The organism is Pseudomonas sp. R11-23-07 (assembly GCF_003852295.1).
In the GTDB taxonomy this organism is placed as follows: Bacteria; Pseudomonadota; Gammaproteobacteria; order Pseudomonadales; family Pseudomonadaceae; genus Aquipseudomonas.
Map to the genome: position 1 here is coordinate 2,965,376 of NZ_CP027761.1, position 57,671 is coordinate 3,023,046.

A 57,671-nucleotide genomic window follows, 5' to 3' on the forward strand; every position below is an offset into this window, starting at 1 on the left:
GTGACGATCAGGACCCACGCGATGCGTTCGGTCATGTCCTCTACGACAACGACGTGAAGCTGATCGACACCTGGCGGGCGCTCGAGCAACTGGTGGATGAAGGCCGTTGCGGATCTATCGGCCTGTCCGATATCACGCTCCAAGCGCTGAAGGAGCTTGTCGCCCAGGCGCGGATCAAGCCTGCCGTGGTGCAGGTCGAATCCCACCCTTACCTGCCGGAATGGGAACTGCTGGAATTCTGCAAACAGCATGGAATCGTCGTCCTCGCCTTTGCCCCACTCGGGCATGGCATGGAGCCGAACGTGTTGGAAGACGAGGTGATTACCAGTATCGCCCGGCATTTGCATCGCACGCCGGCCCAAGTATTGCTGGCTTGGGCGGTACAGCGCGGCGCCGCGTTCCTGACCACCTCGGCGACACCGAGCCATATCCGCGAAAACTTCAACATCACCACCCTGCCCCATAGGGCCATGCAGGAAATTCGCGAAGAGATCACCACGCGCATACGCTTCAACTCGGTGGTCGAGACGGGGGTTCCGGGTTTCATCCCGCGCAAACACTAGTACGCGACAGGGACGGCGCTGGCCGTTCCTTTTTCCCTTGAGGTGATAATGATGGATGTTTTCCAGACCATGCGCTGTTTCCTGGCGGTCGCCCAAAGCGGCAGTTTTACTGCGGCGGCCCAGTTGCTGGACACCACCACGAACCACGTTTCCAAAGCGGTCACCCACCTCGAGGCCCGCCTGCAAACCCGCCTGATCAACCGCACGACCCGGCGCCTGGCGCTGACCGAGGCCGGCACACGTTACCTGCAACGCTGCGAGAAGATTCTGGACGAGCTGCGGGAGGCCGACGAGGAAGCCGGCACCGCACAGGTCACGCCCGTGGGCCGCTTGAAAATCCACGCCATGGCGGCCGTCGGCAATCACTACGTGATCGACGCCATCGCAAAATACCGAGAGACCTATCCCTCGGTACTGTTTGATTTGACGCTGAACAATCGGCTGCCGGATCTGCTGGAGGAAGGCTACGACATGTCGATCGTGCTGGCGCGGGACCTGCCGGATTCGGGCTTCGTTGCGCAGCGGCTGGGCACCACCTACAGCATCCTGTGCGCTTCGCCTGACTACCTGAACAAACGCGGAATGCCCGACACCCCGGGTTCGCTGGGTGAGCGTGATTGCTTGAGAATCGTCAACACGGTCATGCCGGCTGAACACTGGATTTTCGAAGGGCCTGAAGGCGAGGAAACCGTGACCACGCCGCTGTCGCCGTTCCACGTCAACACCGCCGATGCCATGACCGTCGCCATCACGCTTGGCATGGGCATTGGCATCCAGCCGATCGCGTCCGCCGTGGCCGGCCTCAAGGCAGGCACCCTGGTGCGGGTGCTGCCGAAATATCGTTTCGAAGAGTTGAACCTGTTTGCGATCTACCCTTCACGAAAATTCGTCGATGCCAAAATCAAAACCTGGGTGGCGTTCCTTCAAGACTACATGCCGGGATTGCTGGCGAACGATGACAAAATTGCGCGCTCGTCAGAACGGGCCTGAAGGCCGCGCATCCTCGGATGCGCGGCGGGATGTCGTCTTCACAACACAAACGTAGCCCCAAGCGTATTCACAAACAGCGCGTAGATCGAATGACTACTGGCCATGAACAGCCGATTCCCTTCACGCCCCCCAAAGCACACATTCGGGCAGCGCTCTGGCAGCGAAATGTGCCCGATGGGCTTGCCCTGCGGATTGAACACGCGCACGCCATCGAGTTTTTCCAGGTCAGCCTTGGGATCCCCATTGCCGCCCCAGCCGCACCACAGGTTGCCGGCTTCGTCGCATTTGATGCCGTCGATTGCGGCATAGTCCAGCCCCTCGATGTGCTTGCGGCGTTCGCCCAGCGTGCCGTCGTCCTTCACGGCAATCGCCCAGATCAGGCGATTGGGCTTGGCGCGACCTTCGACGACGTACAGGGTCTTTTCATCGGGAGAAAAGCACAGGCCGTTGGGACCATTGAGGTCGTCGATCACCCGCGTGACTGCTTGGCTCTCGCCATCAATGCGGTACACGGCGTGGGGCTGGGTCGGGGTGATTTTGTGCCCTTCGTAGTTGTTGCCGGTCTGGAATGGCGGGTCGGTGAACCAGATCGATCCGTCACTTTTGCAGACAATGTCGTTGGGCGAATTGAAGCGCTTGCCGTCGAAGCTGTCGGCCAGCACCGTGATCGCGCCATTGTATTCGGTGCGCGTAATGCGGCGGCCTTCGCTGGTGGTGGTCGAGCCTTCGCAGACGATCAGACGCCCCTGGCGATCCCGGCACATGCCGTTGGAGAAGTTCGAATGTTCGCGGTACACGGTGAACGTGTCGCTGATTTCGTCCCAGCGCATGATGCGATTATTCGGGATGTCGCTGACCAACAAATAGCGGCCATCACCGACCCACACCGGCCCTTCGGCCCAGCGCATACCGGTGGCGAGTTTTTCAACGCTGGCGTTGAATACGCGTAGCTCGAGAAAACTGTCGTCGAGGATGTGAACCAATGGATCAGGGTAACGCTGACTCAAGGGTTCCGCGGCTTCGGAGAATCGGCTCAGCGCAGTGCCGCCGACGGTGGCGAGCGTAGCGGAAACAGCGAGGGATTTTTTCAGGAAGCTGCGGCGGGTATTGCCCTTTGCTTGGGTAAGGGTTTCAGGCGTGGCGGACAGGGATGAGTCCATGAGTGGTCTCCGTCGTTTTATTTTTGTTGGAGACTTAGTAATACCTTGTGGTAGGACATCGTACAAGTGGTTGTTGCTTGAGCGCTGCCGTAGGCGGGTTTACCTTGAGCTTAACGCGCAAGCGTTATATATCCCGCCCTCGCTGCGGATGGAGGGACACGCCTGACGCAGTCACCGACCGCTGGCCTACCCGACTGGCCTCTTCTCACTCTCACACATTGGAAAGTGTATTAGGCACGTCAGTTGGTGGGAGACCGAAGACATAGAAATCATTGGCTGAATCGTGCCAGTAACCTCTGCGCGTCGATAGGTGGTCATCTTTCTACCGAAACGAGCCGAGCATAGTGTGCCGACGGGCAATGGCGAAAATTAGTAACTCAACCTTTGTACTATGACTATAGTGATAGCGGGTAGCAGCAACCAGAACCACTGCGCAAGCTATTGAAATTGAAGGGTTGCAGGCTGAATATGTGTTAGTTCCTGTAGGTTGTGAAATCTTTATTCATCCGGTGTGTTAAAAACAGCAACCCTTGGCTTAAAGAATTCTGGTTACCTGCCGCTATAGAGGCTGGTTCCGATAACGCTACTTGCAACGCCAATATCACAGCAATTCAATCGGCGCCTCCCTATAACGACACTGTCGAATTTGAAATCAAATAATCCGACATTTGTATAGGCACCCTAGCTAAAGATAGCTCTCGAGCTCTCTTCAGCGCATGGAGTATCACCATGGATATTTCGATCAAATCGTATCAAGCAAGTACACAGGCAAAAGCTTCTACACAAGAGAAGCTTTCTCCGTCCAACCCTGTAAATTTACCTTCAGGGGATGCCGCCCTCAAGACGACCGAGACCGTCACAATCTCCGATTCTGCACGGGCACTGTACGCATTAAGTAACGCTGATGACAAACAAGCCTTTATGTCCAATAGGGATTTAAAAGGACAATATGCAAAAGGTCAGAGCGATATGTACAATTTCGGGCAGCGGATTGCTGGTGGGAATCTTAATAATGAGGATCTACTTCCCAAAACAGACGACCCTGCCCGTTTGGCGTTAGGTCAGCAGTCACTGGATTACGCAGTTGGGCTGTCTAAGTTCCCCCCAGAAAAACTTCCAAACCCATTTGAAGGTATGGCCCGAAACGGGCTAAGCAATATTGTTTATGATGATTCAGGAACCTATACGGATGCAGAACGATATGCCGCTTATGGGGAGCTTAGTAAGCAGGATGAAACATATTTTTCCAAGTTGTACGCCAATATAACGAACGGCGGTGACAACAGTGAAATCTTCAAAGGCATCATGGACTATTTCGATGATCTTCCAGGGGTCGAGAAAGCGGCATACCCTGATGGCTTTAGGGACAGTATAAAAAGTCTTTACCAAGAGCAGTTAGGACAATCGGGGCCGCTCGCCCTGCTCAGGCAATCGACTGAAAACGACTCTGATAAATTGTCCCCGAGCTTCTTCAACAAGGAACAATCACCGGAGCAGATGTTACAAGCCGTCTTAGAAAAAGCGATTGCTCTTTCGACGGTCTGACCAGTCCAAAGCAACCAATGTGTCGCTGCACGGATCAATGACGGAGCGTTTTTACACACTCTGGGTCGAAAGCCGTCTTTCGTGAATGTTGGCTAATGGCCGCTTTTGGCCGAAAGCTATCCTTCGCCACACACCTCTCGATCACCGCCCCCTCAGTTCGTGACGGTGACCGTCGCAATCGTTAGCCCTTCTCCTGCCCAGCACTACCTTTCAGCGGATAGATAACCAAATTCCACCCAATAAAAAACCCCGTAGACGTTAATCTACGGGGTTTCCAAGAGTGGAGGCCGAGGTCGGAATCGAACCGGCGTAGGCGGATTTGCAATCCGCTGCATAACCATTTTGCTACTCGGCCTCAAACGATCAATGCCTGTGTTGCCGGCACTCATCGCATACAAACTTGAGTGGGCTCTGTGAAGCGCGCCTCTACTCTAACTCATTGAATACATTGAAGTTTTTAATGCTTCATTGCGTTCGATGGGCGCCATTATGTACTCATTTGCTTTTGCCTGCAACCCCTTGATTTCAAAAATATTTCGCATTGGCATCAAGGGGTTGCGTGCCTGCCCTACTCCTGGATGCGTTGCTCCTGGTAGTGCGGGTCGGCTTTGATTTGGGCGTCGGTGAATGGCAGTGGGCGCAGGGTTTTCTCGGAGAATGCCTGGGTCTGGTCCTTGGAATAGTTTGATTCGGGATTGCTGGACTCGGAGAACGCCAGTACGCCTACCGCCTGGGGGCCTTTGTCATCGAAGGTGACGATTTGCAAATAGCTGGTGCCGCTGACGACTTCGCGTTTACCGTCGGCGCGGGGCACGGTTTGCATGGCGTTGTAGATGCCCAGTTCTTGCGGGCCACCGTGGATCGGGGTTTCGCCGGAGACTTGGATGTCACCCCAACGGCTCAGGCCGAGTTTGCCGACTGCGGTGCTTGAGGCCAGCATGGCTTCGCGCAGGGCTTTGGCCACGGGTGCGCGGTCAATGGCCAGGCCGCTCGGGGTGGTCAGCGGGTGCGCCGGGTCAAAGGCCACGCGCCAGGCATCGGGTATTTGCTGCAGGTGTTCCACCAGGTTGATGAAGTGCACCAGGCCCAGGCCGCTGTCGAGGTTGGCGCGTTGGTCCCAGGTTTTCAGGCTGGTGCACAGCGGCTGGAGCGCGGCAGCATCGTTGCCCAGGTGTTTGGCGCAGAACTGCAGCAGGTCGGGCATGACTTGCCCGGCGAGGTACACCTCGTTGTCCATGACCATGTTTTGCAGGGCGCTGACGGTGATGGGTTGTTTCTCCAGGGATTGCAGGCGTTGCAGGGCGAATCGGGCGCGGGGGCCGAGGCCGATGTTGTCCTGGCTGATCACCGGGGAGAAGCCGGTAAGCGGCGCCTTGGGGTTGGCCATCCACGCGGAATCGTTGGAATGCTGCACATAGTCCGTGCGTTGCAGTTGCGGCAATTGGCCGGCGGCGAAGATCCCGGCCTGAGCGGCCCGTGGGTCAATGTCCCAGGCGCAGGCGCTGCGGCTGCCGTCGAGCATGATCATTTGCAGGCCGGCGCGCGGGTCGCTGCATTGCGCCAGTTTGGCCGCGCTGACGTTGGGCACCACCGACAGGTTCATGTACAGGCTCTGGCCCTGATCATCGGCGGCCAGGGTGTTGACCCAGGGGATGCCTTGCAGGGTGTGCACCGAAGTTTGCAGTTCCGCGAGGCTACCGGCGCGGTTCATGGCGTACCACTGTTGCAGCACGCGGTCGTTGCCGAGGTTGGCGTCGCGCAGGCTGAAGGCGTAATGGTTGTCCCAATCCAGCTTGCCGGGCCACTGCACCACCGGGCCGAACTGCGAGCTGTAGACCGTATGGGTGACGTCCTTGACGCTGCCATCGGCCTGCTTGACCTGTAGCGTCAGCGTGGTTTTATCCAGGGGCACGGACTTGCCATCGAGCAGGTAGCGGGTGGAGTCCTTGGGGTCGAGCGTCAGGCGATACAGGGTGAAATGCTTGGAGGTGTCCACCGTATGGGTCCACGCCACATGCTGGTTGAAGCCGATGTTCACCACCGGCAACCCAGGCAGCGCTGCGCCCATCACATCCAGTTGGCCGGGGATCGTCAGGTGCATCTCGTAAAAACGCATGCCGCCCACCCAGGGGAAATGCGGGTTGGCCAGTAACATGCCACGCCCATTGAAGGAGCGATCGCGGCCCACCGCCACGGCGTTACTGCCCCGGTCGAGGGTGAAGCGCTGTTGATTGGCAGCGGCCACTTCGAATGCCTTGGCCTCGGGCTGCACGGCGGCGGTGGCCTGGGGTGGCGTCGCGCCCACCAAGGCTTCGGCGAATTGGCCGACACCGCCTTCTACCAGCAGCCTACGGGTCAACTTGATCAGGTCTTCCTTGACCAGCGGACGCACCCACGCCGCCTGACACTGCGCCGGCGCGCCCTGCTCTTTCAGATAACGGTTGTAGCCGGCCACATAGCCTTCGATACGCTGGCGGATCTGCGGCGTTTGCGCCTTCCAGAACGCCTCCACCGCATCGGGTGTGTTGAGCCAGGTAAAGAACACATCGCTGGCCAGGTTGTTGCGTTCCTCCAGGGTTGCCTGCTCGGGGCCGAAGAACCGCGCGCGCTGGCCATTCACCGTGACCACTTCATTGGCCAGCAGGCACAGGTTGTCCTGGGCATACGCGTAGCCGATGCCGAACCCCAGGCCGCGCTCATCATCGGCGCGGATATGCGGCACGCCATAGGTGGTACGCCGAATCTCTGTGGACGCCTGCGCCACCGGCTCCCGCGCCGATGCTGCCAGGCTCATTCCCAGCAACAGCCCTGCCACGCATACCCTGGACAACCCGTTGAAAATAATCACGCCGACTCCACAGTCAAATTGAACACCCTCGGTAGGGACAACTCCCCCACCGTAAGGACGCAGCCAACCGAAAATAATTTACTGGCGTGGGCGGTTTATTCCAGGCGGTCGCACTGTGACAAACCCGATACCGACAAAATTTCTACATCCTGCACTTCATGATTTTGCGCGTTCGTTCGTCTTATTCAATAAGAGCACCATCATTTTCCTGATCAGGCTCTGATAAGGAGTTTTGCATGTACAACCCGCAAGTGCCCACGGATGGACATTCATCGACCGCCGAGGCCAATGTCGGCAACACCCCCCTAGGGTTCGGCAAAACGCCCGAACAGCAGGGCAACCAGCGTATTCGCCATTTGCTCAAATGCTTCGGTCTGCGCACCAGCCTGATCCGGCTGAAGGTCATCGACGCCCTGCTCACCGCTGCCGGCAACCAGCGCACCCTCGGCGTGCGCGGTGTGCACAGCCATTTGCTGGAGCTGGGCATCCCGTTGTCATTTCTCAGTGTGCGCGAGGTGCTCAAGCGCCTGTGCAGCGAGGGCGTGATCACCCTCAATGCCGACAAGAGCTACAGCCTCCACGAAGAGGCCGCCAAAGTGCTCGAGGGACGCGCCTGAACCACGCGCGCATCAGAAGTGTGGCTTGACCTTGCGACGCATGATGCCGTTGATCACGACCACCACCACGGCAATCGCAATGGCCAGGTACTGGAAGGTTTTCTCGCTGATAGCGCCAATGTTCTGCAGGTAGGACAGGCCGAACATCGAGGCCAGCACGGCCAGGGCAATCAGAATCGAGTATTTCAAGCGTTGTTTCTGGGTCATGACGAGTTCCTGAACCTTAAAGAATGTATCCAGTGTGTATCGCCGCAGATGCCAAGCACATACCCGAAAACGGGGATGGACGCTGGGCGGCAAGGTCTCATGTTACAGGCGATGAAAAGCTTTGGCTCGTTCCGCGCCCGATTGACCTTGTGAGCCCCTGGAGGATTGCCCCAATGCTGCGTCGAATCACCCTGCTGATTCCCTTGCTGATCATGTTGACCCTGAGCGGCTGCTTCTTTTTCCCACGAGGTGGCGGCGGCTGGCATGACCATCGCTACGGCGGTGGCCCAGGCTACGAGCACCGCTGAATGAACGAGCGTCTCGCTGCCGGCGAGACGCTCACCCTGGAAAAACCGCTACCCGCCATGCACCCAGCGCTGATGCAGCCACCGCGCCAACGCGTCCAGCGCAAACCCCAGCAGCCCGATCAGCAACACCATCGCCATCAGTTCCGAATACGCCAGCCGGTCACGGGTATCGAGGATGTAATACCCAAGCCCCGCACTGACCCCAAGCATCTCGCACGGCACCAGCACAATCCACAGAATGCCGATGGCCAGGCGCACGCCCGTCAACACGTGCCCCACCACGCCCGGAATGACCACTCGTCGCAACGTTTCCCAGCGCGTCGCGCTCAAGCTCTTGCTCAATTGCAGCCAGCGCGGGTCGAGCTGGCGCACGCCCGCCGCCGTGTTGAGCATGATCGGCCACACGGCGGCGAACGCCAGCAGGAAATAGATCGGTTGGTCCCCCACCCCCATCAGCATCACCACGATCGGCATCCACGACAAAGGCGAGATCATCCGCAAAAACTGGAAGGCCGGCGTGGTCGCCGCCTCCAGCTTGCGCGAACTGCCTACCAATAAGCCCAGCGGCACCCCCACCAGCAAGGCCAGGAACAGCCCGACGAAGATGCGCTTGAGGCTCACCGCGATGTGCACATACAGCTCACCGCGCCCGAGCAATTCCCACAGGCTGCTGAACGTCGCCGCCAGGGAAAAGCGCGCCGACAGGCCGTCCGCCACGCCAAACAGTTTTACCCCCAGCCACCACAACACCAACAATCCGGCCAGGCCGCCGAACCCGAGCAACCAGCCCGGCCACGCGCCGGTTTTTCCGTTGTTCAAACGCCAATCTCCTCATGCCGCGCGTAACCGTCGGGCAAGCCGAAGGTCTGCATGCCGCCGACGGCCTCGATGGCGTTGCGCACAAATCGGTCGTCCACCAGGTCCTTGGCAACGAACACCGGGTCGAGGTCGGCGAGAAATCGCTTGTCGCCTTCGATCAAGGTGTCTTTAAGGCGGCGCACCAGTTCTTCTGTGTAGCTGGGGAATGGGTAAGGTTGGAAGTCGATGCGGTGCTCGTCCCAGTTGGCGTGCTGGATCGCGCCATCGGCCAGGTACCCGGCGCGATCGGCGGCGGCAGGCGCGAGCACCTTGCTCAACACCGGTTCGGCATGCGGCGTGTAGCGGTTCGGGCCGTCCTTGGACAGCAGCTTCACCGCTTCTTCGCGATGGTCACGGGTCCAGACCTGGGCCTTGACGATGGCGTTCACCACTTTCTGCGACCATTCAGGACGGTTGGTCAGGTCATGTTCGTGCATGAACACCACGCAGCAGGCATGGTTGCGCCATATGTCGCCGGTAAAGCGCTGCACCCGGCCGACCTTGAGGTTCTCGGCCAGGGCGTTGAACGGCTCGGCGACGATGTAACCGTCGATGCGCTTGCTGGCCAATGCCGGCGGCATGTCCGAGGGCGGCAGCACGATCAGGTTGACTTCATTGGCGCCAATCGCACCGCCCGCCGCGCGTGCCACCGGCGTCAGCCCGTTATCGCGGAACAACTGCTGCACCACCACGTTATGAATCGAATACCAGAACGGAATCGCCACCGACTTGCCGCCCAGCTGCTTCACGTCAGTGATCCCCGGCGCCACGGTCAGGCCCGAACCGCCGACGTGGTTCCACGCAACCACTTTGGCCGGCACCTTGCTGGCATAGCGCGCCCACACGGTCATGGGCGACAACAGGTGAATTACGTTGACCTGGCCCGAGATGAACGCTTCGATCACCTGGGCCCAGCTGCGCAGCAACACCGGGCGTTCAGCCTTGATGCCCTCGGCTTCGAACAGCCCATTATTGTGCGCGACCAACAGCGGCGTGGCGTCGGTGATCGGCAGGTAGCCGATGCGCACCGGCGCGTCGGGCTCACTGGCGGCGCGCGCCTGCAGGCTGCTGAGCAACGGCAAGGCACCAGCGGCGCTGAGCACCGCCGAGAGTTTGAGAAAATCGCGACGCGAGTGGGTCAGGTCATCCAGACACATGGCTAAACTCCAGCAGATCAAGGGGGTTGGGTTGAGGGCGGCTCGCCTGCCGTAGGGTTTTAAGAATGTCGATGCGCAGCGCGCCAATGGCTTCGACCTGGTCCTCACGCGGTTGCGGCAAGTCGATTTGCCACTCGCCCAACGTGCGCGCAGGGCGGTTGCCCAGCAGCAGGATGCGGTCAGACAGCAGCAAGGCTTCGTCGATGTCGTGGGTGATCAGCACGGCCGCCGAGCCCTGTTCGCGATTGACCTTGAGCAACAGGTGCTGCATGTCCGCGCGGGTCACTTCATCGAGGGCGCCGAAGGGCTCGTCCAGCAGCAACACCTGTGGCTGGCGGGCCAGGCAGCGGGCCAATGCGGTGCGCTGGGCCATGCCGCCGGACAGCTGCGCGGGAAATTGGTGGCGGGCGTGTTCCAGGCCGACAGCGGCGATCGCATGCTCCACACGCTGGCGGCGCTGTTCATTGTCCAAGTGCGGTTGCCGGGCGAAATCCAGGCCGAAGGCGACGTTCTTTTCCAGGTTCAGCCACGGCAGCAGGCTCGGGTCCTGAAACGCCACCGCCACCCGAGGATGCGGGCCATTCAAAGGCTCCCCCAGCACGCGTACGCTGCCGCCCTGGGGCGCCTGCAAACCGGCCAGCACACGTAACAGACTGGACTTGCCCACGCCGCTGGGGCCGAGGATCGACACCACTTCGCCGGGCTGCAACTGCAGGTCGAAGCCTTCCAACACCGGGCCACTGGCATACCCCAGGCAAACGCCCTGCGCCGTCAATACCGCCGGGTTCATAGGTTGGCCTGGCGGTGCAATTCGGTGCGCAGTTGCACCAGGCTGGGCGTGACGATGGGCACAAACGCCGATTCACGCCAGCGCCGGGCAAAGCCGCTGCCGTGGGCGGTGAGGTAGGCCTTGCCGCCGCTGGCCTGCAATTCCAGCTGCACAGCGCTGGCGGCGGTTTCAGCCAGGGCAATGCGCAGCTTGAACAACGGCACCGGTTCAGCGGCGAATCGTCCGGCCAGCAGACCGTTCTTGAGTTCGTTGACCAGGTGATCGAGGGTCACGCGCAGCGCTTCGAGTTCTTCGCGCAATACGGTGCGCGAAGCGCCCAAATGATGAGCCACCTCCGCCAGGGAGCGGCGCGCCAGCCCGATCGACAGGCCGCATTGCAAACCCAGGAACGCCGGGCGCACGGCGGGCAGGAACTGGCGCGCGTCCTCATGCAATAACCAGTCGCGGCTCAGCTCCACGCCTTCCAGGCCGAGGGCAGCGGTATTGCTCGACTGCAGCCCGAGCAACTCCAGGTCGCGGGAGCGCTGCAAGCCGGCCACTGAATCCGGAATCGCCAGGATAAACGGCGCGCCGCCAGCCGCGTGTTCAACGGCCGCAGCGGCGACGAAGCCGCTCTTGCGCAGGTTGGTCACCCAATGCAGGCGACCGTTGAGGGTCCAGCCGTGGTCGTTGGGTTCGGCGCTGATCTGCAGCGTCTCGATGCCGGACAGGAACTTCATCGCATTCGACAGCCCGGTGGCACCGGCCAGCTTGCCGCTGAGCAAGTCCGGCAGCAGTTGCTCGCGCAGCGGCGCGTTGGGGCTCTGCAGCAGGTATTCGATAAACGAGCGTTGGCCCCAGCAGACGAACGCCGCCGCCAGGGAATGGCTGGCGATATTGGCGATGGCCTCCACGGCCCCGGCCACGTCGCCGCCCAGGCCACCCAGGGCTTTGGGCACGCCAACGCGCAACACATTGGCCTCTGCCAGCCGTGGCAGCACTTCCTGTGGATCGCAACTGCCCACGTCCAGGGCCTGCGCTTGAACATCGAGCCAACGGCTCAAGATTGGGTCAAGCATGTACGTTTCTCCTTGTTCCTACAGGTGGACCATCGCCGGTTCAGCTTGCCGGTTTTTCCCAACGGTATTGCGCCAGCTCCGGGTTCAGCGGCGTGCGCGCAAACACATTAGCGAAATTGCACAGCGTGGCCAGGCTGACGCCCAGGATCACTTCCAGCGCATGCCCGTCGCTGTAGCCGGCGGCGCGGAACGCGTCATAGCCTGCATCGCTGACATCGCCACGGGTAGCGATCACTTCGCGGGTGAACGCGGCGAGTGTCTCATAGCGCGCATTGGGCAACTCACCGCGCTGGCGCAGCGCGTCAATCACGTCTTCGGGCAGTTTGGCTTTGTTACGCGCGACGGCGGTGTGCCCGGCCACGCAAAAATCGCAACCGTGCTGGGTGGCAGCGATCAGTTGCACCACTTCGCGGTCAGCCAGGCTCAGTTCCGACTTGGCATTCAGGCCGGAAACGGTGATGTAGGTTTCCAACGCGGCCGGAGCATTGGCCAGCACGGCGAGCAGATTGGGTATGAACCCTGAGCCTTTCAGCGCGTTTTCCAGAAAGGGCCTGGCGGCTTGCGGCGCGGTTTCAAGGGTGAGCAGCGGTACGCGGGACATGGAGTGGTCTCCTCATGGGTGAATGACTCCAGTCTGTTGGTTATAAAAAAACCGCTCAATAGGCTAAAGTAGCGATTACTTGCTCTAGAGTCTTTTCATTAGATGAATTCGTCCAGCGCGCTCGTCGATTGGTTATTAGACAGCCTTGAACTCAACACTAGCCTGTTCCACGTCGGCCGCTATTGCGGCGACTGGCACGCGAGCACCCATGGGCTGGCCAGGGCGAGTTTTCATTTGATTGTGCAAGGCGAATGCTGGCTGCACATCCACGGCCAGCCTGCGCAGTACCTGAACAACGGCGATGCGGTATTCCTGCTGCGCGACCTGGAATATCGGCTGTCCGGTGCAGACACTGCGCAGGGCGCGCAGGAATGCCCGCGCCGCCCGATGCTGGCGCTCGACAACAACGCCACGGACGGTGTGGGTCTTGTCTGCGGCTTCTTTCATTTCCAGTCCGGGCTGTCGGCGATGATCGTCGACAACCTGCCCGCCTGGATTATCCTGCGCGCCGGCGACCCGTCGTTGACTGCCGCGCGCAATCTGTTCGAACTGATCCTGCAAGAGTGCGAGCGCCAGCCGGCGCCCTCCTCGGCCATGCTCGAACGGCTGTGCCATCTGTTGTTTTTGTATGTGCTGCGTCAACAAGTGCTGGATAACCGCGAATTGGGCGGTCTGGCGGCACTCGCTCGGCACCCGGCATTTTCCAATTTGTTGGAACAGCTGATTGCACGCCCGGCCGAAAACTGGACGCTGGAGAGCATGGCCGCCTGCACCGGGCTGTCACGCTCGGCGTTTTTCAAGCGTTTCAATGAACTGTGCGGACAATCACCCGGCCAGGTGTTGTTGATGATGCGCATGCGCCACGCCTGCCAGTTGTTCAAGGCAGACCAGACCGTGGCCGATGCATCGCTGGCGGTGGGCTATCAATCGGTGGCGGCGTTTACCCGCGCCTTTCATAAAGTCACCGGGCAACAACCGGGCGCCTACCGCCGCGCGCAAAGCTAGCGCCGCAAGCCATTGCCCGGCGCGGCGCACAGCTGCACCAGCCAATCGACAAACACGCGCACCCGCAGGGACAGCTGACGATGCGGCGGGTACAGCGCAGTCAGCGCCATGGTCGGCACCGCCACTTGCGGCAATACCTCCACCAACGTGCCCTCGGCCAGTTGCTCCATGGCGTGATAATGCGGCGCCTGGATCAGCCCGTAGCCGGCTTCACAGGCGGCGAAATACCCATCGGAGCTGTTTACCGCGACCAGCTTCGCCAAGTTGACCGTGCGCAGTTCGGTGCCGAGCTGGAATTCAAGGCCAAAGCGCTTGCCGCTGGCGCTGGAGACGTACTCGATCATCTGATGCCGGGCCAGGTCGTCCAGGCTGGTGGGCACACCCATGCGCTGCAGGTACGCGGGGCTGGCCAGGGTCAACTGGTCCATCATCGCCAGCGGTCGCGCCACCAGCGATTCGTCCAACGCCAGGCCACCGCGCAGCACGCAATCGACCCCTTCGCGGATCAAGTCCACCGGGCGATCATTGAGTCCGATATCCAGCTCGATCTGCGGGTACAGCGCGGTGAACGTCGGCAGCGCCGGAATCACGATCAGACGGCCAATGCCCGACGGCATATCGATGCTCAGCCTGCCTCGCGGGTTTTGCCGGCGCGAGGAAAACACCGCCTCGGTTTCCTCCAGGTCCGTGAGCAACTGCACGCAGCGCTCGTAGTACGCCGCACCGTCGAGGGTCGGGTTGACCTGGCGCGTGGTGCGTTGCAGCAGTTGCACACCGAGGTGTGCCTCCAGTTGCTTGATCAGCACGGTCACCGAGGCGCGCGGCAGTTGCAGGCTGTCCGCCGCCTTGGCGAACCCGCCCAACTCCACAATCCGGGTGAAAACGCGCATGGCATTGAAACGGTCCACGGTGAGCCTCTGAGGATTATTAAGAATTTCCAAATAGTGATAGTGCTTTTAGCCGGTTTATCCAGGTTTTGTCGAGGGCGACAATAGGCGCCTTCATCCAAGGAGCTGAACCATGCGCACTCGTCAACTCGGTAAGAACGGCCCACACGTCTCCGCCATCGGCCTCGGCTGCATGGGCATGAGCGACTTCTATACCCCCGGCCTCGACACCACGCAAGCCATCGCCACCCTGCACCGCGCCCTTGAACTGGGGGTCAACTTCCTCGATACCGCCGACATGTACGGCCCCCACACCAACGAACAGTTGATCGGCAGGGCCATCGCCGGCAAGCGCGATCAGGTGTTCCTCGCCAGCAAGTTCGGCATCCTGCGCGATCCGGCGAACCCGGCGCTGCGCGGTGTGAATGGGCGCCCCGAGTACGTTCGCACGTCCATCGACGGCACGCTGCAACGCCTGGGCATTGAAACCCTGGACCTGTACTACCAGCACCGCATCGATCCCGAGGTGGCCATCGAAGAAACCGTCGGCGCCATGGCCGAGTTGGTGCAACAGGGCAAGGTGCGCTACCTGGGCCTGAGCGAAGCGTCTGCCGCCACGTTGGAACGGGCGCATAAGGTCCACCCCATCAGCGCCTTGCAAAGCGAATACTCACTGTGGAGCCGCGAGCAGGAAGACAACGGCTGCCTCGCCGCCTGCCAACGGCTGGGCATCGCCTTCGTGCCTTACAGCCCGTTGGGCCGGGGCTTTCTGACCGGCGCACTGAAAAGCCCGGAAGATTTCGGCGCTGACGACTACCGGCGATTCAACCCGCGTTTCCAGGGCGAGAATTTTTCGAAAAACCTGCAACTGGTCAAACAGGTGCAGGCGCTGGCGGCGGATAAAGGCATCACGGCGGGCCAACTGGCGCTGGCCTGGGTATTGGCGCAGGGCGACTACATCGTACCGATCCCAGGCACCAAGCAGCGCAAATACCTGGAAGAGAACGTGGCGGCCGTGTCGATCAGCCTGACGCCGACTGAAGTGTCGGCGCTGGCAGCGATCTTCCCGGCGCACGCAACCGCCGGCATGCGTTACCCCGAGGACGTGATGTCGATGCTCAATATCTGACCTGGCGGCGCCGCTCGACGGCGTCGGCACTTTCTTACACACACCTACCTAAAGCTCCTACCGTCCAAGCCGATAGCCCTACGAAGCTCTAACAAAGCCGCGCCGACAATAACGCTTCGTAAGGACGATCCCATGCCCCCACTGCGCTCCATCCAAGCTCGCTATACCCTGTTCCTGGTGCTGTTCGTCCTGGTGTTATTGGTGTTGACTGTCGTGGGTATCGGCCAGTTGGTCGCACCCAAGCTGCAATACACCGAAGAACAGGTGGTACTCAATCGCATCGGCGAAGTGGCCGAACAGATCCAGGGCGAACTGAACAAGGTTCAGGCCCAGCAACGCACCATCACGCAAACGATTCCGCTGCTCGACAGCGACGCCATCGACAAGGTCCTGCCCGGCCTGGTTGATCAATACGGCGAGCTGAAAGTATTCGGCGGCGGTATCTGGCCGCTGCCCAACCAGCGCACGCCTGGGCGTAACAAACACAGCACGTTCTGGCACCGTGACGCCTCGGGCAAGTTGGCGGTCAACACCTTCTGGAATAGTGACCCCGCGCCCAACTATTACGACCAGAGCTGGTACAAGGGCGGCCTCGCCTCGCCCCGTGGCCAATGCGCCTGGGCCGCCGCCTACAAGGACGACGCCAGCCAGGAGCCGCGCACCAACTGCGCCATGGCGATCCAGCGTGACGGCGCCGCCTATGGCGTGGCGACCATCGACGTGACCCTGGGCTTCTTCAATGACCTGGTGGCCAGCAAGGAAAAAGACATCGGCGGGCAAATGCTGATCGTCGAGGGCGACGGCAAGATTATCAGCAACAGCTCGCGCATCAGCAGCCCGGTGGTGTTGAAGAACATCAGCGAACTGACCGGCACCTCGGCCTTTGCCGCCCAGGTCAGCAAAGCCCTTGCCCATCGTGACCAGGCCTTGCAACGCAGCGAGTTTGACAACCAGGGCGTGGCCAGCACGTTCTACATGCGCCCGATCGAGGGCACCCCGTGGTTCCTGGCGACCGCCCTGCCCACCTCGCTGATCACCGCCCAGCGCAATGACGTGCTCGGCAGCCTGGCGTTGCTGCAAATCCCGATGGTGATCCTGCTGGTGCTGCTCGCGGCGTATGCCATTCGCCAGTTGGTACAGCGCATGAAAGCGCTCAAGGGCAATATCGACGCGCTGTCTGCCGGCGACGCCGACCTCACGCGACGCATCACCATCCGCGCCGAAGACGAACTGGGCGCTATCGGTCACTCGGTGAACCACTTTATCGTCTACCTGCAAAACATGATCGGCGAAGTGACCCAGGCCACCGGCGCCATGGCCTCGGGTCTTGCGCAGCTGCAGCAGACCTCGGCGCACACCAACCAGATCCTGGTGCGCCACGCTTCAGAAACCGACCAGACGGTGACCGCCATCACCGAAATGAGCTCCACCGCCGACACCGTCGCGCAAAACGCCGCTGAAACCGCAGCGTTCACCCAGCGCGCCAACGAACACGCCGACCGTTCCCGGGTGGTGGTGGGCGAAGCGTCCACCAGTGTCAGCGCCTTGATCGGTGAGGTCGCCAGCGCGACCCACACCGTTGAGAACATGCGCCAGGACGCCGCACGTATCACCGAAACCCTCGGCGTGATCGGCGCCATCGCCGGTCAGACCAACCTGTTGGCGCTTAACGCCGCAATTGAAGCGGCGCGGGCCGGTGAACAAGGCCGCGGTTTTGCCGTAGTGGCCGATGAAGTACGTGCACTCGCCGCACGCACCCAGGCCAGCACCTCGCAGATCAACGAGATGCTGGCGCGCTTGACCACCGGCGTAAGCTCATCGGTCACCGCCATGGAAAACACCCAGGCCAGCTGCCAGTCGGCGGCGGATGCCACCGCGCGGGTGAACAGCGGGCTCGATGAAATGGCCGGTTCGGTCAGCCATATCAACAACCTCAGCACCCAGATCGCGACGGCCGCCGAGCAACAGAGCGCCGTGACCGAAGAGATCAATCGCAGCATGGTACAGATCCGACATATGGTAGAAGAGCTGGTCGAAAGCGGCCATGCCACTGAAACCAATACCCACAGCCTGCTGGAAGCGAATGGCCGAGTGATTGCCTTGATGGGGCGCTTCAAAGTGCGTTGATCCACGCCTGAATACTCCCGTGCAAAGCGCGGGAGTCGGACTATTCTCACAGCTCCTGGTTTAAAACCCGCCACACAGGAGGTGTGTCATGCACGCTATCGAGCATCCGATCCGCGTGGAGCGAATCAGCCAGGAACGGTTCATCCACGCCCCGGTCGAGGCCGTCTACGACTACGTGACCCAACCGGATCGCTGGCACGAATGGCACCCCACCTCCCTCAGCGCCGACACCGGCACCCACGGCTCCCTGCCGACCGGTGCGCGGTTTACCGAAATCATCGACCTGCTGGGTATCCGCGTGCCGCTGAGCTACCGCGTACACATTGCGCGCTGCCCCTTTGAGTTCATGACCGTGTTCACCTCAGTGGTGGTCGACGGTTCCCTGCATTATTGCCTGCAAGCACAGCCTGGCGGCACGCTGTTTACGCGGGTACTGAGCTATGAGACCGAACTGCAACTGGTGACCTTGCATGAGCGCATGATCGAGCTCTCGCGTATCGCGCTGGACCGGCTCAAGCACCGACTGGAAAACGCCAGCGGCTCGACGCAGTAACCCTGCAGCGGGTGTGTTAATCCCCCGTTAATCTCTCCCAAACAGCATCCGGAGCATCTTTTCCCGGAGTTGATGCCCATGCCTTCCATCCGTGACTTATGCGTCGCCGGCCTGCTTACCGCCAGCGCCGCGCCTGTGTTCGCCGCCACCTACGGCCCTGAACTCCAGGGCTTCCAGTACCCCTATCCGGTTGAACGCTTCAACTTCGAGTCCCAAGGTAAAAGCCTGCAGATGGGCTATATGGACGTCCCGGCCAAAGGCAAAGCCAACGGCCGCAGCGTGGTGCTGATGCACGGCAAGAACTTCTGCGGCGCCACCTGGGAAGACTCGATCAAAGCCTTGAGCGACGCCGGTTACCGGGTGATCGCGCCGGACCAGATTGGCTTTTGCACCTCCAGCAAGCCCGAACATTACCAGTACAGCTTCCAGCAACTGGCGCTCAACACCCATCAGTTACTGGAAAAGCTCGGCATTCAAAAAGCCACGCTGCTCGGCCACTCCACCGGCGGTATGCTCGCCACGCGCTATGCCTTGATGTACCCCGAACAAACTGAGCAACTGGCGCTGGTCAACCCCATCGGCCTGGAAGACTGGAAGGCCTTGGGCGTGCCGCACCAAAGCGTTGACCAGTGGTATCAGCGCGAGTTGAAACTGAACGCAGACGGCGTGCGCAAGTACGAGCGCGACACCTATTACGTGGGCCGCTGGAAGCCCGAGTACGAGCGCTGGGTGGACATGCTCGTCGGCCTCAACCAAGGCCCGGGGCATACCCGGGTGGCCTGGAACTCGGCGTTGATTTACGACATGATCTTCACCCAGCCGGTGTACTACGAGTTCAAGGACGTGCAAGCGCCCACCCTGCTGCTGATCGGCACCAGCGACACCACCGCCATCGGCAAAGACCTGGCGCCACCGGATGTGAAAGCCAAGGTCGGCAACTACCAGGTGCTGGGCAAGCAGGTGGCCAAGCTGATTCCCCATGCGACCCTGGTGGAGTTCGACGGCTTGGGCCATGCGCCGCAGATGGAAGAACCGGCGCGGTTTCATCAAGCGCTGTTGCAGGGTTTGAAGGCCCTTTAATCTAAGTGAGGCACGCGTGCATGTCGCTACAGATCGCAGTCATTGATGATTGGCAGCAAGTGGCCGGCAGCGTGGTGGATTGGTCGGTGCTGGCGCCCTTGGGCCAGGTGCACTTTCTCCATGACTACCCCACCGATACCGCCACGATGGCCGAGCGTTTGCGGGCGTTCGACGTTATTTGCGTGATGCGCGAGCGCTCCCTCTTCGACCAGGCCTTACTGCAAGGGCTGCCCAGGCTCAAATTGCTGGTGACCGGTGGCATGCGCAACGCCGCCATCGACATCGCCGCCGCCAAGGCATTGGGTATTCAGGTGTGCGGCACCGACAGCTATAAGCAGGCCGCGCCGGAGCTGACCTGGGCGCTGATCATGGCCTCGACGCGCAACCTGCTGGCCGAAGCCAATTCCCTGCGCGCAGGCGGTTGGCAAGTCGGCCTGGGCGGCGATCTGTATGGCAAGACCCTGGGCATCCTCGGGCTGGGCAGCATCGGGCAAAAAGTCGCACAGTTCGCCCAGGTATTCGGCATGCGCGTGATTGCCTGGAGCGAAAACCTCACGCCGCAACGGGCGGCTGAGTCCGGCGTGACCTGGGTCAGCAAGCGCGAGCTGTTCGAACAGGCTGACATTCTGACCATTCACCTGGTACTCAGCGAGCGCAGTCGCGGCCTGGTCGATGCGCAGGCGTTGAGCTGGATGAAACCCAGTGCCCGGCTGGTGAACACGGCACGCGGGCCGATTGTGGATGAACAGGCGCTGGTTGAGGCATTGAGCAGCGGGCGACTGGCTGGCGCGGCGCTGGACGTATATAGCCAGGAGCCACTACCGCTTGAACATCCCTTCCGCTCCCTGCCGAATGTGCTGGCAACGCCCCATGTCGGTTATGTGAGCGAACAGAACTACCGGCAGTTCTATCAGCAGATGATCGAAGACATCCAGGCCTGGACGGACGGCGTGCCCATTCGGGTGCTCGGCTGACGCACCGTTTCGGGGCATGACCTTGAATGAAATGACCACGTGGCCGCTGTAGGAGCGAGCTTGCTCGCGAAAAACCCAAGGGCGCCGCGTGCATTCAGGATGCCTGCGTCATCATTGACGTCCTTCGCGAGCAAGCTCGCTCCTACAGGGGCGATGCGCATCCGCAGGCTTAAGGTTAAAAGTTTTTTGTCCTACAAAATTCCCTTTTAAACCCTATGGATGCTGGAATCTGTCCTAGACTGATGACCGATGGGTCCGTTCCAAAACAAAAACCCCGCAAAAAATCGAAACTTTCGAACTCTGCCGCAGGTCCAGTTTTAGGTAAGGCGAACATATCCGGTTCAGGCCGCATGCCCGCCCATCCAAACTTTTTCAGCTAACCGTGCAACTGGCATACGCCTTGCCAGCTTGTATTGCGCTTGTGCGCCTGGCCGCAGGATGCGGTCAATCGGAGCTGATGGCAGCGGGCCATTAGCCGACCAACGAAACAAGGGGAGTGCATTATGATCAGTGCCGCAGTAGTAACTCAGGGAGAGCGTTTTAGTCAGCCGGCAGGGGGGCCTACATCATTGGCCGACCTGCCCAACACTGTGCGGCCGATCGTGAGTAAGAACCCGAATCGAAAGAAAGTGCTGTTTGTTACCTCCGAGTTTGCCGACTTGGTAAAGACCGGTGGCCTGGGCGACGTCTCCGCCGCCCTGCCCCGCGCCATGGCGCACCTGCACGATGTGCGGGTGCTGATTCCCGGTTACCCGCAGGTGATGGAGAGCGACAACCCGATCCATATCGTCGGTGAGCTGGGCGGCCACGCGGCACTGCCACCGTGCAAGATCGGGCGCATGGACCTCAAGGACGGCCTGGTCATCTATGTACTGATCTGCCCCGAGCTGTACGAGCGTGAAGGCACGCCCTACGGCGCCAACAATGGCCGCGACTGGCCGGACAACCATATCCGCTTCGCCCGCCTGGGCCTGGCCGCCGCCGACATGGCCGCCAACCTCGCCCAGATTCACTGGTGCCCGGACCTGGTGCACGCCCACGACTGGCCCGCTGGCCTAGCCCCGGCGTATATGCACTGGCGTGGTTCACGCACACCGACCCTGTTCACCATTCATAACCTCGCCTACCAGGGCGTGGTGAGCCTGGGCTGCACCCCCGAATTGGGCATCCCGCCCCATGCCCTGCAACAGGAAGGCATGGAGTTCTACGGCAAGATGTCGTTCCTCAAGGCCGGCATGGCCTACTCCAGCCACATCACCACGGTCAGCGCCACCTACGCCGAGGAGATCACCACGCCGGAATTCGGCTGTGGCCTTGATGGCTTCCTGGCCAGCAAAACCCAGCAAGGCCTGCTCAGCGGGATTCCCAACGGTATCGACGAAAGCTGGGAAACGTCCACCGACCCCCATCTGACCCATAACTTCAATATTGGTGACTGGGAAGGCAAGGCCATCAACGCCGCCCAAGTGCGCGAGCTGTTCGGCCTGCATGATTCCACCGGCCCGTTGTTCGCCGTGGTGTCGCGCCTGGTCTACCAGAAAGGCTTGGACCTCACCGAAGCGGTCGCCAGCTTCATCGTTGAAAACGGTGGCCAGATCGCGATCATCGGGCGTGGCGAGCCGGAAGAAGAACAGGCCATGCGTGAGCTGGCGCTGCGCTTCCCAGGCCAGGTTGGCGTGCGCATCGGCTTCAACGAGACCGACGCCCGCCGCATGTTCGCCGGCAGCGACTTCCTGCTGATGCCATCGCGCTATGAGCCCTGCGGCCTGAGCCAGATGTATGCCCAGCGTTTCGGCTCGTTGCCGGTAGCGCGCAACACTGGCGGCCTGGCCGACACTATTGAAAACGGCGTCACCGGATTCCTGTTCAACGAATCCACCGTCGACAGCTACAAAGCAGCCCTGGAGCGCGCGTTCAAAGTGTTTTCCTTCCCAGGCCTGCTTAACGCCATGCGCAGCCGCGCCATGACCCAACCCTTTAACTGGTCACAGGCGGTGGAACCCTACGCCGAGCTGTATGAACAACTGGTGGTTAAAGCACTGGGGAAATCGACTAAATAATCAAGAGAGGTCTTCATAGATGCCGTTACGGACTCTGGAAACCTGGCCCCACGGCGCACTGATGCTGGACGCGCAACACACGCGTTTTGCCTTGTGGGCGCCAGACGCGTTTTATGTCAGCGTTGAATTGCAGGACGGGAAATCCATCGCCATGTTGCCCCAGGCAAATGGCTGGTTCGAAGTAGAAGTGGCCTGCCCTGCCGGAACGCTTTACCGCTTCAATATCGACGGCGAACGGGATGTTCCCGACCCCGCCTCCAGGGCCCAGGCGCTGGATGTGCACGGTTGGAGCCGCGTCGTCGACCCGCTCGCGTATGAGTGGCGGCACAGCCACTGGCAAGGCCGCCCCTGGCACGAAGCGGTTATCTACGAACTGCACGTCGGCGCTATGGGCGGTTACGCCGAAGTCGAGAAGCAGCTGCCGCGCCTGGCCGAGCTGGGTGTGACCGCCATCGAACTGATGCCCCTGGCGCAATTCCCCGGTGAGCGCAACTGGGGCTACGACGGGGTACTGCCTTACGCACCTCACTCTACCTATGGCACCCCCGAACAACTCAAGCACTTGATCGACAGTGCCCACGGGCATGGCCTGGCGGTGATCCTCGACGTGGTCTACAACCACTTCGGCCCGGATGGCAATTACCTGGGCCAGTACGCCAAGGGCTTCTTCCAGGAAGACGTGCACACCCCATGGGGCGCGGGGATTGATTTCGAGCGTCGTGAAGTGCGGGATTTCTTCCTCGATAACGCCTTGATGTGGCTGCTTGAATACCGCTTCGATGGCCTGCGCCTGGACGCGGTGCACGCCATCGACAACCCCGAGTTCCTGCGGGAGCTGGCGCAGCGAGTGCGTCAGCAGGTCGACACCGGCCGCCACGTGTGGCTGATGCTGGAAAACGAGCTGAACCAGGCCAGCCTGCTCGAACAGGATTTCGACGCGCAATGGAACGATGACTTCCATAACGTGCTGCACGTACTGCTCACCGGCGAAACCGATGCCTACTACAGCGATTTCGCCGAGCAGCCTACCGTCAAACTGGCACGCTGCCTGGGTGAAGGCTTTATCTACCAGGGCGAGCCCACCCGCCACGGCCATACACGCGGCGAACCCAGTGCGGAGCTGCCGCCGACCGCTTTCGTGGCGTTCCTGCAGAACCACGACCAGATTGGCAACCGCGCCCTGGGCGAACGCCTGCATCAACTGTGCTCGCCCCAGGCGTTGAAGGCGGCGACCGCGCTGTTGCTGCTGTCGCCGATGATCCCGCTGATGTTCATGGGCGATGAAGTCAATGCCGCGCAGCCGTTCCTGTTTTTCACCGACCATCACGGTGAACTGGCGCAGGCCGTGCGTGAGGGCCGACGTAACGAGTTCGCCGATTTCGCCGCGTTTCATGACCCCGAGCAGCGCGAACGCATCCCCGATCCCAACGCAGTGACGACCTTCCTGCAATCGAAGCCGTCCCTGGTCGAAAACGAGCAGGCCCAGCTCTATCGCCACTTGCTGGGCCTGCGCCATCAATATGTGGTGCCCCATCTACCCGGCAGCGTGGCCTTGGGTGCGCAGGTGCTGGCGGACAGCGCCGTGACTGCGCGCTGGCGCCTTGGCGATGGCAGCGTGTTGCAAATCGACCTGAACCTGAGCGCCGAGCCTATCGACCAGCCCGCCTCGCCACATGTGATCTTTCAAACGCCTGCCGAGCCCGTGGCGCACCTGCCGCCCCTCAGCGCACGCGTGTCCTTATTCCCCGTCGGAGAAGAGTTTTGAGCGAAGCGAACCTGGAACTACTCGCCAGCCGCGCGGGCCTGGCCGTCGATTGGATCGATGCCAACGGTCGCCCGCAACATGTGCAGCCCGACGCCCTGCGCGCCGTGCTCAAAGGGCTGGGGCACCCGGCCGATACCGAGGTCGAGATCGACGCCAGCCTGCGAGAACTGGAGCAGGCCCAGCAGGACAAGCATCTGCCGCCACTGCTGACCATCGACAGCGGTGAAGGCCTGGACCTGGCGCGTTTCTTTGCACCCGACACGCCGTGCCGCGTCCATCTGGAAAACGGTGAAACCCTGGAGCTGCGTCTGGACGGGGATGCCGTGCTGCCTGGCGTCATCGCCGTGGGCTACCATCAGGCGCATATTGATGGCCAGACGTTTACCCTCGCAGTTGCACCCGCCCAATGCTATAGCGTGGCCGAAGCGGTCGACACCAACCCCGCCCGCGCCTGGGGCCTGAGCGCCCAGCTCTACTCGTTGCGCCGCTTGGGCGACGGCGGTTTCGGCGACACCCTGGCCCTGGAGCACCTGGCCCGCTCGGCCGCCGAGCGCGGGGCCGACGCCCTGGCGATCAGCCCGATGCATGCCATGTTCAGCGCCGACGCCGAGCGCTACAGCCCTTATTCGCCTTCCAGCCGGTTGTTTCTCAACAGCCTGTATGCCTCGCCGGCCTGCATTTTGGGCGAGCGTGAAGTGCGCAATGCCATCGAAACCGCAGGCCTGGCCGAGGAGCTGCATGAGCTGGAACAGCTCACGCTGATCGACTGGCCCGCCGCCGCCAAGGCCAAGCAACGTCTGCTGCGCACTCTGTATGAAGATTTCCGCCACGGCCACCATCCGCAACACGCTGATTTCCAGAGCTTTCGCCAAAATGGCGGCGAGGCCCTGGAAAACCACTGCCGGTTCGAAGCCGTGCAAGCGTTGCGCGCCGCCGCCGGCGAAGAACTCGATTGGCGCCAGTGGCCGCAAGACTGGCGTACACCGCAGAGCCCGGCGCTGGTGCAGTTCGCCGAGGAGCACCGCGATGAGATTGGCTATTTCGCTTTCACCCAATGGCTGATCGCGCGCAGCCTGCAACGTGCGCAACAGGCAGCGCGTGGCAGCGGCATGGGCATCGGCCTGATCGCCGACCTGGCGGTGGGCGCCGACGGCGCTGGCAGCCAGGCGTGGAGTCGCCAGGATGAATTGCTCGCCGACCTGACCGTCGGCGCGCCACCGGACATTCTCAACCGTGCAGGCCAGGGTTGGGGCATTTCCGCGTTTTCCCCCGAGGGACTCCAACGCAACGGTTTCCGCGCGTTCATTGAAATGCTGCGGGCCAATTTCGCCCATGCAGGCGGCCTGCGCATCGACCATGTGATGGGCCTGCAACGCCTGTGGGTCATCCCGAACGGCGCATCGCCGCGCGAAGGCGCCTACCTGTATTACCCGGTGGACGACATGCTGCGCCTGTTGGCCCTGGAATCTCATCGTCACCAGGCCATTGTGCTCGGTGAAGACTTGGGCACCGTGCCCGACGGCCTGCGCGAAAAACTCAGCAGCCGGGCGATCCTCGGCATGCGCGTGTTGTTGTTCGAGCAAAACCATGAGGGCCAGTTCAGGCCTATCCTCGACTGGCCCGACAACGCCCTGGCCACCACCAGCACCCACGACTTGCCGACCCTCAACGGCTGGTGGCACAGCCGCGACATCGAATGGAATATCCAGCTGGGCCTGATCGACGCGCCAACCGTAGACCAGTGGAGCGAACACCGCCTGCGCGAACGTCAGGCCCTGCGCCAGGCCTTGAGCCAGGACCCGCAGAACTTCGTCGATGAAATCCGCAACGACACCGACCATATGATCGATGCCAGCGTGCGCTACCTCGGCCACACCCGTGCGCCGCTGGTCTTGCTGCCGCTGGAGGATGCGCTGGGCATGGAGGAACAACCCAACCTGCCCGGCACCACCGACACCCACCCCAATTGGCGCCGCCGCCTGCCAGGCGAAGCGTCCAGCCTGCTCGACAATGCCGGCGCCGCGCGCCGCCTCGAGCTGCTGGCCGTAGCGCGCAACCAAGCTTATGAGCGTGACCGATGAAAGCACTGCCCTTGCGCGCTACCCAGCGCCTGCAATTTCATAAAGGCTTCACCCTGGATGACGCGGTGCCATTGGTGCCGTATTTCGCCCGACTGGGCATCAGCCACCTGTATGCCTCGCCCCTGCTCAAAGCCCGTGCCGGTTCGATGCACGGCTACGACGTGGTCGACCCTACCCGCGTCAACCCGGAACTGGGCGGCGAGGCGGCGTTGCAGCGGCTGGTGGCCGCGTTGCGCGAACACGATATGGGCCTGATCCTCGACATCGTCTCCAACCACATGGCCGTCGGCGGCGCCGATAACCCCTGGTGGCTGGACCTGCTGGAATGGGGGCGCTTGAGCCCCTACAGCGAATTCTTCGATATTCAATGGCACTCCCCGGACCCGCTGCTCAAGGGCCAGTTGCTGATGCCGTTCCTTGGCAGCGATTACGGCGAAGCGTTGCAGAGCGGCAGCCTGGTGCTGAAGTTTGACGCGGCGCAGGGCGCGTTCTACGTCGAGCACTACGAACACCGTTTCCCGATCTGCCCGCGGGACTACGCCTTGGTGCTTGGCGGCGACGAGGGGCTCAAGCCCTTGGCCGATCGCTTCGCCACCCTGGCTTATCAGGATGACGCCTACGCCGAAGCCGCCCAGCTCAAACAGGCCTTGGCCGAGCGCGCCAGCGAACTGCTTCCCGCCATCGAACAGCGCCTCGCCGCGTTCGACGGGCGTACACCGGAAGGCTTTGCGCGCCTGCATCAACTGCTGGAACAACAAAGCTACCGCCTGGCCAGTTGGCGCACGGCGGCGGACGACATCAACTGGCGCCGTTTCTTCGATGTGAACGAGCTGGGCGGCCTGCGCGTGGAGCGCACGGCGGTGTTCGAGGCCACCCACGGCAAGATTTTCGAGTTGATCAGCGCAGGCTTGATCGATGGCCTGCGCATCGACCACATCGACGGGCTGGCCGACCCGCGCGGTTACTGCCGCAAGCTGCGGCGCCGGGTGGATGCGCTGTCACCGCAGCGGCATTTGCCGATCTTCGTGGAGAAGATCCTCGGTGAAGGCGAGACCCTGCGCGAAGACTGGCAAGTGGACGGCACCACCGGCTACGAATTCATGAACCAACTGTCGTTGCTGCAACACCATCCGGATGGTTTCGCGCCGCTGGCCGAATTGTGGTCACGCCACAGCGAACGGCCTTCGGCATTTATCGAAGAAGCCCGGCTGGCGCGCCAGCAGATTCTCAATGGCTCGTTGGGCGGCGATTTCGAAAGCGTGGCCCAGGCGCTGTTGCAGGTGGCGCGTGACGACGTAATGACCCGCGACCTGACCCTGGGCGCGATCCGTCGCGCCTTGCAGGAACTGATCGTGCACTTCCCGGTGTACCGCACCTATATCAGCGCACGCGGGCGCAGCGCGGCTGACGACAAGGTATTCCAGCAGGCCATGGACGGCGCGCGCAGCACCCTGAGCGAAGGTGACTGGCCGGTGCTCGATCATTTGGAAAAATGGCTGGGTGGGCAACCCTGGCGCAATCGCCCGCTGGGCCGCGAGCGCAAGATGCTCAAGCATGCCTGCGTGCGCTTCCAGCAACTGACCTCGCCCGCCGCCGCCAAGGCTGTGGAAGACACGGCGTTCTACCGTTCGGCGGTGCTGTTGTCACGTAACGATGTGGGCTTCAGCACCGAGCAGTTCAGCGCGCCGTTGGCCGATTTTCACGCGGTCAACCAGCAGCGGCTGCAGTGCTTCCCGCACAACCTGCTGGCCACCGCCACCCACGACCATAAACGCGGCGAAGATACCCGCGCCCGTCTGGCGGTGCTGAGCGAGTGCGCTTCCTGGTATGCCGAGCAGGTCGAACACTGGCGCAGCCTGGCCGCGACGCTGCGCGACAGCGCCGACAGCCCCTCGGCAGGCGATGAACTGATCCTGTATCAGGTGCTGCTCGGCAGTTGGCCGCTGGAGCCGAACCCCGACCTTGAGGCCTATCAGCAACGCCTGTGGCAATGGCAACAGAAGGCCCTGCGCGAAGCCAAGCTGCAGAGCAGTTGGAGCGCGCCCAACGAGGCCTACGAACAGGGCGTCGAGGCTTTCCTCAAGCGCGTTTTGCTCAGTGAAGCCGGCGCCCCGCTGCGCAGCGCCCTTACCGCTGCGGCCGAGGCGATTGCACCCGCTGGTGCCTTGAACGGGCTGGCGCAGTCTTTGCTTCACCTGAGCGTGCCGGGCGTGCCGGACGTCTATCAAGGCGATGAGTTCTGGGACTTCAGCCTGGTAGACCCGGACAACCGCCGCCCGGTGGACTTCCAGGCGCGGCAACGCGCGTTGGAGGCGCCAGTGGACACCGCTGAACTGTTGGCCAACTGGCGCGACGGGCGTATCAAACAGGCGTTGATCGCGAAGGTACTGACCTTGCGCAAGGCTAACCTCGAGCTGTTCAGCGACGGTGCCTACACCGCCCTGGAGGTGGTAGGGCAACAGGCCGAGCACGTCGTCGCGTTCTGCCGCGAACACCAAGGCAACCAAGTGCTGGTAGTGGTGCCACGCTGGTCCCGTTGCCTGCTCGAAAATGCACTGCAGCCGTTGATTCCTGCGCAGGTTTGGGGCGATACGCGGGTGAAATTACCGTTCGCCGCCGCAACGCAAAACTGGAAGGGACTTTTTCAGACGAGCGTAGTCACACCAGACAAGGAGCTGTTGATCAGCGCTGCACTGGGGGATTTCCCGGTCAATGTCTTTATCAATTCCGATAGTCAAGAAAGCTGAACATTTTCTCTGAGGAGTGTGTGATGAGTAATGAAGACAAACGCATCCGCGAACTAGCGCATCAGATCTGGGAGTCCGAAGGCAAGCCTCACGGTGAAGATGCCCGTCACTGGGAGATGGCGCGCAAGCTGGCCGAAGCCGAGGCGCTGACGCCAAGCAAGCCAAAACCTGCCGCCAAACCGAAGACGGCCCCAAAGGCAGCGCCCAAAGCCAAGCCGGCTGAGCCTGCCGCTGCCAAACCGGCGCCAAAGAAGCCCGCCGCGCCGAAAAAGCCCAAACCTCCCGCTCATTGATCGCCGCGCCCCCTGACTGCCGTGCTGTCGGGGGAGCTTTTATCTCTTTACGTCATACGCTGAATAACTGTCAGTACGGCCGCGTTCGGCCCGAAAAAAAGAATCCCTGCAGGAGCAACACCATGAGCAAGCCCGAAAAAGCCTCAACGACGCCGGACCACGAGCCGTCGCGGATTCGTGAAGGTTTGCCCTTCCCTCTTGGCGCCACTTGGGATGGCCTGGGCGTCAACTTCGCGCTATTTTCGGCCAACGCCACCAAGGTCGAACTGTGCCTGTTCGATGATGCTGGCGAGGTGGAACTGGAGCGCATCGAACTGCCCGAATACACCGACGAGATCTTCCACGGCTACCTGCCCGACGCCCACCCCGGGCTGATCTACGGCTACCGTGTGTATGGTCCTTACGACCCGGCCAACGGCCATCGTTTCAACCACAACAAATTGCTGATCGACCCCTACGCCAAGCAACTGGTGGGCGAACTCAAATGGTCCGAAGCCCTGTTCGGCTACACCATCGGCCACCCCGACGACGACCTCAGCTTCGACGAGCGCGACAGTGCGCCCTTCGTGCCCAAATGCAAGGTCATCGACCCGGCGCACACCTGGGGCAATGACCAGCCGGTGCGCGTGCCGTGGGACCGCACCATTATTTACGAGACCCACCTGCGCGGCATCAGCATGCGCCACCCTTCGGTCGGCGAATCCGTGCGCGGCACCTGCGCCGGGCTGATGGAAGATGACGTGCTCAAGCACATCCGCCAGTTGGGGGTTTCTTCGGTCGAGCTGTTACCGGTCCACGCCTTCGTCAACGACCAGCATTTGCTGGAAAAAGGCATGACCAACTACTGGGGCTACAACAGCATCGCGTTTTTTGCGCCCGACCCGCGCTACCTGGCCAGCGGCAAGATCGCCGAGTTCAAGGAAATGGTCGCGCACCTGCATGAGCAGAAGCTCGAAGTGATCCTCGATGTGGTCTACAACCACACTGCCGAAGGCAACGAGCGCGGCCCTACCCTGTCGATGCGCGGCATCGACAATGCCTCGTACTACCGGCTGATGCCCGATGACAAGCGCTTCTACATCAATGATTCCGGCACCGGTAACACCCTGGACCTGAGTCACCCCTGCGTGCTGCAGATGGTTACCGATTCCTTGCGTTACTGGGCCACCGAGATGCACGTCGACGGCTTCCGCTTCGACCTTGCGACGATTCTGGGGCGCTACCGCGACGGCTTCGACGAACGTCACAGCTTCCTCGTGGCGTGCCGCCAGGACCCGATCCTGCGCCAGCTCAAATTGATCGCCGAACCCTGGGACTGCGGGCCAGGCGGTTATCAGGTGGGCAATTTCCCACCTGGCTGGGCAGAGTGGAACGACCGTTTCCGCGATACCGTGCGTGCATTCTGGAAAGGCGACGACGGCCAGCTGGCGGACTTCGCCGGGCGCATGACGGCATCGGGCGAGATGTTCAACCACCGTGGGCGCCGACCTTACAGCTCGGTGAACTTCATCACCGCCCACGATGGTTTTACCCTGCACGACCTGGTGTCGTACAACGACAAGCACAACGAAGCCAACGACGAAAACAACCAGGACGGCAGCAACAACAACCTGTCGTGGAACCATGGCGTCGAAGGCCCTACCGACGATCCGGAAATCAACGAGCTGCGCCTGCGCCAGATGCGCAACTTCTTCGCCACCCTGCTGCTGGCCCAAGGCACGCCGATGATCGTGGCTGGCGATGAATTCGCCCGCACCCAGCACGGCAACAACAATGCCTACTGCCAGGACAGCGAAATCGGTTGGGTCAACTGGGACCTGGACGACGACGGAAAGGCGCTGCTCAAGTTCGTCAAACGCCTGATCAAGTTGCGCCTGGCGTACCCGATCCTGCGTCGCGGGCGCTTCCTGGTCGGCGACTACAACGAAGACATCGGCGTCAAAGACGTCACCTGGCTGGCGCCGGATGGCAATGAAATGACCACTGAGCAGTGGGAAGACAGCAACGGTCGTTGCCTGGGCATGCTGATGGATGGCCGCGCCCAGGAGACTGGGATTCGGCGTGCTGGCGCCGATGCCACTCTGTTGCTGGTGGTGAATGCCCATCACGATATGGTCAATTTCCGCCTGCCACCGGTACCCCAGGGCGAGTTCTGGAATTGCCTGCTCGATACCAACGACCCTGCGGTGCGTGGCCAGGAGCGCTTTGACTTCGAGCACGAGTACGCTGCCACCGGCCGCTCGCTGCTACTGTTTGAGCTGCAACACGACGACGAGGTGTGAGATGGCGTTGCACGGATTCCTTTCCGGCTACCGGGGCTATGCGGACACGCAAGCCCTGGGTAAGGCCTTGAAGGACCTTCAGGAAGAAGGCCTGGACCAACTGCCGTTGCCCGGCAGCGGCCAGACGCTTTCGCGCTATAGCGGGCTGGCGCAAGTCGCCGGCCATGACCTGCGCCTGTGCAAGCTGTTCGAAGGCCACACCGATGCGCTGGCGATCATTGCTGAACTCGACAGCCCGCTGCCGCCCTTGGGCAGCATCTGGGGAATGTGGGCCGCCGAGCCGCCGAGCGCCAAGGTGCGCGTGCGGCGCGACGGCCAGCGCTTGATCGTCGACGGGCGTAAAGCCTGGTGTTCAGGCGCGTCCGTGGTTTCGCACGGGTTGTTGACCGCGTGGGACGAGGAAGATCGTCAGCAACTGGTGGCCGTGGAAATGGACCAGCCGGGCGTCAGGGTAACGGATGAAGGTTGGGATGCGGTGGGCATGGCCGCCACCGGCAGCGTCGAGATCGTCTTCAGCGAGGCCCGGGGCCTCGCAGTCGGCGGGCCCGGCGACTATCTGGCGCGCCCGGGCTTCTGGCACGGCGGCATCGGCATTGCGGCGTGCTGGTATGGCGCGGCGCAGCGCCTGGCCGAAGTGCTGCGCGAGCAGTGCAGCAAGCACCCTGAGCCGCATGCCCTGGCCCACCTCGGCGCGGTGGACAGTGCATTGAACAGCGCAGCCTGCGTGCTGCGCGCCAGTGCCGAGCAGATCGACCGGGCGCCGACCGCCGATGCCCGGTTGCTGGCCCAGCAAGTTCGCGCGTGCGTCGAGGAAACCGTCGAGCAGGTGATCCAGCATGTCGGCCGTGGCGTAGGCGCGGGGCCTTACTGCAAGGACCCGCACTTCGCCCAATTAATGGCGGACTTGCCGGTGTACGTGCGCCAAAGCCACGCCGAACGCGACTTGGCCGCCCTGGGCATGCAGGTCGCCGGCGAACCTTCAGGGAGGTGGCAGTTATGAAACCCAACCCGATTGTCGGCCAAGGCACCTCCCTACATTACTGGCAAACCTCGTCGCGCCTGGCTGAACTGCCGCACATCAGCGTTGAGCAACTGGTACCCGAGGGGCATCGTGCGGTCATCATCGCCCCGCACCCGGACGATGAAGTGCTTGGCTGCGGCGGTTTGCTGCAAGGCCTGGCCGACCTGGGCCGGCCCATTCAGTTGATCTCGGTCACCGACGGCAGCGCCAGCCATCCAGGCTCGCAACGCTGGCCGGTGCGACGCCTGAGCGTGGTGCGCCCCCAGGAGTCGGCCCAGGCCCTGCATCGCCTGGGCTTGCCGATGCACAGTCTGAAGTGGCTGCGCGCCGGGTTCACCGACAGCAAAGTTGCCGAGCGCGAGGAAGAACTGGCCGTGTTTATCCAGCGCTACCTCAAACCCGGCGACGTGGTGTTCGCCACCTGGCGCGAAGACGGCCATTGCGACCATGAGGCTGTCGGCCGCGCCAGTGCGAAAGCCGCCCAGGCCGTGGGCGCCACCTTGTACGAACTGCCCGTGTGGACCTGGCACTGGGCGACCGCCGAAGACGGCATGGTGCCGTGGGACCGTGCGCGCAAGATCCCTTTGACGCCCGAGCGGGTGGCGCGCAAACGCCATGCCGTCCACGCCTTCGCCAGTCAGCTGGAGGGCGACCCCCAGATCGGCCTGCCACCCGTGCTGGCGCCCTATGTGGTGGAGCGCTTGTTGCAACCTTTTGAAGTGGTGTTCGTTTGAGTGTGACAACCCCCTATTTCGACCAGATGTTCGCTGGCAACGACGAGCCCTGGGCATTTCGCCAACGTTGGTACGAACGGCGCAAGCGCGCCATGACCCTGGCCGTACTGACCCGCGCACGCTACACCTCGATATTCGAACCCGGCTGTGCGAACGGCGAGTTGAGCGCCGAGCTGGCGGCGCGCTGTGATCGCTTGCTGTGCTGTGACACGGCGAGCGCTGCGGTGACGCTGGCCAAGAAGCGGCTCGCGGGGTTTTCCAACGTACAGGTGGAGCAATGCCGGTTGCCCGAACAGTGGCCATCGGGGCAATTCGAGCTGATCGTGTTAAGTGAGCTGTGTTACTACCTTGACGCCGCTGATCTCGAGCGCCTGATTGACCGCTGCCTCGACACCTTGACGGATGGCGGCCAACTGCTGGCGTGCCATTGGCGTCCGCCCATTGAAGGCTGCCCGCAAACTGCTGAACAGGTCCACGCCTTGCTCCAGCAGCGGCTGGGCCTGCATTCGGTAGTGCGCCACCATGAAGAAGATTTCCTGCTCGACCTGTGGGGCCGCGACGGCGCCTCGGTCGCCAGCCTTGAAGGCCTGCGATGATCGGCATTCTGATTCCAGTGCACAACGAAGAAGCGTTGCTGGGCGAGTGCCTGAGGGCTGCACAAGTAGCCGCCCGTCATTCGGATCTGCACGGCGAAGCGGTACAGATCCTGGTGGTGCTCGATAGCTGCAGCGACGGCAGTGAAGCCATTGCCCGCGCGCACGGGGTGCACAGCCTGGCGGTGCAGGCACGGAATGTCGGGCATGCCCGTGGGGTTGGCGCGCAACACCTGCTGAGCCTGGGCGCACGCTGGATCGCCTGCACCGACGCCGACAGCTTCGTTGCTCCGGACTGGCTGGTGGCGCAACTGGCGCTGGGCTGCGGCGCCGTGTGCGGCACCGTGACCGTGGACGCCTGGAGTGCAGACTTCGACGCGGCGGCGCAGATTCGCTATCACCAGGCTTACCAGGCCCGCGACGGGCATCGGCATATCCACGGCGCCAACCTGGGGGTAAGCGCCAGCGCCTATCTGCAGGCAGGTGGTTTTGAACCCCTGGCGTGCCATGAAGATGTGCAGTTGGTGCGCAACCTGGAACGTTGCGGTGCGTCCATCGCCTGGAGCCACAGCCCGCAGGTGATCACCAGCGCACGCCTGGAGTGTCGCGCCCAGGGTGGTTTCGGTGACTATTTGAAGAGCCTGATGCAGGTTTCTTAAAAAGAACCACATTTCTTGTCTATGCTTATAACCTATCGCACAGCGCTCCAGGATCGGAGCGCCGCGCACTCACCGCAGCGGAGCCTGGGGTGAACACACACGCTTGAACCGACAAGGATGTGACACCCCATGAAAACCGCCTCGTTAAGCGAGGGCCGTCGCGGCCCCGCGCAAATCTGGAACAGCGCGCCGCAGTTGGCGCATATTCCCGCTATCTCGCTGACCAGCCTGGTACCGCCCGGCGCCCGGGTGGTGGTGATTGCCCCCCATCCCGGCGATGAAGTGCTCGCCTGCGGAGGCCTGCTGCAGCTGCTCAGCACCCGCGCGCACCCGTTGAAATTAATTTCCATCACCGATGGCAGCGCCAGCCACCCTGGCTCCCAGGTCTGGTCGGCCAACCGCCTGAGCGCGGTGCGCCCCCAGGAAAGCGCCGAGGCCCTGCGCCGCTTGGGCGTGCCACTGCACAGCCTGAAATGGATTCGTGGCGGCTTTCGCGATAACGCCCTGGCCAGCCATGAACAGCCGATCAGCCAGTTCATCGCCCGCTACCTGCAGCCAGGTGATGTGGTGTTCACCACCTGGCGCCATGATGGCAACGATGACCACGAAGCCGTCGGCCGTGCCAGCGCCAACGCGTGCACGCTGGTGGGCGCGCAACTCTATGAATTGCCGATGTGGGCCTGGCACTGGCCGGCACGCGAAGGCTCGGTGATCCCTTGGCAACGCGCGCGCAAGTTGTGCCTCGACACTTGGAGCGTGGCGCACAAGCTGCACGCCGTGCACGCCTACGCCAGCCAGCTGATGGGCGACCCCGCCATCGGCCTGGCGCCGATGCTTGCCCAGGTGTTGCTGGAGCGCATGCGCGAGCCCTACGAAATAGTGCTCACCTAGGCAAAGGTGGCAAACCGCCGGTGCCCGGCGTATGAAAATTTCGTTAACTGATTCATCTCGTAGGCTTTTTCCCACAAGCTCAATCTGCCACACTGATGCGAATAATTATCAACAGATTTATTATTCGCTAAGGATGGCGTTCCGGGAGAGCTACATTCATGTCTGTGCGACACCATGGCGGCAAAGGGTTTTCACCGAGTTCGATAGCAATGGCTATCTGCCTGACCACCACCCAGGCGACCTTCGCGGCCGAAGCTGACGCCCCGCCCACTACCATTGAGCTCGGCGCTACCGAGGTTTCGGGGCACCAGCTTGGCGAAACCACTGAAGGCAGCGAGTCGTACACCACCGGTTCAATGAAAACCGCAACCAAACTGCCCCTCACCCTGCGCGAAACCCCACAGGCCGTCACCGTGATTACCCGTCAACGCATGGATGACCAGGCGATGACCAGCATCAATGATGTGGTCAACGCCACGCCAGGACTGTTCCTCAACTACTCCAGCGGCCCCGGTCGGCAGGGCTACACCGCGCGTGGTTTCAACGTCGACAACCTCATGTACGACGGCATTCCCAGCGGCTATGACGGCGTTAACGTCGGTGCCCAGCCGAACCTGGCAATGTTCGATCGCGTCGAGGTGGTACGCGGTGCCACCGGCCTGGTGACCGGCGCCGGTAACCCCTCGGCGGCGATCAACCTGATCCGCAAGCGGCCCCTGGCCGAGCAGAAAGTCACCTTGACCGGCGCCGCCGGCAGTTGGGACGGCTACCGTGGCGAACTCGACGCTTCCAGCCCGCTCAATGACAGCGGCACCTGGCGTGGCCGGGTGGTCACCTCTTACCGCGACGCCAACAGTTTCATCGACAAGGCCGAGCAGGATCACGGTTTGTTCTACGCCGTGACCGAAGCCGACCTGAGCGAAGACACCCGCCTGACCCTTGGCTACTCCAACCAGAAAGACAAGACCAACTACTTCTGGGGCTCGTCGATGATCGGCCTGGATGGCCATCACCTCGACCTGTCGCGTTCGTACAATCCCGGCACCGACTGGGAGAACAAAGACCAGGAAATCAACACCGTCTTCGTCGAACTGCGCCAGCAGTTGGCCAATGATTGGGCGCTGCAGGTCAACGCCAACTACGCCGTACAAGACGCACTATTTTCCGGCTCCTACCAGTCGCGCTGGACCGACAATACCCTGGCCCGCACCGTGTACCAGTCCGCAGCTGATGAAAAGCAGGCCGGGTTCGACGCCTTTGCCAGCGGCCCGTTTCAGGCGTTCGGGCGCACCCATGAGCTGGTCGTGGGCACCAGCAAGCGCATCTACGACCTGACCACCCGCAACTACAGCCCGTACGATCTGAATTGGCCGATCAACGCCGGCAAACCGAACTTTACCCACACCAACAACCAGCGCGATGTCACCACTCAGGACGGTGTTTACGTCACCACCCGCCTGAGCCTGGCCGACCCGCTCAAGCTGATCCTCGGCGGGCGCCTGGACTGGTACGACTACGACAACCGCGATGGCGACGGCGACTATAAAGTCACCCGTAACCTCACCCGCTACGCGGGCCTGATCTACGACCTGGACGACCAGCACTCGGTGTATGCCAGCTACAGCGACATCTTCACGCCGCAACGTGAAAAAAGCACCGGCGCCACCCCGCTCAAGCCCATCGTCGGCAAAAACTATGAAGTCGGCATCAAGGGCGAATACCTGGGCGGCGCGCTGAATGCCAGCGTGGCGCTGTTCCGTGTCGACCAGGAAAACCGCGCCGTGCAGATCGTCGTGCCGGACTGCCCACAGGCCTCCTGCTACCAGGCCTCGGGCGAGATTCGCAGCCAGGGTATCGACTTCGAACTGCAGGGCGCCTTGACCGAGAACTGGCAGGTCGGCGGTGGCTACACCTATGCGCGCACCCACACCCTCAAGGACGCCGCCAACCCGCAGAAGGTCAACAAGCAGTTCGACACCGATACCCCGGAGCACCTGTTCAAGGTCACCACCCGCTACAACTTCCAGGGCCCGCTGGAAAAACTCCGCGTGGGCGGCAACGTCTCCTGGCAGAGCCGCATGTACAACGACATCCAGCTGGCGGACGGCAGCACCTATCGCCTCAAACAAGGCGGCTACGCCGTCACCGACCTGATGGCCGGCTACCGGGTCAATCAGAATCTGGACCTGCAGCTCAACGCCAACAATATCTTTGATCGTCATTACTACCAGTCCATTTCCGACGCGGTCACCTATGGCGGCGATTCCTACGGCAGCCCACGCAACATGATGCTGACGGCCAAGTACAGCTTCTGATCGTCATCCGCGGCTGCCCGCTCGGGCGGCCGTGCTTAAGTCCCCTCTCGGCTTGCCGATAACCGTCTGTCGGGTTTTGTCCGGCACCCATCGCCACACCTGCTTTTCCTGCGGCCAGCGTGGCACGCCGCATGCTTGGTTCCTGGCCAAACCACATGGAGTACACGTGAATGCTCAACCGCACACGCTTTATGGAGCACTACCGCAAGGCCGACCGCATCATGCTGGCGTTGATCTGGCTGATGTTCCTGTTCTCCTTGGGCCTGGCGTTCTGGCATGACACCTTCACCCAGGCGCTGATCGTCGGGGGCGGCACCGGCGTGGTGCTGACCGCGCTCTACCGCGCCATCGGCGGCACCCGCGTGATGCGGTGTGTGCTGGGTGCCGGCCTGATGGTGATGGCGGCCTTGCACATCAATCAGGCGCAGGGGGTGATCGAGGCGCACTTCGGTATTTTCGCGCTGCTGGCGGTGCTGACGTTCTACCGTGACTGGCTGCCGATCCTGGTGGCGGCGCTGACCATCGCCGTGCATCACCTGGTATTCCATGCCCTGCAACATCAGGGCCTGCCCGTGTTTGTGATGGCGCATCACGGCGGCTGGACGATGATTTTCGTGCACGCGTTCTACGTGGTGATGGAAACGGTCGCCCTGCTCTACCTCGCCGTGCACAGCCACGCCGAGGCGGTCGAAAGCCAGGAAATGCTCGAAAAAATGCTCGCTGTCACCTCGCAATTCGAAGCCGAAACCGCCAAGGGTGAAGACAAGGTGCGTGTGTCCCTCGCCAAGCGCTTCGACCACTTCCTGCAGCAACTCACCCACCTGATCGACGGCGTCGCACGCGACTCCCATGGCCTCGGCCAACTCGGCCAGGAACTGGCCACGGCCAGCGGCACCCTGGAAACGGGCGCGCGGCATCAACTGGCACAGATCAATGAGATGACCGGCTCGATGCAGCGCATGGAAGACTCCATGGGCCACATCACCCTGCACGTCGAACAAGCCGTGGAACACGCCGGCCAAGCCAGCCGGCAGATCGTGCGCGGCCAGGAAAGCGTTGGCCGCGCCCAGCATGAAATCACCCAACTGGCCTCGCGCATCAATGGCACGCAATCCACCGTACAGTCGTTGGCGGTGCAGGCCGAGCAAATCGGTTCGGTGCTGGAGGTGATCAGCAGCATCGCCAACCAGACCAACCTGCTCGCCCTCAATGCCGCCATCGAAGCCGCCCGCGCCGGCGAGCAAGGCCGTGGCTTTGCAGTGGTCGCCGACGAGGTGCGCAGTTTGGCCCAACGCACCGCCCTCTCCACCCAGGAAATCAAGACCATCATCGAAGGCCTGCAGCAAGGCAGCCGCCAGGCCGTCGAGGCCATGCACGACAGTCGCCAGGGTGTGGAGCGGTGCGTGGAAGACAGCCAGGTGGCAGTCGACATGCTGCGCGCCGTGGGCGAAGACATCGCGCATATCGACCAACTCAACGGCCGCATCGTCACCACCACCCGCGAGCAGACCTCGGCGAACCTGGAAATTGTCGAGCGCCTCCAGTCGGTGCAGCACATCGCGCAAAACACCGCCGACGACGTGGAAACCCTGGCCCGCAGCAGCGAACGCCTGCCACCAATTGCCGTGCGCCTGGATGCGCTGGGGCGCAGGTTTCACCCCTGATTCACGCCATCGGCTCAGCAGCCGAAGCTTCTCTAACTGCAGCCCCGCGCTCCAAATGTGGGAGGGGGCTTGCTCTAATGCCCGCCAGTTAAGGCGACACCGAACCTGTGGCGAGGGAGCTTGCTCCCGCTGGACTGCGCAGCAGTCCCATTGTTTGGGGCCGCTTCGCGCCCCAGCGGGAGCAAGCTCCCTCGCCACAAGTTAGTTCTCGCTCCTGCTACTTCTTAACTGACCGGCATTAGGGCAAGCCCCCGATGGCGGCCTGAAACTAGCGAACAACTGTACCTGCGCAACTGCAAGTCATCGCCTCCCGCTCGCGCACTACGAAACTCCTGAACCTTCCGCCGGTCGATGCTTTCAAGAGGCCGACAGTGCCTCGGGTGCTTTGTGTGTGTAGTGAATGCCTGCGGAGACGGCCATGAAAGAAGCCATTAGCGATTTGCCCGGCCCTATAAAACGACAGGCTGACCGAATTTTGCGTGAGATCGAACTGGCAGGGTCGATGATCCTGGCCGTCAAAAGCGGTGCCAAAGCCCAGGGGTTCGTGCTGGGCATTACCTGCTGTGAAGGGCTGACTTCGGAGCGCTGCGAGCAGTTGGCAAGCCATTTCGACAGCGTGGTGGAACAGAGGCTGAGGGCCCTGACATTGGGCCTGTAAGGTCAGGCGCATGACCGCTGTGCGCGCGTAGATTGGATCCACGGCAGCCCCGGCACCGGCCGCCCTTTAAAAGCGGCGAACAACCTCCTACACTGCCGGGAATTTCCCTTCATCTGCGCAGCCTCGCTCTTCTGCCCGACTCGCATCAGGATTTACAGACATGCGCCTGCCCGATTTCATCCTGGAAAACCTCGAGCCGATCCTGCAGGCCTGGGAAGATTTCGCCAGAACCATCGAGACACCGGGCGAGGAGCTCGACAGTGTCGGGCTGCGCGACCATGCCGAGCAGATGTTGCGGGCCATCGTCAGCGACCTGCGAACCAAGCAGACCCGCCAGGAACAAATAGCCAAGGCTCAGGGCCAGGCGCCGACGGACGATCAGGAAACCGCGGCGGAAACCCATGCCATGACGCGGCTGATGGCGGGTTTCACCATCGACCAGATGGTCTCGGAATACCGCGCCTTGCGCACCAGCGTGGTCAGCCAGTGGATGCGCCAGATCAAGGACGGCACCCCGATCAATGTCGACGACATGACCCGCTTCCACGAAGCCATTGATCAGGCCCTGGCCGAGTCCGTCGCCAGCTACTCCCGCGCGGTCGAGGCGTCACGCAATATGTTCCTGGGCATCCTTGGCCACGACTTGCGCACCCCACTCGGCGCGATCCTGCTGGGGTCCGACGTGCTACGCCGTTCACAGGACGCCGGCGCCCGCGCGACCAAAATCGCCAACCAGATCTACACCAGCGTACGCCGCGCGAGCCAGATCGTCGGCGACCTGCTCGACCTGACCCGCTGCCAGATGGGGCCGGGCATCCCGGTCAAAACCGCCGATATCGACCTTTCACCGCTGTGCCAACGCGTCATAGAAGAAATCCGCACCTTTCATCCTGAAGCTATCGTGATGTTCGACGCCAAAACCTCGGTTGCCGGGCAATTCGACGGCCCGCGCATGGAGCAGGTCTTCTCGAACATCGTCAGCAACGCGGTGCAGCATGGGGACACCACCCGGCCGATCCAAGTCGAGCTGGGCATACGCGAGGGCTTCGCGGTCTTCACCGTGCACAACAGCGGTGAAGCGATCCCCGAGGACGTCCTCCCGTTCATCTTCAACCCCATGGGACGCTTCTCCCAGCGTACCGCGATCAATCACGGCCCCACGGAGGGGTTGGGTTTGGGCCTGTTCATTGCCTCGGAAATCGTGGCGTCTCATGGTGGGGCGATTGAGGTAAGTTCTGATACGGAACAGGGGACGGTGTTTAGCGTGCGAGTGCCGATTGATAAGCCAGAGAACAGCGTTGCTTGAAACGAGCCGCGCCCGATTCACGAGAGAGATAACCACTATGGAATACGACGAAAAGCTGATAGAGGAAGCCGTGCTGGCCCTGCTGACAGTCTTCAGCACCGATGACGGAAACTCATGGAAGGGGCACGATTTTCAGGTCATGAACCGATTACATGAACAGGGTTTTATCGATAACCCGGTAAACAAGAACAAATCGGTCTGGTTGACGACACAAGGGCTGGAGCGCGGTCGGGAGCTGGCTGATCGGCTGTTTGGGACGAGGGCTTAGGTCAAGGACAACCTGTACCTGACCTCCACCAAGGCGGCGCCACCTCTTTCAAGATTGCGCTCACTCCCCGTGTCCTCGACACACCCTGCCCTGCGATAAAATCGGATAGCCCTTTCATTACGGGCCAGGACCCAAAGCGTTAAACGCTCGTATCCTTGCTCCAGCAAGTCCTGCAGACCCGCGTGCCACAAGGCGAGCCCAACGCCAGTTTGCCAGTACCTGGCTAACACATAGAGGGCCATGACCTCGCCTGCATCTGCCCCAGCGGCATCGTCATCACGGCTGGCGCCGACTGCTATCCAACCCACAATCTGTTGATCCAGTTCCGCGATCCATACACCGGGTTCGCCCGATGCAATCGAGCGCCGCCAATGGGATTCGCGCTGAGCCAGCGTGGCGTCCAGCGCGTTCAAGTAGTGGGCAGGCATCAGGTCGCGATATGCCTCTTGCCAACTACGGATATGCACTTGGGCAATGGCCTTTGCGTCGGTGGGTAACGCTTGGCGGATCATGGGTATTCCTTCACGCAGTGCTGACGTCGTCTCAGTATGCATGCGGGCACATGACGAAATTTGTTTCTCTATCCTCGACATAATTCGGCCGCGATTGCCGCACTGTCCCACTCCCCTTATCCTCGACGCTCCCGTCCGACCGAATCCGGAGCCGCCATGGACCTCGCCACCCTCGCCCTCTTCCTGCCCGCCTGCTTCGCCCTGAACATGGCTCCCGGCCCCAATAACCTGCTGTCGGTGAGCAACGCCACCCGCTACGGCTACCGCACTTCCTGCCTCGCCGGCCTCGGCCGCTTGCTGGCCTTCGCCGGCATGATCGCCCTCGCCTCCGCCGGGCTGGCGGTGGTGCTGCAAACTTCTGAGTTGTTGTTCTACGGGATCAAGCTGCTTGGTGCGGCGTATCTGTTTTACCTGGCCTATCAGCTGTGGCGCGCAGACCCGCGGGCAGAAGCGGAAATAGCCGCCAACAAGGTGGGCTTATGGGCCCTGGCACGGCAAGAGTTTCTGGTGGCGGCGGGCAACCCCAAAGCCATCCTGATCTTCACCGCCTTCCTGCCGCAATTCGTGGTGCCCGGCCAACCTATAACCGCGCAATTCGCTTTATTGGGCGCAATGTTCCTGGCCCTGGAATGGATCGCCATCAGCGTCTACGCCTATATGGGCCTGCATATGCGCCGCTGGTTTGCCGAGCCGAGGGGTAAGCGGATCTTCAATCGGTGCTGCGCGGGGTTGTTGTCGGCGGCCGCAACGGTGTTGTTGACGGCGCGCCGGGCGTAACTCCCGCGCCGGCCTGTGGAAGCGGTGGGGGCGCCCTTACCCCTTGGTCAAATCAACCAACGGCGTCTGCCGCACCTCAGTCTCGCGCCCGGCCTGAATTTCGCTGACCTGCTGCAAGGCCTTGTCCACAGCCGCCTTATCCGCCAACAAGCTGTAGCTGATGCGGAACTGCTTGTGTTCCTTGGGCCCAATGGTGGGTACCAGGTTCAGTGGCCGCTGATAACGGCGGTTGTAGGAGAAACTGGTCCCCGGCTCCAGCCCCGTGACATAGCCCTGCCCTTGAGTATCGGTGTTCTTCCACAGGGAAAACACCGGCAGCGTCTGCGTATTGAACCCGACCGACACGCCCAGGCTGCCAGCTTTGTTATGCAGCACGGTCAAGGTATCGCCCTTGGCATCGGCATAGGGCACCACGTTGTAGACCGTTTCGTCGTAGTCCTTGGTGGGCGCGCGGTAGGTTTGCCAGTCGGCCAATTCGCCCTTGGCCTTGTCGTTGAACGGCGACACCTGCTTCACCGGTGCGGCAAAACGCGCGCCCTGCTCCAGGAACGGAGTGCTGAAGTTACTGTGATACAGCGCCTGGTATTCCTTCGGATAGTCGCCGTTGTTGGTCAGGGTGTCGTTGAGAGCAAACACTACACTGCCGGGCTCGGTGACCAGTTCGGTCGCCACGGAAAAATCGACCTTCTTGAACGCCTGCTCTTTCAGTTCGCCGCGCAGGGTGATGGCGTACGGCGGCTTTTCATCGATGTGCAGGGTGACTTTGTTCGCAGGAATATTCGCGGCCCTGCCATGCAGCGTCAGCAATTCGCCGTTGTCGATGCCAGGGTGACCGACCCATTCATAGCCGCAACGGGTGACCAGCTCATTGAAACCTTCCAACCAGCCCAGCCCGCCGCGACCATTGAGCTCGATGAAGGAAGGATTGACCACTTCCTTGACCGGCGAATCCCACCCCATGCGCACATCGCCGACCGAAGCCTGCAACACGTTCATACCGCGAGTCGGCACCACCGAGAGCTTCATCGTGCCGTTATCGATGTCGACAATGCTCACCCCCTCCTGCCGACCGCCGTGCAGAGTGCGCAGGGTAACGCTGAAGGGTTTGTCGGTTTGCACACCGAGTTGCTGGCTGGTGACCTGCCAGTTTTGCGCGGCTTTGTCGGTGTCGAGAAGCACATAGTCCCAGGCCATGGCGTGGGAGGCGGCGGAGAGTGCGATGAGGGCGACAGCGAATTTTAGGGGGGTCATGGGGGTAGCCTTTCTTGGAGTTGTGGCAGTTTTATAGACTTGATTAAACGTTTCAGCAAGCGTAAAGGGTGGTATTAGGTGGGCAAGTGCCAAAAAGGGGTTGAAGTGAAGTTGGAAAATCGAGTCGGTGCCATCGCAGGCAGCTGCGACCAAAAAAAGCGGGGTGAGCGGTTTGAGCTTTGGCATATTCTGTTGAGAACATTGCCCTTTGGGGGAGGTGAAAACGGGGCTGCGTCGTGGTTTCGGGAGTTGCGCAGTGCTGGCGATACCGTTTATAGGACGGGTTTGATTTGATGGCTGTCATCGAGCGAATTGCGCAAGGAGGTTACCGAGGTAGAGGTTGCGTCTGCCGACGCATTAACTGATGGATGATCTCAGCGCGCTGTAATCAAAAAGCCAGCGCATGGAGACAGAGTGGGTTTCATCTCATCGACTGCAGTTGGCCAATAGGGAGCACTCAATTTTGGCCTAAGTCCGGTGAGAGGCGGGCGAGCAATCCGCCCATATTCGGAGCGAAAACACTATTCAACTAGGCTAGCCATTGCGTAATTCGTCCAAAAACAGAGAAACATGTGATAATTAACTAAACTAATAGACGTCAAGCTGATTCTAAAAGGGAATTGCCTTGGATAGATCGAGCACGCATACGTCAATTAGGCCATTCAACTCCGCAGGCATTCTCGTCAAAATTTCATCTCTAAGATCTTTAGGAGTCATAAATCCATGATTTTTTTTACCAGCTACTTTGACTTCTGTACCGAACCATAAAACAAGGTAGATGCCTTGAGAGCCTGCACTTGGATGGGCAGCGTAAAGATCGTTTAATTGATTAGACGCGGCAGAGAACAACTTTGGGTGCCACTGCCCCTTAACTTCACACACAAGTAGATGAGTGGTACCATCTATGACTTTAGCTGCGGTAAAATCACATCGGTTTGAGGCAGCCATGTGATGTTCGATCACTACAGAAGCGTTCAGCGCGGTCATTCGCACCTGCAGCATTTCTACTACTCTATTGCGCGCGATGTTTTCATCCACACGCACTCCTTGGGGCCAGAAAACATCTAGGGGGTCAGTCTCGGCACCTTTAAGCCATGCTTGCAATAACTCTAACTCTTCAATAAGCAACGCTCTCATATCTTCAACGGATGCAACGCCACCGCCGTCCAGTACTGAAATAATTTCCTTGGAGGTTGGAGGTTTAAAATCACGCAATCCGTTTTTGCGTATGGCAGCCATCTTCATGCTGCGCAAATCATTATAAAAATCAGAAAATTTACAATCTAGTAACATCCTGTTGATTACTGGAATGCTTCGACTAGGATCATCTTTTTCTATCCGCCAAATAACTTCCCGTATAAAACGATACGCCCTCTCAATTTTTGGCGACTCCGACCCCCAAGAAGTGGGTAGATCTACCTTCGGCCAAAAAGGTACATAGGCATCGACAATTAGGAATATCTTGTCTGCGTTGAGTTCTGGCCAGCCTGTTTCTACTTCATGACCGAACCGGCTTACACGCTGCTCGATTGCAAATATACTATCAGGGTGTATCAAAGCGTAGCGCCAAAGATCGCATTTATCATTATCGGAGAAAAATAAATGTCGTAATGCCCAAAACTCTTTGCGTTCCGTTGAAATATAGCTCTCTAGTTCAATACTTGCTCTGACTAATTCTTTATATTGATTTTCGATCAGCGCGGTCAATTGTGAACGGCTGCATTCCTTAGCGCAAACGTCAAAAAGCCGACCAGTAGCTTCTAATGGCATAGCGTTGTAGCGCTCGATCCATTCGAGCCCCAACTTCACCCTTAACGATTTGAAGGCCGCTTTATTCTCAAGCCACCATAAATTATTTGGCTCTCCAGGGAGATTCCATAGGGCAGGCTCAATAAATTCACGCGCGAAATCTTCAATATCTTTCTCGCATCGGAAAATATGAGCATCGACTTCTGCCTCAAGCGCCTCGGCTTCTCCGTCTCGGTAACACCTCGCTCCTCCAAGATCCGTCTTCACTGCCCGCAGAACCCTTTCATCTACATTTGCGAGTGATTGGTTTATACGAAAATGAATCAGGCAACCGGCATGTAAAACCATTGCCACACCTTGCCCGTGTCCCTTTGCAAGCTCACTGAGCGTAGGTGGAGGGGTCAACAGCGAAGTCAGGTAATTGGCAAGAGCTTTCTCCGCTGTAATAGCGTCGTCAACAATTGTCCGCAGATTTTCAGGAAAATAAAGATAGGTTTGGGCGAATTTCTGATTCCACCACCAATCGTTTCCTTGCTCTATCCGAGCTCGGTTGGCTTTAAGATACGCACGATTAAAATCTCGGATTTCTTGGTTCCGGAGCTGCAACCGTCTGTTACGTTGTAGATGCGAGCGAGGACGTTGAGCGCTGCGCCAACTCCTATCGAGTCGACACCATAGCTGCATAAATTCTGGCTTATCGCGCGCTTGAGCACGCATCTTCGAGCGTAAAGTGTCGGGCTTTTTTTCCTTCGCGTAACGATTGTGGGGACTCACAAATCCTCCCCAGAGTTTTAAGTTATCGGTGTCGAAGCCATAATCAACAATAGCCTCTACATCTTTGTGTTTGAATCGCAGCCCCTCATGAGGCTGCCCCCAATGCAGGTGGCTGATCATCTCCCAAATCTGGGCAGATTGGGTAATATTCTCAAACGCTAGGATGTGGATTGACTGGCGCAAGTGATCATCATTGTGTAGCGCTTTGACCGCGTGGCTTTCCGAAAAACCCTCGCGTTCGAATTTCAGCTTCTTTGACCAGCCCCAGACTTTCTTAGGGTCGTGCTCTCCCTGTACGATATTGAAATAATGATCTAGTAACTGAGCGACAATTTTACTAATGTTCGCGAAGCAAAGGCAATCTAATCGGGGCTCTACGTTGCAACGGCACTTCAAGCTTACAGTCAGATTGTCCAAGAGCCATATAGTGTCATCAAAACTTATTGAACTAACTAACTGCCTGACAAGGTAACGAAGATCGTTACGTCGCGCAGGCCTAGAGGCAGACATCGGAGGATTTAGCGCTGCAAGCTGGTTAAGAAGCTGGAGAACGAGACTCCTTTCAATGGGGTGTAATGAGGAGAGGCTTATGAAATTCGCCGCAATCGTTAACGCATCATGATTGCCCTCATCGAGCAGACACAGAAAATCGTCTATAGCGGAATAATCTGAAAACCTCGATAGACATTGATACGCTAATAGCCGGCAATTAAAATCATTAGATGCATTGAGCATAAATTTACGAAGATCAGCAATTAGCGTCTCTATCGCTTCAGCATCCAGTAACAGCTCGAGAATGAGTTGAGGCAGGTGAGAGCCATTGCCCTGATCTCCGAGAATATTTTTCACATCCTCTATAACGTCATCAGTAAAAAAGCCGACGATATTAAATTTGCGCCACGCATCGGAGCGTCGAAAATAGGGATCAAGTTCAGATAGTTTGCGTAGGCTACGGAGCAAAAGTTTCTTTGACTTTGCCCTTAGTTGAGCGGGATCGCCATTGGCCAACACTGCATACGGATCAATTTCTATTATTGTTTCCTGCAAAGCGCTGTTCCCCAGGGCTGCTAGCCAACCTAATAGACCGCGAAGCTCGTCCCGCACTACTGAATTGGGCGCAATTAATGCTAGAATCCGTCTACTTGATAGTCGATCAGCAGGGTCGTTAATTCGTTGTATGATGTATTGAGCAGCGCAATACTCGGCGACTATCCGGTGCACAGGTTCATGAAAATCAACATTCATTGTCGAGATGAACAGCCTACTGTCTAGTGCAGCAATAGCAGCGTTTTCCTTTTGAGTGATGCCCGAGATGTAAAGATAACCTCCGCAATCTAATCGCTCAACAGTAGAAACCCCGGTAATTCCGGACAATAATAACTTTGCGAATATTTCGGATGCAGCTAAAACAACTTGGGAGTTCGGAGGCCTCTTCGTTCGACTTCCTCCTTTTCCATCGTCACTAGCAAGTCGGTCAACCGCGTCATTAAAAATCTGATGTTTGGATTGGAAAATCCGGCCACCTTGTATATAGCCTTCGACAAATAACTTGAAGAACATCGGATTGCCGAGGACTTGCACTAGCCCAAACCTTGTAGCTTCTTCTAAAAAGATATCGAATTGTTCGTTAGGGAAAATCCGCTCGAATAATTCTTTCTGTTCGCTTTGGTCAAATGGGCTTAAGCGAACGATGATCGGCCTTACACCAAAACAATCTTCAATAAAACGATTTCGCTCATTGCCCCATTCGGATGACCGACTAGCGAGGACGATGGTCGAGGCTTCCGACTCAAGCGTCTTCACGATGGTTTGATCAACCGCCGATGGATCTTGTCTCGATACTTCATCTAATGCGTCTATCACGATCGCTGTCGACTTAACGACATTTATTCCATAACGAAAAATGCTAGCGCGTTGGCTTTTAACACCCAGCTGACGCGCAAAACTTTTAAGGAGCTCCGTTTTACCTGCCCCCGGCTCTGCGAGCACGATAATGACTCCTCCTCTGGACAAGCAATCGGCCTCAGAAACGGAGTCCTCGTCAACATAAAGTCTCCGCTCGATGTAGTAGTTTTCCATGCCGTCAGCTTTCCGTAATTAACATTTAGTTGAAATTCTATTCGTAAATGTTCATTTAGCCCATCTAAGCTTGCTCGGTAGTAGGGGGAGTTTCTTAGAAACCCCGTTGAACGTTATAAAAAATCCGAAAAAGCCAGTCCAGCGTTGACTCCTGGAAGGTCGATCGCTTGGCATCTTTGACCGGGCGCTTTTGGCCGATATCCAACAAATTCAAAGGTCTGCGATCCGCAAAATATGGCTAGCGTGAGCATCTTCTATTCGAATGAACCCGCAGCGCAGGTAAAAAGTGCTCCCCTCGAAAGTGTCGGTATAGAGGCGCACACGTTCAAAATGCAATGTGGCGTGGGCAAGCAATGCGCTAACCAATCTGCGGCCAACCTGTTGCTCGCGTGGCGCAGGCGCCACGTACATGCGTCGCAGCCTTCCTGTACGGTCATGGCTGAACGGATCAACAGACAGACCTCCAATGCCTACAAGCTGCTGGTTCAGATACGCTGCCATAAGGCATTCGCCAGGCGCATCGAAGCGATTGGTGCCTGACTCCCAGTCTGAAGTCAGTCGGGTGAGAAACCTGAAGCCTTCTGCAACTGCCGCTTTTTCCAGGTCGAGGATTTGGGGCGGCAGATGGGTGATCCGTTGAATCTCCATTGAGGTCAATCCTCTCTGATCGGGGGCGAGCCCGGCTTTTCACCAAGCCCCTAGGCGCGGTTGCCGATTTTCCTTTACACCCTAATGAGGAACTCATACACCCTAAACGGCCGCTGCAGCATGTGTCCAACTGTCCGTCGTATTCCTTCAACTCGATCAAGGGCTAATTAGTAAGTGCAAACCTTAGCTTCGCGGCCTCCAACAGCTGTGCGGCTTATTTTTCCAGAATCTTCATTTTTGGTGATTTTTTCAATTGTGATGTAACACAGCCCTGAGTTAGATTCATAGTCAGCGCGGGCCTCAGGTAAAAAGTGCACACTTGTAAAACATTGATACCTCCCGCTTGCTGGCGTACCTGCATACACTAGAGTTATCGGCTTGCCCGGCTCAATATATACTTCTGAGCTATTCTTAATCCCGTCACTACCCGGTATTCCCAGCATGCGATCATTGAACGTCCGATCATTTGCAATAGCAAATGATCTTGAGTTCACCATTCCAACGCCGGGAAGTGCCCAGTCGACACAGGTGCTACCTGGAACCAGACGTACAGTTTGATTGGTGATAACTCTGAGCCTGCTTGATGTAGGATTAGGCGGCTCAATATATGCAGTCGTAAAAGATTTTAGGTTATCTATCGTAGAACAACCTGACAATATTAAAACCGGCACAAATATTAAGTATTTTAAATATTTCATACCTTAAACTCTCCATAAGCTCTGCGTATTTTTTAGAGACTTCAACTCTTGCACAATATGCAGTTAAGAGACCTTCCTATCTGGTCTGCTCAGACGCCTTCTCGCTCTTGAAAATCGGTTACACAAGGCGGCCCTATACGCCCTTTCGGATCGCAGCTTGAAGGCTCACGAGCGCTTGAAGTGGGTCAGTCTATCCATACTGGTTTCCCTGCTCGCCCTCATACTGGATTAGCCCAACGTTGACGGCTGGGCTTGTGATGGACTTGGCCGAGGCATGAGGTACGCGTGGTTACGGTGCAGTCGCCGGCAACTCCTGGCACCATTTGATAGAACGCAGCGCTTCCTCAGCAGGCACAAGCGCATAGCGTGAGTAAAACATTGTTCCACCGAAACGACCCTCGTCGATTTCGCCCAAGGTCTGTCCGTCCTTGTAAGCAGATGTGCTGAGTTGGTCTGCGATGTAATACACCTTTCCATTCTCGACGGTGATATCGAAACGCTTGTTAACCATACCGCTTATTATGGGTGGCGAGGTGGAGGCGACGCTGTGCTTGCCGGCGGGAATATCGGCTTTGAAAAAACTACCGGAGGGCAAGCTGCCAATAGCGCGACCATCGACCAGAATGGTCGGAGCGACCCCGCTACCGATGCTGGCGGAAGTGCGATAGAAGTAAACCGTGGCCTCGTCCGGACGGGGTTGTGCCGGTGATGTGAAGAATGGCTGGCCCGTCAGGTCTGGACCGCTGATGCAGCCGGTCAGTGAGGCCAGGCCTACGAACAGGCTGGCCCAGAGTAGCGTAGAGCGCTTCATAGCATGAAACTCCTTGAACTGGGATCAATGGGCGTCGGGTTCGATGACTGTCACCGTTACCGGATTCAGATCGTGCACAGCCCTTTACCGAAGTCAGTGGCATCAGAACTCGGCCAAGGCGCGAAACCGCTCTTTGCCGTCACATTCAAGATGTTCCGCTCCTTGAGCATCGGGTACTTGCGCTTCAGCTCCTGCACAGTGCTCTCGGCATTGTTCACGTTGGCCAGGCAAAAGCGCAGGGCATCGGCGCGCAGATCGCCGATATAGAGGTTTTCCCCGGCCTTCACCGAGAAAACCGCAGGCACAGGACGCGGCATCGATCGGCCCGCGTAATACACGTAATGCCACTGCGTGTACTCATACTCTCCAGGCGGCACTTCATACATGAAGTAGTGGCCCAGCACATGGGGTGATGGCTGATCATCTTCATTGCCCAGCGTCGTCAGCCGTAATGCAGTGCCGGGTGCCCCCTGTTGGTTGATCTCAACCACCAGCCCATGCGGCTGCATCATCACATAGCTCTCACCAATCGAACCCACGATGATTGCCTTACTCGGGTCCGGTGCGTGCTTGCCGTCGTAGCGTGACGTAGCGCACCCGGACAGAAGGGTCACGCAAAGTGCGACTGCGGCCCAGACAAGATGTTTACTGCTGACTTTCCCTAGCATTGGTCTTTTTCCGATCAGTAATCTTGCAGTTCGTAGATCCCAGCCGAGCGAACTAAAAGTTCGCACACCTGGTCCCTCGTTGCCGGCTCGGCCGGACCTATTGTCCAGCTACCCGCACCTTGATAACAACCCGCTGTTGACCAATCACCCAAGTTATGGGGCCATTGTCTTCAACCCGCATTCGCCGCAGGGCTTGTACTAAAGGGGCTGCAAAGGGTCAGGCGTGCTGTTGAGCACCGCATCTTTCGCCGCAATTCGCAGCGCCTGAAGGCAAAATCCGATTCCCTCGCCGCGGCTTGCTCCATTGCCTACGCGTGCGTCAGAATCCGCCGGCTTGTGCGCTAGAGAGGCTGTCTCTAAGGTGGCTCGGTCGCTGAATTGTTCAGTGATCGGGTTTAGTAGCCTGAGGGTTTATCCAAACAATGTGCACAAGCTTCATCGATCAGACATTGCGTCTGTGTTTGATGGTGGCTGTGCGCAGGGCACCTTCGGGTGCGCCGGCTTTGTTTGGATTCCCCGGTCTACTAACCTGCGCACAGCCGCCACCCTTATGTTTAGTAGCTAAAGGATGGTGGCCCTAAACAGGAATTCAAACATGCTCAAATCAGATTCAAGTGCCCTCTTCGATGTTGACCCCAACGCCAGCAACGAAAGCCTCATCACCAACAGCTACGAAACCTTCACCAGCGTCAGCACCCTGCTGCTCGACCTGTCCGAAGACCTCAACGGCAAACACCGCGACGTCGCCCTGGCCATCCACCAACTGAGCGAAATGGGCGTACTCCTCACCGCCAGACTCCTTGACCGAGAAGTGCCCTGCCTGGCTGATGATCAGCTTCTCAACTCATTAGACCGATGACTCGCCGCGTCGTCGCAAGCTACATACAACGACTCGGCGATTTGGCGTTTGATGGCCTTGGGGGATCCCTGCCTCGGCACAAACCCCTCTGCGATGACGAGAGCGGCGCCTGCTTTCTGCCAAGAACAGACTTCAGCTATCTACCAGGCGATATAGCGCTTGAGCGTGGGATGTCGCTAGCCCTGTACGCTGCAAATTTCGGCGACTTTGCGAACTGGGAAGCGCGGTTGCGGCGATCACAAGACTGCCGTGTTTTTTTGCTTGCTCTATCCGATGAGATATCAGGGCTCCATGGTAGCCCTGGCCTCTTGCATTTTTTCGGGTGGCAGCCGTCCCAAGGTAGGCAACTCCATTGCAGGCAAGGTACATCAACGCTCCTGCCACGACCTTTCCATCAGCTTTAAGGACGTAGATTTTCAGACGTTCATTTGACATCAGTCCTGCGAACGAAGCCTGGCTCAACTGAAGATGCTCTGGCTTGGTATGAAATCCACTCGCATGCACGGCTGCGAACTCAGGAAGCGTTTGTGAGGTGGCTTCTTCGATTTCGAATGAGTGGTGATTCAAGACCACATTTTCGATGGTGCACGCGAGTTGCAGATGCGTCCACCCCCTCAGACGCTCCAGCCGCTTCTCACCCACCAAAGCGTACTGTTCCAAAGTCGAGGCCTTTCCGATAAGAGGCGTTACTGTCGAATACTCTGCTGATTCCTTGAGCAAGCTCAATAGTGACTTGGGTCTGTCGGTACTATCGCCGTAGATGCGATTGAGCATCGGGCTAGGTGATGCCTTCACCTGAAAGCATGGAAAAGCCTCGTTGAAAAACACACGAGCACCAAAAGGGTTTCCACTTATCCGAGACAAACTCTCGACGCGGGCACACAAATACTCGCTTTCTGCGGCCTCAATCGCATGAGCCATTCCGACATTCATGTGCATAGTCCTTATTGCGTGATGTCCCAGAAGGTAACGGCAAATTCAACAATACACACCTCCAAACACACTGCTGGTAGATAACCTGCTCCGGTGTGTCCCTTGGGGATCGATAACTGCCTGTCGCGAAGGGCAGCTATCGGCCAAAAGCGGTCATCCAAAATGCTAATACACAGAAAGCAGCGACTCTAACTCCGCGCAGCGTTCAAGCTGCTTGTGGTAAAGGCTATGTGGAAGAGCCGACTCTTCGCTCTGAGTTAACGAAAAGCCACTCTCACAAGTGGCTTTTCTTTCTGCAGATTACTCTGAGCAGGGCGCGTCACAGCAGGGACTTCATACCGAGTACGATGCCGCAAGCGACTGCTCTCGCATCCGTCGATACCCCCAAATAGTTACTAGCAATACAGCGGCTCCGGCTGCCAGAGCAACGCTAAACCCATACCGAGCACCTTCCATATCCACGAGTTGGCCCGACGCCGCAGCACCCATCGCCACCCCAACATTCAAGCCTGCCAGTAGCCAAGTCATGCCTTCGGTCAATTGTCGTTCCGGCACAGTTCGCTCAACCAAGGACATTGCCACAATCATGGTGGGCGCAAAGAATAACCCGGCCACCAACACTGCTCCCGAGAGGCTGGCAATGTTACCAGCCATAAACAAGGGCAGTGTCGTTGCGGCAGTTGCAACGCCACCCAACAGCAGGAGTTTGTGCAACGGCGTTTTCAGTTTTAGCGCACCGAACAACAAGCCCGCGGCGCACGAGCCGATGGCGTAACAGGACAACACGATACTGGCCGCCGCCGGACTGCCCATTTGTTCAGCGAACGCGACACTCACGATATCGACCGTTCCAACGATGACGCCCATCGCGACCATCAGCAATGTTAATAGCCGGACGTCCGCCAGACGAAAAATCGAGGTTGTTCGCGTGCTCTTTTCTTCAGCGGATTCTACTGGCGGTTCGGTGGATACTTGTGCTGCCAAAGCAAGTGCGCCAATCGCCAGCAGTACAACTGCCGCTAACGGTCCTGCCTGGGGGAAGACGGCCACACTCAAACCAACAGAAATCGGGGGGCCTGCAATAAATGTCACTTCGTCCAGCACGGTTTCGAGTGAATAAGCTGTTTGCAGGTGCGGCTTGCCCCTGTAGATCGCAGTCCAGCGAGCGCGGACCATGGCCGACATGCTCGGCATGAAGCCCGCTAACATAGCGGCCACGACCAAAGTCCAATCGGGCGTATGCCAGTAAGTACAGGCAAGCAGTAAAAGAATACCCAAAACGCTGATACCAGCAGACAAGGGCAGTACCCTGCGCTGACCGTATCGATCCACCATGCGTGAAACTTGCGGTGACATCAATGCATACGTCAGGACGAAGGTGGCAGAAACCGCGCCTGCCAGTGCGTAGCTGCCCCGCAACTGCGAAAGCATGGTGATGATGCCGATACCTGTCATGGGGAGCGGTAAACGGGCGAGGAGGCCTGCCAGGGAGAATCCCTTGGTGCCGGGGGCTTGGAACAGTATTCGGTACGGATTGGCCATGCTCGATACTCCTTATCGAATGAGTTCAGCTTGTCGGGCCGTCGCTGAACTGGGAATATACATTCATTACGTATGATTAAAATCCTATAATCATACGCAGTGAATGTAAATAGCTTGTTGGTCTGGGAGATATCATGGTTCGACGTACACGCGCTGGTATGGAAGAAACACGTGCCACGTTGCTGAAGACCGCGCGCCAGGTTTTCAGCGAACATGGCTATGCCGAAACGTCCATGGATGATTTGACAGCGCTGGCTGGCCTGACGAGGGGCGCGCTTTACCATCATTTCGGCGACAAGAAAGGTTTACTCACGGCCGTGGTCGCTCAAATTGATGCGGAGATGGACACGCGGCTACAAGTGATTTCGGACAGTACGGACAACGCATGGGAGGCTTTCAGGGACCGCTGTCGCATGTACCTGGAAATGGCACAGGAGCCTGAAATACAGCGCATCGTATTGCGGGATGCGCGCGCTGTTCTGGGTAGCTCCCCACCAGAAGCGCATCAGCACTGTGCAGCCTCCCTACAAAAGATGCTTGAGCAACTGATGCTGCAAGAGACGGTTGTACAAACCGATCCCGAAGCATTGGCAATGCTGATCCATGGTGCCTTGTGCGAAGCAGCATTCTGGATCGCAGAAGCTGAGCCAGGTTCAGGCAGGCTGTTGCAGGCCCTGGGGGCACTTGAGCTTCTGCTTAAGGGCGTCCGTAGCTGAAATCAGGAGCATAGGGGGCGGAGCCAGTGTGGCTAATACAGTGCGGTTGATAATGGGGTGCTCTTCCCAGACGACGAATTCTTCATGGAGTTTTCGTGGTGGAGCAAAAAGAAGGGCGTAATCATTGCATCAGCATCACACCGAAGTGGCCTAACACCGATACTATCTACAGATCTGCCGAGAAGCTGGCTCGGCTTGCGAAAGTTTTCGAAATGCCCTTGAGCTGGAGGGCATGAGATCTGATCGGAGAGTAGAACAGGACGCGCCATTGTCGGAGCGGAAGACGGCTATCGGTCAAAAGCGGACACTTGCCAAGTGTAGATTCCACTCTAAAGCTGACGCTTGAAATTGTCTTCGACAGTAGGGACGATTCACACTGGCAGCCTGCGCAGGCCTCACCTCGGATTTGCTCCGGGCCGGGCGCGAAGGCTGGACCATGCTAATCCAAACCTTTCCGGCGGATTGGTGAGTTCACACTTCGAGTTTCCATGCATATAAGATAGTCTTCAGCGAATACCTTTGCTGAGCGTAGCCATGGTCGACACATATACAGATGATCGCGCCCTTGAGCTTTATGCAGCGTTCAGGGGCAATCGGCGAAGTACGCCGCTACTGGAGCTGGCACCCTACCCGAAACTGTTTGGAGGGGAGAGCTTCAACATGGTGGCGATGCCTTTTCATGCGGTTGCGCAGGATGCATTGCGTGAGATTGCCAACTCAATTAACGGCTTCGTGAGATACATTCATTTCTTGCACGCTTGGCATCCGATCTACGAGAAGGCTTCAGAGGAGGATCAATACAATCTGCTGTTGGACCATGTCAAACCGCTGACCACTCTGTGCCTCTCGGCGCCGCAAGCCCTGCGTGGCCGACTAATACATGCAGCAACTGCGACCTCTTTTCATGCAAATGCATTCCTGAAATGGCCTGAAAACCCGCCGCCCTGGAATGGTGGTCATACAAGTATGAAGCAGGCCAAGACCATGAGCGAAGCGTGGTCCCGCTGGCCAGTGCTTGCTACCTCATTGAATCGAATGGCAGAACAAACCTTTAATGAGGCGACAAGCGACTTTCGGAATCAGCATGAGCATGGCCATCCTCGCTCAATCGCGTTAGGACACATCAATGTGGTCAGGCGAATCGAAATCAACGGGCGGGTCGGCTGGTCGTTCGGGCAACAGGAGCCAATGCAACTGAGTGAGCTACTGCCTATTTTTGAACAGGAACATGGCTACGCCATGGCCGCGTTCATAGCGTATCTGGAGATGGTCAAGGAGCAACACACTGCCTATGACTTGCTTTAATGCATGAATGACCGCTCCTTGCCGAAACCCGCCAGTCACTCCCCCCTCACACCCAACCCCACCCCACCAAAAAATCCACAAACGCCCTAACCCTTCCCGGCATCGCCGCCCCACCCACAAACACCGCATGAATCGGCTCCACATCCCCCGGGTTATACGCTTCCAGCAACGGCACCAACTCCCCCCGCTCCAGATCCTCCGCCACACTAAACGCCCCCACCCGCGCAATCCCCGCGCCCAGCTTCGCCAATTGCGCCAACGCCTCTCCGCTATTCCCCTCAATCGTCCCCGTCACTTTCAACGAAAAATCCCGCCCATCCACCCGAAACGGCCAATCCGGCGCCGCTCTGCGGAAGTTGAAGCGCAGGCAGTTGTGCTCAAGTAAATCCTGCGGCGTCACCGGGGTGCCGTGGCGGGCCAGGTAGTCCGGTGAGGCGACGATGACTTGGCCGGTGGAGCCGATATGGCGGGCGGTCAGGGGGCTGTCGGCCAGGTGGCCGAAGCGGATGGCGACGTCTGCCTGGCCGGCGAGGATATTCACGAGTTCATCGCCGA

At 59.5% G+C, this 57,671-nt stretch carries 50 protein-coding genes and 1 tRNA gene (2 of these 51 running past the window's edge); 31 read left to right on the forward strand and 20 right to left on the reverse strand.

The window, feature by feature from the left end:
• On the forward strand, positions 1–563 hold the 3' portion of the coding sequence (locus C4J84_RS13485; protein WP_124367184.1) for an aldo/keto reductase. 388 nt of this gene lie to the left of the window's left edge; only the last 563 of its 951 coding nucleotides appear in the window; its start codon lies beyond the left edge, outside the window; its stop codon occupies positions 561–563.
• Positions 564–614: 51 nt separating this feature from the next.
• Positions 615–1,553 (forward strand): LysR family transcriptional regulator, encoded by a 939-nt coding sequence (locus C4J84_RS13490; RefSeq protein ID WP_124435531.1) that lies wholly within the window; start codon positions 615–617, stop codon positions 1,551–1,553.
• A gap of 38 nt (positions 1,554–1,591) precedes the next feature.
• Here the strand turns inward: C4J84_RS13490 and C4J84_RS13495 are convergent, their stop codons facing one another.
• The gene (locus C4J84_RS13495) at positions 1,592–2,713 is read right to left on the reverse strand and encodes an SMP-30/gluconolactonase/LRE family protein (RefSeq protein WP_124435532.1); all 1,122 of its coding nucleotides are present in this window, start codon (positions 2,711–2,713) and stop codon (positions 1,592–1,594) included.
• Positions 2,714–3,442: 729 nt separating this feature from the next.
• On the opposite strand from C4J84_RS13495, the gene C4J84_RS13500 reads away from it, so the two are divergent.
• Entirely contained in the window at positions 3,443–4,258 is an 816-nt protein-coding gene (locus C4J84_RS13500) for a hypothetical protein (protein ID WP_124435533.1), read from the forward strand.
• Between the two features lie 281 nt (positions 4,259–4,539).
• On the opposite strand, the gene C4J84_RS13505 is transcribed toward C4J84_RS13500, so the two are convergent.
• Positions 4,540–4,613, reverse strand: a tRNA-Cys gene (locus tag C4J84_RS13505).
• A 213-nt stretch (positions 4,614–4,826) separates the two neighbouring features.
• A complete protein-coding gene (locus C4J84_RS13510) occupies positions 4,827–7,106 on the reverse strand; it encodes an acylase (protein WP_124435534.1) in 2,280 nt (759 codons plus the stop codon).
• A gap of 236 nt (positions 7,107–7,342) precedes the next feature.
• On the opposite strand from C4J84_RS13510, the gene C4J84_RS13515 reads away from it, so the two are divergent.
• Complete coding sequence (locus C4J84_RS13515) at positions 7,343–7,723, forward strand: fe2+ zn2+ uptake regulation protein (protein WP_124363022.1); 381 nt, start codon at positions 7,343–7,345, stop codon at positions 7,721–7,723.
• A 12-nt stretch (positions 7,724–7,735) separates the two neighbouring features.
• Here C4J84_RS13515 and C4J84_RS13520 read toward each other — a convergent pair whose 3' ends face one another.
• Positions 7,736–7,930, reverse strand: a complete 195-nt coding sequence (locus C4J84_RS13520; RefSeq protein WP_124363023.1) for a hypothetical protein — start codon at positions 7,928–7,930, stop codon at positions 7,736–7,738.
• 173 nt (positions 7,931–8,103) lie between these two features.
• On the opposite strand from C4J84_RS13520, the gene C4J84_RS26445 reads away from it, so the two are divergent.
• The gene (locus C4J84_RS26445) at positions 8,104–8,238 is read left to right on the forward strand and encodes a hypothetical protein (RefSeq protein WP_256657411.1); all 135 of its coding nucleotides are present in this window, start codon (positions 8,104–8,106) and stop codon (positions 8,236–8,238) included.
• A gap of 48 nt (positions 8,239–8,286) precedes the next feature.
• On the opposite strand, the gene C4J84_RS13525 is transcribed toward C4J84_RS26445, so the two are convergent.
• From C4J84_RS13525 to C4J84_RS13545, 5 genes are read right to left on the reverse strand one after another with little or no spacing between them, the layout of a single operon-like run.
• Positions 8,287–9,057 (reverse strand): ABC transporter permease, encoded by a 771-nt coding sequence (locus C4J84_RS13525; protein WP_124435535.1) that lies wholly within the window; start codon positions 9,055–9,057, stop codon positions 8,287–8,289.
• Complete coding sequence (locus tag C4J84_RS13530; protein WP_124435536.1) at positions 9,054–10,253, reverse strand: ABC transporter substrate-binding protein; 1,200 nt, start codon at positions 10,251–10,253, stop codon at positions 9,054–9,056. Before C4J84_RS13530 ends, C4J84_RS13525 begins: the two co-directional genes overlap by 4 nt.
• Positions 10,240–11,043 carry an ABC transporter ATP-binding protein gene (locus tag C4J84_RS13535; protein WP_124370845.1) on the reverse strand — a complete coding sequence of 268 codons (804 nt, stop codon included), beginning with the start codon at positions 11,041–11,043 and terminating at the stop codon, positions 10,240–10,242. The genes C4J84_RS13530 and C4J84_RS13535 overlap by 14 nt, the downstream gene beginning before the upstream one ends.
• Entirely contained in the window at positions 11,040–12,101 is a 1,062-nt protein-coding gene (locus C4J84_RS13540; RefSeq protein WP_124370846.1) for an acyl-CoA dehydrogenase family protein, read from the reverse strand. Before C4J84_RS13540 ends, C4J84_RS13535 begins: the two co-directional genes overlap by 4 nt.
• Before the next feature lie 40 nt (positions 12,102–12,141).
• A complete protein-coding gene (locus C4J84_RS13545; RefSeq protein WP_124363028.1) occupies positions 12,142–12,702 on the reverse strand; it encodes a carboxymuconolactone decarboxylase family protein in 561 nt (186 codons plus the stop codon).
• A gap of 102 nt (positions 12,703–12,804) precedes the next feature.
• Between C4J84_RS13545 and C4J84_RS13550 the strand changes: the two genes are divergently transcribed.
• Positions 12,805–13,707, forward strand: coding sequence for an AraC family transcriptional regulator (locus tag C4J84_RS13550; protein ID WP_124370847.1), 903 nt, complete (start codon positions 12,805–12,807; stop codon positions 13,705–13,707).
• Here the strand turns inward: C4J84_RS13550 and C4J84_RS13555 are convergent.
• Entirely contained in the window at positions 13,704–14,615 is a 912-nt protein-coding gene (locus tag C4J84_RS13555; protein WP_124370848.1) for a LysR family transcriptional regulator, read from the reverse strand. The two genes, C4J84_RS13550 and C4J84_RS13555, sit on opposite strands and share 4 nt — an antisense overlap.
• A 112-nt stretch (positions 14,616–14,727) precedes the next feature.
• Here C4J84_RS13555 and C4J84_RS13560 point away from each other — a divergent pair, with 112 nt between their 5' ends.
• The 21 genes from C4J84_RS13560 (at position 14,728) to C4J84_RS13665 (ending at position 41,794) form a co-directional block, all read left to right on the forward strand.
• Positions 14,728–15,723, forward strand: a complete 996-nt coding sequence (locus C4J84_RS13560; RefSeq protein ID WP_124370849.1) for an aldo/keto reductase — start codon at positions 14,728–14,730, stop codon at positions 15,721–15,723.
• A 132-nt stretch (positions 15,724–15,855) separates the two neighbouring features.
• Entirely contained in the window at positions 15,856–17,850 is a 1,995-nt protein-coding gene (locus C4J84_RS13565; protein ID WP_124367195.1) for a methyl-accepting chemotaxis protein, read from the forward strand.
• A gap of 88 nt (positions 17,851–17,938) precedes the next feature.
• Positions 17,939–18,403, forward strand: a complete 465-nt coding sequence (locus C4J84_RS13570) for an SRPBCC family protein (RefSeq protein ID WP_124370850.1) — start codon at positions 17,939–17,941, stop codon at positions 18,401–18,403.
• Positions 18,404–18,481: 78 nt separating this feature from the next.
• Positions 18,482–19,483: an alpha/beta fold hydrolase gene (locus C4J84_RS13575; protein WP_124370851.1), complete on the forward strand. Its 1,002-nt coding sequence runs from the start codon at positions 18,482–18,484 to the stop codon at positions 19,481–19,483.
• A 20-nt stretch (positions 19,484–19,503) separates the two neighbouring features.
• A complete protein-coding gene (locus C4J84_RS13580) occupies positions 19,504–20,457 on the forward strand; it encodes a D-2-hydroxyacid dehydrogenase family protein (RefSeq protein WP_124370852.1) in 954 nt (317 codons plus the stop codon).
• A 503-nt stretch (positions 20,458–20,960) separates the two neighbouring features.
• Positions 20,961–22,517 (forward strand): glycogen synthase GlgA, encoded by a 1,557-nt coding sequence (glgA, locus tag C4J84_RS13590; protein ID WP_124370854.1) that lies wholly within the window; start codon positions 20,961–20,963, stop codon positions 22,515–22,517.
• A gap of 19 nt (positions 22,518–22,536) precedes the next feature.
• Positions 22,537–24,282, forward strand: coding sequence for a malto-oligosyltrehalose trehalohydrolase (treZ, locus tag C4J84_RS13595; RefSeq protein ID WP_124435537.1), 1,746 nt, complete (start codon positions 22,537–22,539; stop codon positions 24,280–24,282).
• On the forward strand, positions 24,279–26,363 hold the full coding sequence (malQ, locus tag C4J84_RS13600) for a 4-alpha-glucanotransferase (protein WP_124435538.1): 2,085 nt from the start codon (positions 24,279–24,281) through the stop codon (positions 26,361–26,363). Before treZ ends, malQ begins: the two co-directional genes overlap by 4 nt.
• Positions 26,360–29,110, forward strand: coding sequence for a malto-oligosyltrehalose synthase (locus tag C4J84_RS13605; protein ID WP_124435539.1), 2,751 nt, complete (start codon positions 26,360–26,362; stop codon positions 29,108–29,110). Before malQ ends, C4J84_RS13605 begins: the two co-directional genes overlap by 4 nt.
• A gap of 23 nt (positions 29,111–29,133) precedes the next feature.
• Complete coding sequence (locus C4J84_RS13610) at positions 29,134–29,403, forward strand: DUF2934 domain-containing protein (RefSeq protein ID WP_124435540.1); 270 nt, start codon at positions 29,134–29,136, stop codon at positions 29,401–29,403.
• Between the two features lie 122 nt (positions 29,404–29,525).
• On the forward strand, positions 29,526–31,685 hold the full coding sequence (gene glgX, locus C4J84_RS13615; RefSeq protein ID WP_124363041.1) for a glycogen debranching protein GlgX: 2,160 nt from the start codon (positions 29,526–29,528) through the stop codon (positions 31,683–31,685).
• Between the two features lies 1 nt (position 31,686).
• Positions 31,687–32,685 (forward strand): acyl-CoA dehydrogenase family protein, encoded by a 999-nt coding sequence (locus C4J84_RS13620; RefSeq protein ID WP_124370858.1) that lies wholly within the window; start codon positions 31,687–31,689, stop codon positions 32,683–32,685.
• Positions 32,682–33,440 (forward strand): PIG-L deacetylase family protein, encoded by a 759-nt coding sequence (locus C4J84_RS13625; protein WP_124370859.1) that lies wholly within the window; start codon positions 32,682–32,684, stop codon positions 33,438–33,440. The genes C4J84_RS13620 and C4J84_RS13625 overlap by 4 nt, the downstream gene beginning before the upstream one ends.
• The gene (locus tag C4J84_RS13630; protein ID WP_124370860.1) at positions 33,437–34,036 is read left to right on the forward strand and encodes an SAM-dependent methyltransferase; all 600 of its coding nucleotides are present in this window, start codon (positions 33,437–33,439) and stop codon (positions 34,034–34,036) included. Before C4J84_RS13625 ends, C4J84_RS13630 begins: the two co-directional genes overlap by 4 nt.
• Positions 34,033–34,692 carry a glycosyltransferase family 2 protein gene (locus C4J84_RS13635; RefSeq protein WP_124370861.1) on the forward strand — a complete coding sequence of 220 codons (660 nt, stop codon included), beginning with the start codon at positions 34,033–34,035 and terminating at the stop codon, positions 34,690–34,692. Before C4J84_RS13630 ends, C4J84_RS13635 begins: the two co-directional genes overlap by 4 nt.
• Positions 34,693–34,821: 129 nt before the next feature.
• Entirely contained in the window at positions 34,822–35,583 is a 762-nt protein-coding gene (locus tag C4J84_RS13640; RefSeq protein ID WP_124370862.1) for a PIG-L deacetylase family protein, read from the forward strand.
• A 158-nt stretch (positions 35,584–35,741) separates the two neighbouring features.
• Positions 35,742–37,898 carry a TonB-dependent siderophore receptor gene (locus tag C4J84_RS13645; protein ID WP_124435541.1) on the forward strand — a complete coding sequence of 719 codons (2,157 nt, stop codon included), beginning with the start codon at positions 35,742–35,744 and terminating at the stop codon, positions 37,896–37,898.
• A gap of 971 nt (positions 37,899–38,869) precedes the next feature.
• Positions 38,870–39,562 carry a methyl-accepting chemotaxis protein gene (locus C4J84_RS26780; RefSeq protein WP_256660191.1) on the forward strand — a complete coding sequence of 231 codons (693 nt, stop codon included), beginning with the start codon at positions 38,870–38,872 and terminating at the stop codon, positions 39,560–39,562.
• A 418-nt stretch (positions 39,563–39,980) separates the two neighbouring features.
• Positions 39,981–40,220: a hypothetical protein gene (locus C4J84_RS13655; RefSeq protein ID WP_124363049.1), complete on the forward strand. Its 240-nt coding sequence runs from the start codon at positions 39,981–39,983 to the stop codon at positions 40,218–40,220.
• Positions 40,221–40,380: 160 nt separating this feature from the next.
• Positions 40,381–41,526, forward strand: a complete 1,146-nt coding sequence (locus tag C4J84_RS13660; RefSeq protein ID WP_124370865.1) for a sensor histidine kinase — start codon at positions 40,381–40,383, stop codon at positions 41,524–41,526.
• A gap of 37 nt (positions 41,527–41,563) precedes the next feature.
• Positions 41,564–41,794 (forward strand): DUF6429 family protein, encoded by a 231-nt coding sequence (locus C4J84_RS13665; protein ID WP_124370866.1) that lies wholly within the window; start codon positions 41,564–41,566, stop codon positions 41,792–41,794.
• On the opposite strand, the gene C4J84_RS13670 is transcribed toward C4J84_RS13665, so the two are convergent.
• On the reverse strand, positions 41,791–42,306 hold the full coding sequence (locus C4J84_RS13670; RefSeq protein ID WP_124370867.1) for a GNAT family N-acetyltransferase: 516 nt from the start codon (positions 42,304–42,306) through the stop codon (positions 41,791–41,793). The two genes, C4J84_RS13665 and C4J84_RS13670, sit on opposite strands and share 4 nt — an antisense overlap.
• Before the next feature lie 156 nt (positions 42,307–42,462).
• Between C4J84_RS13670 and C4J84_RS13675 the strand changes: the two genes are divergently transcribed.
• Positions 42,463–43,083 carry a LysE family translocator gene (locus tag C4J84_RS13675; RefSeq protein WP_124370868.1) on the forward strand — a complete coding sequence of 207 codons (621 nt, stop codon included), beginning with the start codon at positions 42,463–42,465 and terminating at the stop codon, positions 43,081–43,083.
• Positions 43,084–43,119: 36 nt separating this feature from the next.
• Here C4J84_RS13675 and C4J84_RS13680 read toward each other — a convergent pair whose 3' ends face one another.
• The 6 genes from C4J84_RS13680 to C4J84_RS13705 form a co-directional block, all read right to left on the reverse strand.
• On the reverse strand, positions 43,120–44,334 hold the full coding sequence (locus C4J84_RS13680; RefSeq protein ID WP_124370869.1) for an aldose 1-epimerase family protein: 1,215 nt from the start codon (positions 44,332–44,334) through the stop codon (positions 43,120–43,122).
• Between the two features lie 609 nt (positions 44,335–44,943).
• Positions 44,944–48,936 carry a hypothetical protein gene (locus C4J84_RS13685; protein ID WP_124370870.1) on the reverse strand — a complete coding sequence of 1,331 codons (3,993 nt, stop codon included), beginning with the start codon at positions 48,934–48,936 and terminating at the stop codon, positions 44,944–44,946.
• A gap of 210 nt (positions 48,937–49,146) precedes the next feature.
• Positions 49,147–49,593, reverse strand: coding sequence for a GNAT family N-acetyltransferase (locus tag C4J84_RS13690; protein ID WP_124370871.1), 447 nt, complete (start codon positions 49,591–49,593; stop codon positions 49,147–49,149).
• A 158-nt stretch (positions 49,594–49,751) separates the two neighbouring features.
• The gene (locus tag C4J84_RS13695) at positions 49,752–50,282 is read right to left on the reverse strand and encodes a hypothetical protein (RefSeq protein ID WP_124370872.1); all 531 of its coding nucleotides are present in this window, start codon (positions 50,280–50,282) and stop codon (positions 49,752–49,754) included.
• Between the two features lie 289 nt (positions 50,283–50,571).
• Positions 50,572–51,093 (reverse strand): DUF2846 domain-containing protein, encoded by a 522-nt coding sequence (locus tag C4J84_RS13700; RefSeq protein ID WP_124363056.1) that lies wholly within the window; start codon positions 51,091–51,093, stop codon positions 50,572–50,574.
• A gap of 65 nt (positions 51,094–51,158) precedes the next feature.
• On the reverse strand, positions 51,159–51,632 hold the full coding sequence (locus tag C4J84_RS13705; RefSeq protein WP_256681352.1) for a hypothetical protein: 474 nt from the start codon (positions 51,630–51,632) through the stop codon (positions 51,159–51,161).
• 724 nt (positions 51,633–52,356) lie between these two features.
• Here C4J84_RS13705 and C4J84_RS13715 point away from each other — a divergent pair.
• On the forward strand, positions 52,357–52,620 hold the full coding sequence (locus tag C4J84_RS13715) for a DUF6124 family protein (protein ID WP_124370875.1): 264 nt from the start codon (positions 52,357–52,359) through the stop codon (positions 52,618–52,620).
• A gap of 132 nt (positions 52,621–52,752) precedes the next feature.
• On the opposite strand, the gene C4J84_RS13720 is transcribed toward C4J84_RS13715, so the two are convergent.
• Together C4J84_RS13720 and C4J84_RS13725 are read right to left on the reverse strand one after the other, a co-directional pair.
• Positions 52,753–53,553: a GNAT family N-acetyltransferase gene (locus C4J84_RS13720; protein ID WP_124370876.1), complete on the reverse strand. Its 801-nt coding sequence runs from the start codon at positions 53,551–53,553 to the stop codon at positions 52,753–52,755.
• Positions 53,554–53,886: 333 nt separating this feature from the next.
• On the reverse strand, positions 53,887–55,095 hold the full coding sequence (locus C4J84_RS13725; RefSeq protein WP_124435543.1) for an MFS transporter: 1,209 nt from the start codon (positions 55,093–55,095) through the stop codon (positions 53,887–53,889).
• A 134-nt stretch (positions 55,096–55,229) separates the two neighbouring features.
• Between C4J84_RS13725 and C4J84_RS13730 the strand changes: the two genes are divergently transcribed.
• Together C4J84_RS13730 and C4J84_RS13740 are read left to right on the forward strand one after the other, a co-directional pair.
• Entirely contained in the window at positions 55,230–55,811 is a 582-nt protein-coding gene (locus C4J84_RS13730) for a TetR/AcrR family transcriptional regulator (protein WP_124370878.1), read from the forward strand.
• Between the two features lie 534 nt (positions 55,812–56,345).
• A complete protein-coding gene (locus tag C4J84_RS13740) occupies positions 56,346–57,116 on the forward strand; it encodes a hypothetical protein (protein WP_124370879.1) in 771 nt (256 codons plus the stop codon).
• Between the two features lie 46 nt (positions 57,117–57,162).
• On the opposite strand, the gene C4J84_RS13745 is transcribed toward C4J84_RS13740, so the two are convergent.
• Positions 57,163–57,671, reverse strand: partial view of a LysR substrate-binding domain-containing protein gene (locus tag C4J84_RS13745; protein WP_124435544.1) — the 3' portion only. It continues 385 nt past the right edge of the window; the window shows 509 of its 894 coding nt (coding positions 386–894); its start codon lies off the right edge, out of view; its stop codon occupies positions 57,163–57,165.

What these genes read in the sequence shown, in the direction of transcription:
- C4J84_RS13490 (WP_124435531.1), top strand. Translation starts at nt 615, where the DNA reads ATGGATGTTTTCCAGACCATGCGCTGTTTCCTGGCGGTCGCCCAAAGC.
- C4J84_RS13495 (WP_124435532.1), bottom strand. Translation starts at nt 2,713, where the DNA reads ATGGACTCATCCCTGTCCGCCACGCCTGAAACCCTTACCCAAGCAAAG.
- C4J84_RS13500 (WP_124435533.1), top strand. Translation starts at nt 3,443, where the DNA reads ATGGATATTTCGATCAAATCGTATCAAGCAAGTACACAGGCAAAAGCT.
- C4J84_RS13515 (WP_124363022.1), top strand. Translation starts at nt 7,343, where the DNA reads ATGTACAACCCGCAAGTGCCCACGGATGGACATTCATCGACCGCCGAG.
- C4J84_RS13520 (WP_124363023.1), bottom strand. Translation starts at nt 7,930, where the DNA reads ATGACCCAGAAACAACGCTTGAAATACTCGATTCTGATTGCCCTGGCC.
- C4J84_RS26445 (WP_256657411.1), top strand. Translation starts at nt 8,104, where the DNA reads ATGCTGCGTCGAATCACCCTGCTGATTCCCTTGCTGATCATGTTGACC.
- C4J84_RS13530 (WP_124435536.1), bottom strand. Translation starts at nt 10,253, where the DNA reads ATGTGTCTGGATGACCTGACCCACTCGCGTCGCGATTTTCTCAAACTC.
- C4J84_RS13535 (WP_124370845.1), bottom strand. Translation starts at nt 11,043, where the DNA reads ATGAACCCGGCGGTATTGACGGCGCAGGGCGTTTGCCTGGGGTATGCC.
- C4J84_RS13540 (WP_124370846.1), bottom strand. Translation starts at nt 12,101, where the DNA reads ATGCTTGACCCAATCTTGAGCCGTTGGCTCGATGTTCAAGCGCAGGCC.
- C4J84_RS13545 (WP_124363028.1), bottom strand. Translation starts at nt 12,702, where the DNA reads ATGTCCCGCGTACCGCTGCTCACCCTTGAAACCGCGCCGCAAGCCGCC.
- C4J84_RS13550 (WP_124370847.1), top strand. Translation starts at nt 12,805, where the DNA reads ATGAATTCGTCCAGCGCGCTCGTCGATTGGTTATTAGACAGCCTTGAA.
- C4J84_RS13560 (WP_124370849.1), top strand. Translation starts at nt 14,728, where the DNA reads ATGCGCACTCGTCAACTCGGTAAGAACGGCCCACACGTCTCCGCCATC.
- C4J84_RS13565 (WP_124367195.1), top strand. Translation starts at nt 15,856, where the DNA reads ATGCCCCCACTGCGCTCCATCCAAGCTCGCTATACCCTGTTCCTGGTG.
- C4J84_RS13570 (WP_124370850.1), top strand. Translation starts at nt 17,939, where the DNA reads ATGCACGCTATCGAGCATCCGATCCGCGTGGAGCGAATCAGCCAGGAA.
- C4J84_RS13575 (WP_124370851.1), top strand. Translation starts at nt 18,482, where the DNA reads ATGCCTTCCATCCGTGACTTATGCGTCGCCGGCCTGCTTACCGCCAGC.
- C4J84_RS13580 (WP_124370852.1), top strand. Translation starts at nt 19,504, where the DNA reads ATGTCGCTACAGATCGCAGTCATTGATGATTGGCAGCAAGTGGCCGGC.
- glgA (WP_124370854.1), top strand. Translation starts at nt 20,961, where the DNA reads ATGATCAGTGCCGCAGTAGTAACTCAGGGAGAGCGTTTTAGTCAGCCG.
- treZ (WP_124435537.1), top strand. Translation starts at nt 22,537, where the DNA reads ATGCCGTTACGGACTCTGGAAACCTGGCCCCACGGCGCACTGATGCTG.
- C4J84_RS13605 (WP_124435539.1), top strand. Translation starts at nt 26,360, where the DNA reads ATGAAAGCACTGCCCTTGCGCGCTACCCAGCGCCTGCAATTTCATAAA.
- C4J84_RS13610 (WP_124435540.1), top strand. Translation starts at nt 29,134, where the DNA reads ATGAGTAATGAAGACAAACGCATCCGCGAACTAGCGCATCAGATCTGG.
- glgX (WP_124363041.1), top strand. Translation starts at nt 29,526, where the DNA reads ATGAGCAAGCCCGAAAAAGCCTCAACGACGCCGGACCACGAGCCGTCG.
- C4J84_RS13620 (WP_124370858.1), top strand. Translation starts at nt 31,687, where the DNA reads ATGGCGTTGCACGGATTCCTTTCCGGCTACCGGGGCTATGCGGACACG.
- C4J84_RS13625 (WP_124370859.1), top strand. Translation starts at nt 32,682, where the DNA reads ATGAAACCCAACCCGATTGTCGGCCAAGGCACCTCCCTACATTACTGG.
- C4J84_RS13635 (WP_124370861.1), top strand. Translation starts at nt 34,033, where the DNA reads ATGATCGGCATTCTGATTCCAGTGCACAACGAAGAAGCGTTGCTGGGC.
- C4J84_RS13640 (WP_124370862.1), top strand. Translation starts at nt 34,822, where the DNA reads ATGAAAACCGCCTCGTTAAGCGAGGGCCGTCGCGGCCCCGCGCAAATC.
- C4J84_RS13645 (WP_124435541.1), top strand. Translation starts at nt 35,742, where the DNA reads ATGTCTGTGCGACACCATGGCGGCAAAGGGTTTTCACCGAGTTCGATA.
- C4J84_RS26780 (WP_256660191.1), top strand. Translation starts at nt 38,870, where the DNA reads ATGGGCCACATCACCCTGCACGTCGAACAAGCCGTGGAACACGCCGGC.
- C4J84_RS13655 (WP_124363049.1), top strand. Translation starts at nt 39,981, where the DNA reads ATGAAAGAAGCCATTAGCGATTTGCCCGGCCCTATAAAACGACAGGCT.
- C4J84_RS13660 (WP_124370865.1), top strand. Translation starts at nt 40,381, where the DNA reads ATGCGCCTGCCCGATTTCATCCTGGAAAACCTCGAGCCGATCCTGCAG.
- C4J84_RS13665 (WP_124370866.1), top strand. Translation starts at nt 41,564, where the DNA reads ATGGAATACGACGAAAAGCTGATAGAGGAAGCCGTGCTGGCCCTGCTG.
- C4J84_RS13670 (WP_124370867.1), bottom strand. Translation starts at nt 42,306, where the DNA reads ATGATCCGCCAAGCGTTACCCACCGACGCAAAGGCCATTGCCCAAGTG.
- C4J84_RS13675 (WP_124370868.1), top strand. Translation starts at nt 42,463, where the DNA reads ATGGACCTCGCCACCCTCGCCCTCTTCCTGCCCGCCTGCTTCGCCCTG.
- C4J84_RS13680 (WP_124370869.1), bottom strand. Translation starts at nt 44,334, where the DNA reads ATGACCCCCCTAAAATTCGCTGTCGCCCTCATCGCACTCTCCGCCGCC.
- C4J84_RS13685 (WP_124370870.1), bottom strand. Translation starts at nt 48,936, where the DNA reads ATGGAAAACTACTACATCGAGCGGAGACTTTATGTTGACGAGGACTCC.
- C4J84_RS13695 (WP_124370872.1), bottom strand. Translation starts at nt 50,282, where the DNA reads ATGAAATATTTAAAATACTTAATATTTGTGCCGGTTTTAATATTGTCA.
- C4J84_RS13700 (WP_124363056.1), bottom strand. Translation starts at nt 51,093, where the DNA reads ATGAAGCGCTCTACGCTACTCTGGGCCAGCCTGTTCGTAGGCCTGGCC.
- C4J84_RS13715 (WP_124370875.1), top strand. Translation starts at nt 52,357, where the DNA reads ATGCTCAAATCAGATTCAAGTGCCCTCTTCGATGTTGACCCCAACGCC.
- C4J84_RS13720 (WP_124370876.1), bottom strand. Translation starts at nt 53,553, where the DNA reads ATGAATGTCGGAATGGCTCATGCGATTGAGGCCGCAGAAAGCGAGTAT.
- C4J84_RS13725 (WP_124435543.1), bottom strand. Translation starts at nt 55,095, where the DNA reads ATGGCCAATCCGTACCGAATACTGTTCCAAGCCCCCGGCACCAAGGGA.
- C4J84_RS13730 (WP_124370878.1), top strand. Translation starts at nt 55,230, where the DNA reads ATGGTTCGACGTACACGCGCTGGTATGGAAGAAACACGTGCCACGTTG.
- C4J84_RS13740 (WP_124370879.1), top strand. Translation starts at nt 56,346, where the DNA reads ATGGTCGACACATATACAGATGATCGCGCCCTTGAGCTTTATGCAGCG.